At 70.1% G+C, this 57,671-nt stretch carries 46 protein-coding genes, 1 tRNA gene and 1 riboswitch (1 of these 48 running past the window's edge); of the genes, 26 read left to right on the top strand and 21 right to left on the bottom strand.

The genetic code is table 11. From position 1 onward, the window contains the following. The coding region (argS, locus tag YWY_RS0110515) for an arginine--tRNA ligase domain-containing protein (RefSeq protein WP_028847560.1) at positions 1-453 on the bottom strand (453 nt) is incomplete at its 3' end. A gap of 473 nt (positions 454-926) precedes the next feature. Between argS and YWY_RS0110520 the strand changes: the two genes are divergently transcribed. Further along, positions 927-1,418: a hemerythrin domain-containing protein gene (locus YWY_RS0110520; protein WP_028847561.1), complete on the top strand. Its 492-nt coding sequence runs from the start codon at positions 927-929 to the stop codon at positions 1,416-1,418. Positions 1,419-1,524: 106 nt separating this feature from the next. On the opposite strand, the gene YWY_RS0110525 is transcribed toward YWY_RS0110520, so the two are convergent. Continuing rightward, a complete protein-coding gene (locus YWY_RS0110525; protein WP_051310147.1) occupies positions 1,525-1,866 on the bottom strand; it encodes an antibiotic biosynthesis monooxygenase family protein in 342 nt (113 codons plus the stop codon). Positions 1,867-1,925: 59 nt separating this feature from the next. On the opposite strand from YWY_RS0110525, the gene YWY_RS0110530 reads away from it, so the two are divergent. Then, positions 1,926-2,378 carry a MarR family winged helix-turn-helix transcriptional regulator gene (locus YWY_RS0110530; protein ID WP_028847563.1) on the top strand — a complete coding sequence of 151 codons (453 nt, stop codon included), beginning with the start codon at positions 1,926-1,928 and terminating at the stop codon, positions 2,376-2,378. 6 nt (positions 2,379-2,384) lie between these two features. Here YWY_RS0110530 and YWY_RS0110535 read toward each other — a convergent pair whose 3' ends face one another. Continuing rightward, entirely contained in the window at positions 2,385-3,611 is a 1,227-nt protein-coding gene (locus tag YWY_RS0110535) for an aminotransferase class V-fold PLP-dependent enzyme (protein WP_245566636.1), read from the bottom strand. Continuing rightward, entirely contained in the window at positions 3,608-4,399 is a 792-nt protein-coding gene (locus tag YWY_RS0110540) for a tryptophan 2,3-dioxygenase (protein WP_028847565.1), read from the bottom strand. The genes YWY_RS0110535 and YWY_RS0110540 overlap by 4 nt, the downstream gene beginning before the upstream one ends. 449 nt (positions 4,400-4,848) lie before the next feature. Here YWY_RS0110540 and YWY_RS0110545 point away from each other — a divergent pair, with 449 nt between their 5' ends. Further along, positions 4,849-6,660, top strand: coding sequence for a glycoside hydrolase family 3 protein (locus tag YWY_RS0110545; protein ID WP_028847566.1), 1,812 nt, complete (start codon positions 4,849-4,851; stop codon positions 6,658-6,660). 148 nt (positions 6,661-6,808) lie between these two features. Continuing rightward, a complete protein-coding gene (locus YWY_RS0110550) occupies positions 6,809-7,810 on the top strand; it encodes a hypothetical protein (RefSeq protein ID WP_156899196.1) in 1,002 nt (333 codons plus the stop codon). A gap of 832 nt (positions 7,811-8,642) precedes the next feature. Here YWY_RS0110550 and YWY_RS0110555 read toward each other — a convergent pair. Further along, complete coding sequence (locus YWY_RS0110555) at positions 8,643-10,112, bottom strand: beta-N-acetylhexosaminidase (protein ID WP_245566637.1); 1,470 nt, start codon at positions 10,110-10,112, stop codon at positions 8,643-8,645. Between the two features lie 303 nt (positions 10,113-10,415). Between YWY_RS0110555 and YWY_RS0110560 the strand changes: the two genes are divergently transcribed. Then, positions 10,416-12,140 carry a serine/threonine-protein kinase gene (locus YWY_RS0110560; protein WP_028847569.1) on the top strand — a complete coding sequence of 575 codons (1,725 nt, stop codon included), beginning with the start codon at positions 10,416-10,418 and terminating at the stop codon, positions 12,138-12,140. Between the two features lie 632 nt (positions 12,141-12,772). On the opposite strand, the gene YWY_RS0110565 is transcribed toward YWY_RS0110560, so the two are convergent. From YWY_RS0110565 to YWY_RS0110575, 3 genes are read right to left on the bottom strand one after another with little or no spacing between them, the layout of a single operon-like run. Beyond that, complete coding sequence (locus YWY_RS0110565) at positions 12,773-13,441, bottom strand: potassium channel family protein (RefSeq protein ID WP_028847570.1); 669 nt, start codon at positions 13,439-13,441, stop codon at positions 12,773-12,775. Further along, on the bottom strand, positions 13,434-14,843 hold the full coding sequence (locus YWY_RS0110570; protein ID WP_245566638.1) for a TrkH family potassium uptake protein: 1,410 nt from the start codon (positions 14,841-14,843) through the stop codon (positions 13,434-13,436). Before YWY_RS0110570 ends, YWY_RS0110565 begins: the two co-directional genes overlap by 8 nt. 9 nt (positions 14,844-14,852) lie before the next feature. Continuing rightward, positions 14,853-16,421, bottom strand: a complete 1,569-nt coding sequence (locus YWY_RS0110575; RefSeq protein WP_028847572.1) for a dolichyl-phosphate-mannose--protein mannosyltransferase — start codon at positions 16,419-16,421, stop codon at positions 14,853-14,855. Between the two features lie 117 nt (positions 16,422-16,538). On the opposite strand from YWY_RS0110575, the gene rsmI reads away from it, so the two are divergent. Further along, positions 16,539-17,381 carry a 16S rRNA (cytidine(1402)-2'-O)-methyltransferase gene (rsmI, locus tag YWY_RS0110580; protein WP_038045000.1) on the top strand — a complete coding sequence of 281 codons (843 nt, stop codon included), beginning with the start codon at positions 16,539-16,541 and terminating at the stop codon, positions 17,379-17,381. Here the strand turns inward: rsmI and YWY_RS0110585 are convergent. Further along, entirely contained in the window at positions 17,378-18,643 is a 1,266-nt protein-coding gene (locus tag YWY_RS0110585; protein WP_051310148.1) for an MFS transporter, read from the bottom strand. The two genes, rsmI and YWY_RS0110585, sit on opposite strands and share 4 nt — an antisense overlap. 22 nt (positions 18,644-18,665) lie before the next feature. Further along, on the bottom strand, positions 18,666-19,982 hold the full coding sequence (locus YWY_RS21440; protein WP_051310245.1) for an aminodeoxychorismate synthase component I: 1,317 nt from the start codon (positions 19,980-19,982) through the stop codon (positions 18,666-18,668). Positions 19,983-20,125: 143 nt separating this feature from the next. On the opposite strand from YWY_RS21440, the gene metG reads away from it, so the two are divergent. The 8 genes from metG (at position 20,126) to YWY_RS0110630 (ending at position 30,771) form a co-directional block, all read left to right on the top strand. Then, a complete protein-coding gene (metG, locus tag YWY_RS0110595; RefSeq protein WP_028847575.1) occupies positions 20,126-21,916 on the top strand; it encodes a methionine--tRNA ligase in 1,791 nt (596 codons plus the stop codon). Beyond that, positions 21,913-22,743 carry a TatD family hydrolase gene (locus tag YWY_RS0110600; RefSeq protein ID WP_028847576.1) on the top strand — a complete coding sequence of 277 codons (831 nt, stop codon included), beginning with the start codon at positions 21,913-21,915 and terminating at the stop codon, positions 22,741-22,743. The genes metG and YWY_RS0110600 overlap by 4 nt, the downstream gene beginning before the upstream one ends. 226 nt (positions 22,744-22,969) lie before the next feature. Further along, entirely contained in the window at positions 22,970-24,496 is a 1,527-nt protein-coding gene (locus tag YWY_RS0110605; protein WP_342665107.1) for a resuscitation-promoting factor, read from the top strand. 96 nt (positions 24,497-24,592) lie between these two features. Then, a complete protein-coding gene (gene rsmA, locus YWY_RS0110610; RefSeq protein ID WP_028847578.1) occupies positions 24,593-25,438 on the top strand; it encodes a 16S rRNA (adenine(1518)-N(6)/adenine(1519)-N(6))-dimethyltransferase RsmA in 846 nt (281 codons plus the stop codon). Positions 25,439-25,957: 519 nt separating this feature from the next. Then, a riboswitch (SAM riboswitch) is annotated at positions 25,958-26,050 on the top strand. A 185-nt stretch (positions 26,051-26,235) separates the two neighbouring features. Beyond that, positions 26,236-27,285 carry an ATP-binding cassette domain-containing protein gene (locus YWY_RS21445; RefSeq protein ID WP_084609269.1) on the top strand — a complete coding sequence of 350 codons (1,050 nt, stop codon included), beginning with the start codon at positions 26,236-26,238 and terminating at the stop codon, positions 27,283-27,285. A gap of 217 nt (positions 27,286-27,502) precedes the next feature. Then, positions 27,503-28,459 carry a 4-(cytidine 5'-diphospho)-2-C-methyl-D-erythritol kinase gene (locus tag YWY_RS0110620; RefSeq protein ID WP_211227543.1) on the top strand — a complete coding sequence of 319 codons (957 nt, stop codon included), beginning with the start codon at positions 27,503-27,505 and terminating at the stop codon, positions 28,457-28,459. Positions 28,460-28,487: 28 nt separating this feature from the next. Continuing rightward, on the top strand, positions 28,488-30,248 hold the full coding sequence (locus tag YWY_RS0110625) for an ABC-F family ATP-binding cassette domain-containing protein (protein WP_028847580.1): 1,761 nt from the start codon (positions 28,488-28,490) through the stop codon (positions 30,246-30,248). Between the two features lie 58 nt (positions 30,249-30,306). Continuing rightward, the gene (locus YWY_RS0110630; RefSeq protein ID WP_245566639.1) at positions 30,307-30,771 is read left to right on the top strand and encodes a protein-tyrosine phosphatase family protein; all 465 of its coding nucleotides are present in this window, start codon (positions 30,307-30,309) and stop codon (positions 30,769-30,771) included. A gap of 563 nt (positions 30,772-31,334) precedes the next feature. On the opposite strand, the gene YWY_RS0110640 is transcribed toward YWY_RS0110630, so the two are convergent. Together YWY_RS0110640 and YWY_RS0110645 are read right to left on the bottom strand one after the other, a co-directional pair. Then, the gene (locus YWY_RS0110640) at positions 31,335-31,733 is read right to left on the bottom strand and encodes a VOC family protein (RefSeq protein ID WP_281168984.1); all 399 of its coding nucleotides are present in this window, start codon (positions 31,731-31,733) and stop codon (positions 31,335-31,337) included. Next, complete coding sequence (locus YWY_RS0110645) at positions 31,730-32,011, bottom strand: ArsR/SmtB family transcription factor (protein ID WP_028847583.1); 282 nt, start codon at positions 32,009-32,011, stop codon at positions 31,730-31,732. Before YWY_RS0110645 ends, YWY_RS0110640 begins: the two co-directional genes overlap by 4 nt. Before the next feature lie 451 nt (positions 32,012-32,462). Here YWY_RS0110645 and YWY_RS0110650 point away from each other — a divergent pair, with 451 nt between their 5' ends. After that, the gene (locus YWY_RS0110650; protein ID WP_028847584.1) at positions 32,463-34,160 is read left to right on the top strand and encodes a fatty acyl-AMP ligase; all 1,698 of its coding nucleotides are present in this window, start codon (positions 32,463-32,465) and stop codon (positions 34,158-34,160) included. 537 nt (positions 34,161-34,697) lie between these two features. Here the strand turns inward: YWY_RS0110650 and pth are convergent. From pth to YWY_RS0110680, 6 genes are all read right to left on the bottom strand, one after another. Then, positions 34,698-35,291 (bottom strand): aminoacyl-tRNA hydrolase, encoded by a 594-nt coding sequence (gene pth / locus YWY_RS0110655; protein ID WP_028847585.1) that lies wholly within the window; start codon positions 35,289-35,291, stop codon positions 34,698-34,700. A gap of 18 nt (positions 35,292-35,309) precedes the next feature. After that, positions 35,310-35,939 (bottom strand): 50S ribosomal protein L25/general stress protein Ctc, encoded by a 630-nt coding sequence (locus YWY_RS0110660; RefSeq protein ID WP_028847586.1) that lies wholly within the window; start codon positions 35,937-35,939, stop codon positions 35,310-35,312. Positions 35,940-36,783: 844 nt separating this feature from the next. Next, entirely contained in the window at positions 36,784-37,761 is a 978-nt protein-coding gene (locus YWY_RS0110665) for a ribose-phosphate diphosphokinase (protein ID WP_028847587.1), read from the bottom strand. Next, positions 37,758-39,236 (bottom strand): bifunctional UDP-N-acetylglucosamine diphosphorylase/glucosamine-1-phosphate N-acetyltransferase GlmU, encoded by a 1,479-nt coding sequence (gene glmU, locus YWY_RS0110670; RefSeq protein WP_028847588.1) that lies wholly within the window; start codon positions 39,234-39,236, stop codon positions 37,758-37,760. Before glmU ends, YWY_RS0110665 begins: the two co-directional genes overlap by 4 nt. Positions 39,237-39,455: 219 nt before the next feature. After that, the gene (locus tag YWY_RS21450) at positions 39,456-41,078 is read right to left on the bottom strand and encodes a GGDEF domain-containing protein (protein ID WP_245566640.1); all 1,623 of its coding nucleotides are present in this window, start codon (positions 41,076-41,078) and stop codon (positions 39,456-39,458) included. A 62-nt stretch (positions 41,079-41,140) separates the two neighbouring features. Next, positions 41,141-41,212: transfer RNA gene (locus YWY_RS0110680), tRNA-Gln, on the bottom strand. Positions 41,213-41,402: 190 nt separating this feature from the next. On the opposite strand from YWY_RS0110680, the gene YWY_RS0110685 reads away from it, so the two are divergent. After that, the gene (locus YWY_RS0110685) at positions 41,403-42,371 is read left to right on the top strand and encodes an acyl-CoA desaturase (protein ID WP_028847589.1); all 969 of its coding nucleotides are present in this window, start codon (positions 41,403-41,405) and stop codon (positions 42,369-42,371) included. A 109-nt stretch (positions 42,372-42,480) separates the two neighbouring features. Further along, positions 42,481-43,077, top strand: a complete 597-nt coding sequence (locus YWY_RS0110690; protein ID WP_028847590.1) for a TetR/AcrR family transcriptional regulator — start codon at positions 42,481-42,483, stop codon at positions 43,075-43,077. On the opposite strand, the gene YWY_RS0110695 is transcribed toward YWY_RS0110690, so the two are convergent. Next, complete coding sequence (locus YWY_RS0110695) at positions 43,074-43,682, bottom strand: TetR/AcrR family transcriptional regulator (RefSeq protein WP_028847591.1); 609 nt, start codon at positions 43,680-43,682, stop codon at positions 43,074-43,076. The genes YWY_RS0110690 and YWY_RS0110695 overlap by 4 nt on opposite strands. Before the next feature lie 136 nt (positions 43,683-43,818). Here YWY_RS0110695 and YWY_RS21455 point away from each other — a divergent pair, with 136 nt between their 5' ends. Continuing rightward, positions 43,819-45,000, top strand: coding sequence for an MFS transporter (locus YWY_RS21455; RefSeq protein WP_051310149.1), 1,182 nt, complete (start codon positions 43,819-43,821; stop codon positions 44,998-45,000). A gap of 48 nt (positions 45,001-45,048) precedes the next feature. Here YWY_RS21455 and YWY_RS0110705 read toward each other — a convergent pair whose 3' ends face one another. Both YWY_RS0110705 and YWY_RS0110710 read right to left on the bottom strand, forming a co-directional pair. Further along, on the bottom strand, positions 45,049-46,245 hold the full coding sequence (locus tag YWY_RS0110705; RefSeq protein ID WP_028847592.1) for a PQQ-dependent sugar dehydrogenase: 1,197 nt from the start codon (positions 46,243-46,245) through the stop codon (positions 45,049-45,051). A gap of 76 nt (positions 46,246-46,321) precedes the next feature. After that, entirely contained in the window at positions 46,322-47,620 is a 1,299-nt protein-coding gene (locus tag YWY_RS0110710; protein WP_028847593.1) for a PQQ-dependent sugar dehydrogenase, read from the bottom strand. A 75-nt stretch (positions 47,621-47,695) separates the two neighbouring features. Between YWY_RS0110710 and mfd the strand changes: the two genes are divergently transcribed. The 8 genes from mfd to YWY_RS0110750 form a co-directional block, all read left to right on the top strand. After that, positions 47,696-51,244 (top strand): transcription-repair coupling factor, encoded by a 3,549-nt coding sequence (gene mfd / locus YWY_RS0110715; RefSeq protein ID WP_156899197.1) that lies wholly within the window; start codon positions 47,696-47,698, stop codon positions 51,242-51,244. A gap of 207 nt (positions 51,245-51,451) precedes the next feature. Then, positions 51,452-52,294: a hypothetical protein gene (locus YWY_RS0110720; RefSeq protein ID WP_028847595.1), complete on the top strand. Its 843-nt coding sequence runs from the start codon at positions 51,452-51,454 to the stop codon at positions 52,292-52,294. Then, positions 52,291-53,283, top strand: a complete 993-nt coding sequence (locus tag YWY_RS0110725; RefSeq protein WP_245566641.1) for a nucleoside triphosphate pyrophosphohydrolase — start codon at positions 52,291-52,293, stop codon at positions 53,281-53,283. Before YWY_RS0110720 ends, YWY_RS0110725 begins: the two co-directional genes overlap by 4 nt. Positions 53,284-53,378: 95 nt before the next feature. Beyond that, positions 53,379-54,056 (top strand): lysozyme family protein, encoded by a 678-nt coding sequence (locus YWY_RS0110730; RefSeq protein WP_051310150.1) that lies wholly within the window; start codon positions 53,379-53,381, stop codon positions 54,054-54,056. Positions 54,057-54,236: 180 nt separating this feature from the next. Beyond that, positions 54,237-55,550 carry a phosphopyruvate hydratase gene (gene eno, locus YWY_RS0110735; protein WP_028847598.1) on the top strand — a complete coding sequence of 438 codons (1,314 nt, stop codon included), beginning with the start codon at positions 54,237-54,239 and terminating at the stop codon, positions 55,548-55,550. Between the two features lie 132 nt (positions 55,551-55,682). After that, positions 55,683-56,108 (top strand): FtsB family cell division protein, encoded by a 426-nt coding sequence (locus YWY_RS21460; RefSeq protein ID WP_245566642.1) that lies wholly within the window; start codon positions 55,683-55,685, stop codon positions 56,106-56,108. 58 nt (positions 56,109-56,166) lie between these two features. Further along, positions 56,167-56,664: a DUF501 domain-containing protein gene (locus YWY_RS0110745; protein WP_028847600.1), complete on the top strand. Its 498-nt coding sequence runs from the start codon at positions 56,167-56,169 to the stop codon at positions 56,662-56,664. A 118-nt stretch (positions 56,665-56,782) separates the two neighbouring features. After that, positions 56,783-57,671, top strand: the 5' portion of a protein-coding gene (locus YWY_RS0110750; RefSeq protein ID WP_028847601.1) for a Ppx/GppA phosphatase family protein. Its footprint extends 68 nt past the window's final position; only the first 889 of its 957 coding nucleotides appear in the window; it begins with the start codon at positions 56,783-56,785; its stop codon lies off the right edge, out of view.

The raw sequence follows: 57,671 nt of genomic DNA on the forward strand, positions 1-57,671 counted from the left end.
GAGCACCCGCGCCAGACTGTCGCCGATGATCGTGGTGCGCAGGTGACCGACGTGCATCTCCTTGGCGATGTTCGGTGCGGAGTAGTCGATCACGACGCGCTGCCCCGCGGCCGGGGTGCCGACGCCGAGCCGGGGGTCGGCCAGGCGGGCGGCCACCTGCTCCCAGATGAGCCGATCCGGCACGGTGATGTTCAGAAAGCCCGGACCGGACACGTCGACGCGTTCGATACCCGCGTCGTCCGCGACCGCCGACGTGAGCGCCTGGGCCAGCTCGACCGGCTTGGTGCGGGCGCGCTTGGCCAGCGCGAGCGCCGCGTTCGACTGGAAGTCGGCGTGCTCGGATCGGCGCACCAACGGATCGGCCCCGGACAACTCCGGGTAGGCGTGGGCGATGGCTTCCGACACGCTGTCGGCGACCCGGCCGAGCAGCGGCGACACGTCGTGGTTGGCCACTGGAACACTCCTCCTTCGCGGTGTTCAGTGTCCCAGCCATCGGTCCCGTTCGACGCACGGGCTGCGCCGTCGCGACCCACGGGTCACACGGGCGCCTGCAGCGCGCGCACGACCGCCGAAGGGCTCGGACGACCGAGCCGCCCGGCGAGCCGAACGCTGGTCTCCACCAGCTTCTTCAGATCGATGCCCGTCCGGATTTCAGATCGATGCCCGTCCGGATGCCCAGCCCGTCCAGCTGCCAGGCGGCTTTCGCGGAACGCCGACCGCCGAAGTTCCCGTCCCGGGAAGGCATGGCGCAGCCACCCGGCTGACCTGCCGTGAGCCCGTTCCCGGCGACGGTTGGTTTTCGCCAGGCCGACCGGGTAGGGTCGGCGCCTGCGCCACATGCCGGTGGCATGGAGGCGCCGAACGAAAGGTTGCCGGCCCATTGCCCGAAGTCGCGCCTGGGGCGGTCAGCCGGGTGAGCGTGCGCCATGGATGAGCGCACCAGGTTGATCGCATGGCGACTCGAGCTGGCCGAGGTACACGGCCGGTTACGCGAGGCCGTGAAGGTCGTCCGGCGAGCACTCGACGGGGCCGCGGAGGCGCCCGGCGTCCACGCTGACGTCGCCCGTGACCTGCAGGTGTACTGCAGAGCGTTCTGCGCGGCTCTGGACGGCCACCACCGCGGCGAGACCGAGACGTTGTTTCCGCGCTTGCAGCGGCAACGGCCGGAGCTCGCCGACGCCATCGCCGCTTTGCTGCGGGACCACACGGCCATCGACGGCTTGCTGGCCGATCTGCGGAAGGCCTTGGACGAACGCGGCTCCGCACCTGCCGAGGTCGCCATGCACCTCGACGGCATCGAGGCGGTCATGGAGTCCCACTTCCGCTACGAGGAGAAGGTGCTGGCGGCCGCGCTCGACGAGCTGGCGGATCCGGGGCTCGACGTCCGGACTGCGCTCGGGCCGCTGGCGGAACCCTGACGGTGGGCGGCTCGCGTCGGCGGTGTCCACGGGCCGGGTGGGCTGCGCCGAGGAATCGGCAAGGTACGAGGCCCCACCCGGCCCGGCCGCGCGCGCCGCACGAGCGCTAGGCGTGGTGCACTGACCGGACTCGCACCAGCGTCGGGTCGTAGCTCTCGGCGATGGCGGCGGCATGGCCGATGTGTTCCCGGACATCCGGCCTGCGCAGCGCTTCGAGGTAAGCCTGCTCGCTGCTCCACTGCGCGTAGTTGATCACGCGGTTGCCGTCGAGGCTGGTGTGCAGGTTCGCCGAGATGAAGCCCGGCACGCCGGTGAAGACGTCTGCGGTGGCCTTGTCCAATGCGGCGAGCAGTTCTTCCTGCCGCTCTGGCGCCACGGTGAAGACGTTCACCAGGGTGACCTGCTCGCTGTCCTCCGTCACCGCGATCGTGCTCTGCGCGCCTGCCATGGTGCGACTCCCTTCTATGTCAGCATGTTGACATGCTCAGGTTATGTCAGAATGTTGACATGAGTCAAGTCGAGTTGGTCGGTCCGTTGGATCAAGCGGTGGGATACGCGTTGAAGCGGGCGGCCACCGCGCTGCGCTCGGCCATGGAGGCCGCGCTTCGGCCGCTCGATCTGACCGTGCCGCAGTACGCGTGCCTGGAGGTGCTTGCGCAGCGCCCGGGGTTGTCGAACGCCGAACTCGCGCGGGCCGTCTTCGTCACCCGGCAATCGATGAACCTGGTGCTGCGCGGGCTGGAAAAGCGTGGCCTGGTCACCAGGGCGGACAGTGCTCCGCACGGCCGCGCCCTGCCCACCGAGCTCACCGAGGCGGGACGGGAACGGCAGCGGGCGGCCAGCGCGGCCGTGCGGGCGGTGGAGAAGAAGATGCTGGCTTCGCTGCCCGAGAGCGAGCAGAGCCGTCTCCTCCGCGACTTGATCACCTGCGCAGAAGCGCTCGGTGACGTCAGAGGCTGACCGGCGTCACGACCAGCGGTTGCCCGCGATCACTTCGCCGAGGGCGGCCATGGCGTCGTGCAGTTGCGCGTCCGACAAGTACGGTGCCGGACCGAACCGCAAGTACGAGCCACGCGAATCGGTCAGCACCCCGCGCACGGCCAGCTCCCGCCGGATCCTGCTGGCGTGCGGGCTGCGCAATGCCAGGAATCCGCCGATCTGCTCGACGCCGACCGACCGGTCGCGGGTGATCACGGTGTCCGGCAGATCGAGTGCGTCGAACGCGTCGGCCAGCAGGCCCACCTGGTGCTGAGCCACCGTGCGCAAGAACGGATGCCGCAGACCGTGGTCCTCGCGGAACTGGAACACCCTGGCCGCGCGGTAGTGACTGGTCGGGTCGTAGGTCGAGCCGGCGAACCGGGCGCCGCCGGCGGGGTAGGCGGTGCGGTCCGGGCTCGGCTCGGCCGCCAGGTCGGCGAACTCCGCGAACCAGCCGGTGACCATCGGACGCAGCAGCTGCGCATGCGCGGGCAGCCGCAGGAAGCAATTGCCCTCGCCCAGCTGCAGGTACTTGTATCCGCCGCCGACCACCCACGCGTCGGTCAGTCCGAGCTCGGGCAATGACACCGGCACGACACCGAGCGCGTGGTAGACGTCCACGACAAGCTCGGCGCCGTGGCGCAGGCAGGCCGATGCGGTGGTGGCCAGGCCTGGCACGATCCGGCCCGTTTCGAACAACACCAGCGACACCAGCACCGCCGCAGTGTGGTCGTCCACCGCTTCCGCCAGCCGGTCGGCGAGCGATTCCACCGGGGTGGCGGGCACACGGACGACGTCGAACCCGGCCTCGGCCAGCCGTCCGAACTGCCGGCGAGCCGTGTGGAACTCGCCGTCCGTGGTGACCAAGCGGGGCCGATTCCGCAGATCCAGGGCCGACAGCAGGCGGATCAGCAGCTCGTGCGTGTTGGCGCCGAGGGCGATGTCTCCGCCGACGTCGTCGAGCAATGCGGCGAAGTGGGCCGCGACCGCCTCGGCCTTGGCGTGTGCGCGGTCCCACTTGGTGTCGACGTACTCGGCCGCGTCGGCGAACGCCTCTGCCTGCCCCTCCGCGGCGACATCCGGCCATGCCTGGTGCGAGTGACCGGTGAGCAGCAGCCGATCGGCCACCCGGAAGGCCGAGTAGTGCGGGGCCAGCGCATTCGGCGTGCGGCGGATGTCGGACAGGTGCAGACTCGTGGAAGCGTGCAGCGTCACAGCCGGTTCCTCACGGCCCACAGGTCCGGGAAGTGCGCCTTGTGCACGGTGGTGCGCAGGTAGGCCGCGCCCGCGGAGCCGCCCGTGCCCTTCTTCTCGCCGATGGTGCGCTCGACCATCTTCACGTGCCGGTAGCGCCACTCCTGGACGCCTTCGTCCAAGTCCACCAAGTGCTCGCACACGTTGGCAGGCACCTCGTCGTCGCGATAGACCTGCAGCAGCAGATCCTGCACTTCGGGCGACGGCTGGTACGGCTTCGTGATGTCGCGCTCCAGGATTTCGCGCGGTACCTGGTAGCCGTGCTTGACCAGGTAGTGCAGGAACGAGTCGTACAGCGAGCGCCTGGACATCCTGGCCGCGATCTTCTCCCTGGCCGCGGTGCCCTCCGGGTAGTGCAGGAACACGCTGTCGTCCCGCCTGCCGAGCACCGCCTCCAGCTCACGGAACTGGCCGGACTGGAATCCGCTGGACGCCTCCAGCCGGTCGCGGAAGCTGGTGAACTGACTCGGCGTCATCGTCTCCAGCACGTCGATCTGCGCCACGGTGACCTTGAGGATGGTCAGGATCCGGCGCAGCGTCCGGATGGCGTGCGACGAGTCCCCGGCCTCCAGCCTGACCTGCAGGTGGTCCAGCTCGTGCAGCAGCTGCTTGAACCACAGCTCGTAGACCTGGTGGATGACGATGAACAACATCTCGTCGTGCTCGTCGGAGCGTGGTCGCTGCGCGTTGAGCACCTCGTCCAGTGCCAGGTAGGACGAGTAGGTCAGAGCTGCGTGCTGTTTCGTCATGGGCGTGTCACCTCGTCGACGGACCGCTGCGGCGATCGGCCGGAAGCGGCGATGCTGTGGGTGGTACCGGCTTACCGGGGAGAGCAACCCTGCGTGATGTGGCAGGTCGCCCCAACAGCGCTCAGCAGTACTCCGAGAGGGACACCGAGTGCCGTCACGAGTGCCTGCCGATTGCCCTCGGTGACGGTAACGCCGATAGCGGCCTGTTGCGCCGCCCGCTTGAGTGTAACTTCCGTCACGCGTTCGTCGCCTGGTCGCCGACCTGGCCCTTCGCGCGCCGTTGCGGTGGCGCGGCCGTGACGCGAGATTCGGACTTCGCATCGCGGAAATGCCGCAGATTTTCCACTCGTGACCCGTTCAAGGCGTCAAGTCTTGACCTGATCGTGTGCCCTACGTAACTTTCGGTGGCGATCCATGCACGGGGTATCCACCGGCTCGGGAGGGGATTCATGACGCATCACGGACGTCGGAGACGCCTTGGCTTGGCCGTGTCCGCGGCGTTGGTGGCCGGGCTCGCGGTCGCCGCGCCGACCGGTGCCACGGCGGCACCCGCTGGTCCGCCGAAACCGACGCCCGCGCAGCGGGCCGAGGCCACGCTGGCCGGGATGACGTTGGAGGAGAAGGTCGGCCAGCTGTTCGTCACCGAGGTCTACGGCGGCGACGCGAACACCCCCGACCAGCGGAACGTCGACGCCTACGGCGTGGCGACCCCGGCCGAAGTGGTGCAGAAGTACCACCTGGGCGGTGTCATCTACTTCGCGTGGAGCAACCCGACCAACGACCTGAAGCAGATCGCCGAGCTGTCCAACGGGCTGCAGCGGGCCGCGGTCGGCTCAGGGGCCGAGGTGCCCCTGCTGATCGGCACCGATCAGGAGGGCGGGCTGGTCAGCCGCATGGGCCCGCCGTTCACCGCGATGCCGGGCAACATGGCGCTCGGCGCGGGCCGGAAGGCGTCGGCCACGCGCGCCGCCGCCAAGGTCATCGGCAAAGAGCTCAAGGCGCTCGGGGTGAACCAGAACTACGCCCCGGTCGCCGACGTCAACGTCAACCCGCTGAACCCGGTGATCGGTGTGCGGTCGTTCTCGTCCGACCCGCAGCTGACCGCCGAGCTGACCAAGGCCGCGGTGCAGGGCTACGAGCACGACGCGAAGATCTCGGCCACTCCGAAGCACTTCCCCGGTCACGGCGACACCGAGGTCGACAGTCACACCGGCATCCCGGTGATCGACCACACCCGCGAGGAATGGGAGCAGCTGGACCGTCCGCCGTTCGAGGCCGCGGTCAAGGCAGGCGTGGACACGATGATGACTGCGCACATCGTCGTGCCGGCGCTGGATCCGAGCGAGGACCCGGCGACGCTGAGCAAGCCGATCCTGACCGGCATCCTGCGCGAGGAACTGGGCTACGACGGCGTGGTGATCACCGACTCGCTGCGCATGGACGGCGTGCGGGAGAAGTACGGCGACGAGGAGATCCCGCTGCGCGCCCTGGAAGCGGGCGTCGACCAGCTGCTGATGCCCTTCGACATGGACTTGGCCTACAACTCCGTGCTGGACGCGGTGGCCTCCGGCCGGATCTCCGAGGAGCGCATCGACCAGAGCGTGCGTCGCATCCTCGAGCTGAAGTACGCCAAGGGCCTGGTCGACGATCCGTTCGTCGACCCGGGGAAGGTCGGCAAGTACGTCGGCAATCCGGCGCACCAGGCGACGGCCAAGCGGGTCACCGACCGGACGATCACGGTGATCACCAACGAGACCAAGACGCTCCCGTTGGCCAAGAGGTCCAGGAACGTGCTGGTGACCGGGTTCGGTGCGGAGTCGACGGCCAACCTGGCGAAGGAGTTCACCAAGCGGCGCGCGAAGGCCACGGCGCTGGAGACGGGGTCGCAGCCGACCGATGCGCAGATCGCCGAGGCGGTGGCGGCCGCGGAAGCCAACGACCTGGTCGTGGTGCTGACCATGAACGCCTCCGACCGAAAGGCGACCGACCCGGGGGGCAAGCAGGAGCAGCTGGTCAAGGCGCTGCTGGCGACCGGCAAGCCGGTCATCGTGGTGGCGGTGCGCAACCCGTACGACATCGCCTACTTCCCCGAGGCGCCGACGTATGTCGCCACCTACTCCTACAGCCCCGTGGTGATGCCGTCGCTGGCCCGCGTGCTGTTCGGCGAGGTGTCGCCAAAGGGGAAGTTGCCGGTGTCGATCCCCAGCGCGGAGGACCCGGAGGTCACGCTGTATCCGTTCGGGCACGGCCTGAAGTACTAGCGTCCGGACCGAGGGGGCCGATCCCGGCCGTGAGCTGCGGCTGTCGCCGGCCGCGGCCCGGATCGGGCGCTGCTCCGGGCAGGTGGTTGCGAGCCGCCGGATCATGTCACCGTTCTCCGGCGGGCGTGAGCTGGCTAGTCTGCCGATCATGTCATGGAGGGGACGCGTACTCGCGCTCGGAGCGGCCGGGCTGCTCCTTGCCGCGGGCTGCTCGAACACAGTGCAGGGCGATGCCGCCGCGGGCAGCCAGGAGACCAGCGCCGGGAAGCCGGTCGCCGGGCAGAGCGAGGGCTTGATCGCCGCTCTGGGTGCCGTGCGGTCGACGCGGGAGAGCCGAGTCGCCTTCACTTACGGCGACATCGCAGCCATCCGCGACCTCGTCGAGCAGGATCGGAGCCGGTTCGAGCCGCTGAGCGGCTGGGGATGGGATGCGCTGTGGATCGAGCGGGAGAACGTCAAGAAGGGCATCGACCTCGACATCGACGCGATGCAGGAAGCGTTCGTCGCGGGCCTGCCGCCCGACTGGGTCGGAGTGATCCGCGGTGACTACGACGTGACCGCGGTGGAGGCCAAGATCTCGGCGCGGGGAGCGACGCCGAAGAAGGACGGCGAGGCCACCACGTGGGTTGTCGACGCGTCCCAGGGGATCGATTACGACGGCCCGTTCTCCGACGTGGTCCACACCAACGAGTTCAACGTCACCCGGACTGCCCCGGGTTCGTTCGCCTACTCCTCAGGTGCCGCGGCCATGGAGTGGGTGGCGGCTACGCAGGGCGAGACGCTGGCCGACGATCCGGTCACGATGGCCGCCGCCAACTGCCTGGGTGACGTCGTCGCGGCGGAGTTGTATCGGCCGGGGGACGGTCCGGACGTGGTCTACGCCGTCGGGGTACAGGTTGCCGCGCCGGACGACGTCACCGAGGTCGTGTGCATGGCTCCGGCTGACGGCAACGCGGAGCAACTGCGGAAGACATTCGAGCAGAGGCTGCCGGACGCGGTCGGGCCGGAGTTCGATGCGCTCCGCGGGGCCGAGGCCGTCGTGGATGGGGCAGTGGTGCGCGTGCAGGCTCCGGCACGGAAGGACCGGCCGGTGAGCGATGTTCGCAACTTCACCACGGTCCGCTCCCTGCCCGACCTGATGAGCGAGTAGGGATCGGAAGGCCGCGGCGCGGGCGCTTCGCGTGGACCGCAGCGACGCAGGCACGACGGCGCGGTGCGGACGGGCTGCCCGGCTGTGTTGGATGCAGCGACCGGACGCCGCCGAGAGCAGGAACGCGCCGCGACTGAACGTGTCAAACAGCCCGGAAACCCGCCTGGCCCACTTTGACGCCGTGTCGCGGTGAGGCCAGGGAGACGGGCCGTATTGCCCTGGCACGCGCTGGGACCAGGCCGTGCTCGGAGTGCGGCCGGGCGCGTGGGCGGCCCGACTGGTACCGGAGTGTGCGTGGATGGCGCAGGGTGCGGCATGCGATCGGTGGTGGGAACGACCGCTGGTGGGGTCGGGAGTCGCGGTGCGGCCGGGCAGCGCGCGGGTGCGGTGCGACCGGGCGTGGGATGAGCATGTCGGCTGGGAGTGCCCTGTGAGGACAGGGCGCGCGGGTGCGGTGCGACCGGGTGTGGGCGGCTGTGTGCCAGTCGGGAGTGCGTGGTGTGGCGGCGCAGGGTGCCCATGCGATCGGTGGTGGGGAGGACCGTTGGTGGGGTCGAGAGTCGCGGTGCGGCCGGACGGCACGGGGTGTGCGCTGCGGGCGGGCGCGGGATGACCGTGCCGTCGTATCTGGGGGTACCCGTGAGGTCAGGGGGCGCGGGAGGCACGGCGCGACTGGGCGGGCGGGTCGGGAATGTGTGGCGGGTGCGCGGGATGCGCCGGGACATCGGGCGCGGGGTGACCTTTCCGGGATGCGCCGGGGCATCGGGCCCGGGATGACCGTGCCAGGAAGCGTCGTCAGGCCCGGCGCCCCGGCATGGCCGCCATGCCGGCTTTACCAGGGCACGTCCGGCGAGCGGTGGAAGGCGATGCCCAGCGCCTCCAGCCGCGGGCCGTGCTTGGCCAGCCGCTTGCGGAAGTCCTGCCAGTTGCGGTCCTTCTGCGGCGTCCAGCCGACCTCGGCGATGGCCGCCAGCCGGGGGAAGGCCTGCCGCTCGATGTCGGCCTCGGTCTCCACCAGCTCGGTCCACAGCGGCGCCTCCACCCCGAGGATCGCCTGCTCGCCCACGCCCGCCAGGTAGCGGGCCGGATCCCAGTCGTAGGCGGTCTGCACGCTGACCGGGCCGGCCCACTTGTTGCCCCGGGCATCCGACTCGAAGTACTTCATGTCGATGTAGGTCTTGTCCGCGGGCGACATCACCACCCGGTTGCCGGAGCGGGCGGCGGCTGCCGTGGCGGCGTGGGCACGCTCGAGCCGCCAGTACTGCACCACGGCCTCCTTCGGCAGGTCCGCCTCGGCGTACTCGTGCCAGCCGATGGGCCGCTTGCCCGCCTCCAGCACCATCGGAAGGACCTCGCCGATGAACCGGCGGTAGGCCTGCGGCTTGGTCGACTGCGCCTCGTCCCCGCCGATGTGCAGGTACGGACCCGGAGTCAGCTCGGCGACCTCCTCGATGACGTCCCGCACGAACTCGTAGGTTTTCGGCTTCTCCACGCACAGCGTGGAAAACCCGACCTGCGTGCCGGTGTACGGCGAGCGCGCCTTGCCGTCGCAGCTCAGCTCCGGGTAGGCCGCCAACGCCGCCTGGGTGTGACCGGGCATGTCGAACTCGGGCACGATGGTCACCCCGCGCCGCTGGGCGTAGCGGACGATCGACGTGTAGTCGCGCTGGCTGAACCAGCCGCCTCGCCCGCCGCCGACCTGGGTGCGGCCGCCCACCCTGGTCAGGTTCGGCCACTTGCGGATCTCCAGCCGCCAGCCTTGGTCGTCGGACAGGTGCAGGTGCAGATGATTGATCTTGTAGCGGGCGATCCGGTCGATGTGCCGTTTCACCGTCTCGGCGTCGAAGAAGTGGCGGGCGACGTCGAGCATCGTCCCGCGATAGCGGAAGCGCGGGTAGTCGGTGATCACTCCGCCTGCGATCACCAGATCGCCACGCGGACGCTTCCCGGCGACGACTTCAGGCGGGAGCAGCTGCAGCAACGTCTGCACACCGTTGAGCAGGCCCGCCCGGTCCGCTCCGGTCAGCGTCACGCGAGTGCGAGTCACCTCGAGCCGGTACCCCTGCGGCGGAAGATCACCCGAATCGGCGAGTTCGAGCGCGATCACCTGCCCGCGCGGGGTGTCCGGCAGCTCGTACCGGGTGGATCGGCGCAGCGTCTCGCGCAACAGCCCGGCGGCGTCGGAGGCCGCCCGAGCAGCCCGCGGCTCCTCCGGCGCGACGATCGCGGTGGTTTCGTCCAGTGGGAAGTTCTGCTGCGGTGCCTGTTCCACCCGCACCGGCGCGGGGATGACGTCAGTCAACTGGGGATTCCCTTTCGGCAACGTCACGGGAGCAGGAGCCCGCGACGACGTCATCGCAGGCGGCGCGGGTGATGGCGGCGTCGGCTGGGCGGGCGGTTCGCTCGTCGGGGTACACGCGGTGAGCAAAACCGCTCCGACCAGCGAGCAACCTAGCGCTCGGGCCCGGCGTCTACGCACAGAATGCTTGCCGCGAGGATGCACCCGTCCAGCACAACACGACAGCAATTCGCCCCGTGTGCCGGGGTGGCGATCGCGGTACCCGACATACTGGAGTTCCGCGCTCGGACGACGGAGGGAGGGCCGATGTTCACCGACCTGGCCGGCTCCTTGCTGTCGTTCGCCAAACAGCTGTTCGGCCCCGGCATCTGCCCGGGCGAGTGGGTGTGGGCCACGATGACCGCCGGGGCGCTCATCGCACTGCTGCCGGTGCTGGCCTCGGTGATCGTCGCGCTGGTCCGCAAAGTGACCGGCAACGTCTACAACACCGCGACCATCGCCACGTTCGCCACCGTCGGCGGTGTCTTCGTGCTGGTCCTGCCGTGGATGCTGATGATGGGCGCCTCGGAGGTGTACCACGCGGCGTTCACCGGTGGCGGTCCCGGGCGCACCGGGTTGACGTTCGCCGACCTGGAGTCGCTGCGCACCACGGAGTGCGAGCTGGTCGGCAACCAGCGCAAGCACCTCGGCGGCGGCCAGAACGTCTTCGAGGTGGTCTTCTACCCGAAGAGCTCGCTGTCGTACTGGCTCTACCTGATCGCGCTGGTGGGCCTGCCCCTGCTGGTCGGGTTCTTCGTCATGCTGCAGGCGCGGATGGCGATGCGGCGCGGGCCGCACTGGCCCGCCCGCCTGCTGTGGGGGCCGTTCGTGGCCCTGGCGCTGCTGAGCATGCCGGTCAGCGCCAACACCGCCATGTACCTGTGGATCGGTTTCCTGCCGATCTCGGTGCTCGGCCTGGTGCCGCTGGCGATGATCGGGCCGCCCAGCTGGCAGGCCATCCGCCGGGCTGACCAGAAGGCCGCCTTGGCCGCGGCACCGCCCTCCCCACCGCCCTACCGGCCGGAGCCCGCACCTCCGCCACCGCCGCCACCACCCCCGCCGAAGCAGTACGCGCCCACCGCGCTCGCGCCCCAGCCGGAGCCGGGCAGCCCGGGTGGTCCGGTCCCGGCGATGGCCGCGGCCGCCGCGCCGTTGCCGAGGAAGCACGGCAGGTACCGCAGGGTGCGCAAGCTCGGCCACGGCGGCATGGGCACCGTCTGGGAGGCGATCGACACCCAGCTGGACCGCCGGGTGGCGCTGAAGATCGCGCACGCCCCGGACCCGGACACCGAGCAGCGCATGCAGCGCGAGGCCAAGGCACTGGCCCAGATCAACCACCCCAATTGCGTCAAGGTCTACGACCTGGTGGAGGAAGAGGACGGCCTGGCGCTGGTGATGGAGTACCTGGAGGGCGAGGCGCTGGCGTTCGCGGTCGACCGCAACGGCCCGATCGACGACGTCGCCGCCGCCCGGCTCTGGTCGACCATGGCCTCGGCGCTGCTGGCCGCGCACGAGCGGGGCGTGTTGCACCGGGACGTGAAGCCGTCCAACGTGATCATCGACCCCGCGGGTACGCCGCACCTGATCGACTTCGGCATCGCGCGCAGCAAGGACGACGCGAAGATGACGGCCACCGGGATGATGATCGGCACCCCGGACTACACCGCGCCGGAAACGGCGAACGGTGCGCCGGCCACGCCCGCGTCGGACGCCTGGCAGCTGGCCGCGACAGTCAGCTACGCGCTGACCGGCCACCCACCGCGCGGGGTGAAGGAGAACCCGATGGCCGCGCTGATCGCGGCATCCCGGGCTGAGCCGCCGAGCCACCTGCCCGAGCGCAGCGTGCACATCCGGTTGCTCCGCGCCTCGCTCGACGCCCAGCCGCGCAACCGCCCGACGCTGCAGACCGTGGTGCGCGAGGTGAATGGCTGGCTGGCCAAGGTCGGGGAGTCCCGCGAGGGCCCGGTGACGCGGATGATGCCGCGGGCCTGAGCCACGCTGGTCGCGCTGCTGCCAGGGGGCGGATGCTGCTGGCGCTCGGAATTCACGCGGGGTCGTGCTGCCGGTCGTGCCGGGCGAGGCAGGTGCTGCCGGGGCCTGCTGAACCACACGATGCCGTGCTGGTGGCGGATCTCGCGGTGCGTGGGCTGTTGCTGGTTGGTCGGCTGGTGCGTTGGTTGGCCTGGTCTTGTCGGGTGGGTTGCGGGGGCTGGTCGGCCGGGTTTGTGGGTGGTCTGGGCAAGCGTGCTGTTTTGCTGGTCGAGGCGGTGCTGTGCTGGTGGCGGATCTCGCGGTGTGTGGGCTGTTGCTGGTTGGTCGGCTGGTGCGTTGGTTGGCCCGGCCGTGTCAGGCAGGTCGTGAGGCTGCTGGTCGACCGAGCTACGAGCGCCGCGCGCGGGCTGGCCGATGCCGCTGAGCCAGGCCCCGTGACAGTCCGGAAGCGCCCGTGCCCGCAGGACGACCGGCCGTCGCCGCATGCGGGCTGTGCTCGCCTGGCACGGCACAGTCGAGTCCGACCGCTGCCCGCAGGCTCGGTGCGTCATGACGGTACTACCTGGTCCGGTACGGCTACCAGGTGCCGCGCGAGATCCTGGAGCGCGACGTCGCCCTACGGCGCCTGCCGCTCAGGTCAGCTCGGCGAAGCGTTCGGTGTCTTTCGCCTTGCCCGCCACGATCAGCAGGTCGCCCGGCCGCACCATGGTCTCCGCCGTGGCGTAGGTGAACCCTTCCCCGCGCCGCTTGATGCTCACCACCGTGATGCCGTACTTGCTGCGCAGCTGCGACTCACCGAGCGTGCGGCCGACCGCTTCCCGCGGCGCCAGGGTCTTGACCATGGCGTAGTCGTCCTCGAACTCGATGTAGTCCAGCATCCGGCCCATCACCAGGTGGGCCACCCGCTCGCCCATGTCGTGCTCGGGCAGTACCACGTGGTGCGCCCCGACCCGCTCCAGGATCTTGGCGTGCTGGCGGGACAGCGCTTTCGCCCAGATCTTCTTGACTCCGAAGTCCGACAGGATCGACGTGGTCAGGATGCTCGCCTCGAGGTCGGCTCCGATCGCCACCACCGCGCGCGGGTACTCGTGCACGTTCAGCTGGCGCAGCGCCTCCTCGTCGGTGCTGTCCACCACGGCGACGTGCGTCAGGTCGTCGGCCCACGCGTTCACCAGCTTCTCGTTGCGGTCCAGGCCGAGCACCTCGGTGTTGCCGCTCACCAGCTCCAGCGCCAGCGAGCTGCCGAACCGGCCGAGGCCGATGACGACCGCGCGATTGTCCGAGTGTTCCTTCTTAGCCAACGATCGGTCGCTCCTCCGGTAGTTCGTAGCGGCGCCTGCGTTCGCGCAGCGCCAGTGCGGTGGCCGTGGTGATCGGTCCGATCCTGCCGATGAACATCAGCCCGGCGAAGATCAGCGCGCCGGCGACCGGCAGGTGCTGGGTCAGCCCGGTGGACAGTCCCACGGTCCCGAACGCGGAAATCACCTCGAACAACACCTGCTCCAGCCGGTGGTCGGTCAATGCCAGGACGACCATCGTCGTCGTCATCACCAGTCCGACACCGAGCAGCGCCACTGTCAAGGCCTGCCGCTGCACCATCGGCGACAGCCGCCGCCCCATCACGTGCACAGTCGGTTCGCCCCGGATCTCGGCCCAGATGACGAACGCCAGCAGCGCGAACGTGGTGACCTTGATGCCGCCCGCGGTGCTGGCGCTGCCGCCGCCGATGAACATCAGCACGTCGTACAGCAGCAGCGACTCGGAGGTCATGTCGCTGACATGGACGGTGGTCAGCCCGATGGAGCGGGGGACGACGGACCCGAACAACGCCGTCACGATCTTCTCGCCGACCCCCATCGGGCCGAGCGTGAGCGGGTTGTTCCACTCGGCGATCAGCAGGAACACGAACCCGACCACCAGCAGGATGGCCGAGGTGAGCAGGGTGATCTTGGTGTGCAGCGACCAGCGTCGCGGGTGACGAGCCCGCCTGCCCAGCTCGAACAGCACCGGGAAGCCGATCCCGGCGATGATTCCCACCACGGCGATCGGAATACCCATCCAGGCGTCGCCCGCGTACCTGGTGAGGCTGTCGGAGTGCAGGGAGAACCCGCCGCCGGTGAACGTCGAGACGCTGTGGAAGACACCGGAGTACAGCGCCCTGCCGAACGGCACGTGGTAGCCGATCATTAGCCGCGCGGTCAGGATCACCGCCAGTGCGGCCTCGATGACCGCGCAGATGATCACCACCCGCCGCACGATCAGCCGCACGTCGCCGAAGCCGATGCCGCGCATCTCCGCCTGCATGGTCATCTGCATCCGCAGGCTGAACCTGCGGGCCACCAGCAGCCCGAGCACCGAGGCGATGGTCACGATGCCGATGCCACCGATCTGCATCAGCACCAGCAGCACCACGTGACCGAACTCCGACCAGTAGAACTCGGTGTCCACCACGGTCAGCCCGGTCACGCAGACCGCCGAGGTCGAGGTGAACAACGCGGTGACGAAGTCGGTGGACTCACCGCTGGCGGTGGCCACGGGCAGCATCAGCACCAGCGTGCCGAACAGGATGAAACCAGCGAAAAGACTCAGTACCGCGCGGGTGGGGTGACCACCGCCCGGCATCAACGTGCCCAACGCTCGGCGCGCGGCCGCGGCCCGCGTCAGCGGACGTGGAGGAGGATCCTCCGGCGCGTCCTCGATCACGTCAGCAGCTTACTTCCATGACGGCAACCACAGCTCGGCTTCCCAGTGCGCGTGGGTGATCGATTCGCCGTTGAGGATCGGCCACAGCCAGACGAAGTTCGCCACCACCAACCCCACGTACAGCGACACCGCCAGCAGCCCGGTGCCCCGGCGTTCCAGCCCGGCGCTGGCGCTGCCCAGCACCTGGCCGAGCACCAGCGTCAGCGCCAGCACCAGGAACGGGGCCATCGGGGTGGCGTAGAAGAAGTACATCTGCCGGTCCACGTCCCGGAACCAGGGCAGGTAACCGGCGAAGTAGCCGGTGAGCACCATCGCGTAGCGCCAGTCCAGCCGGAAGACCGCGCGCCACAGACCCCACAGCAGCACCGGCACGGCCAGCCACCACATGGCCGGGGTGCCGATCAGCATGGTCGCTCGGACGCACTCGTCGCGGCCGCAGCCCGCGGCCTCCGGGCCGTTGCTCCAGTAGTAGAGCATCGGCCGCAACCCCATCGGCCAGGTCCACGGCTTGGATTCCCACGGGTGCGGGTCACCCTCCGGGGTGTGCAACCCGGCGTGGAAGTCCAGCACGTTGACGTGATACGCCAGGAAGGACCGCACCGTGTCGGGCAGCAGCCCGGCCAGCACGCCGCCCTGCCCGGTGATCTCGACGTAGTGGCGGTCGGTGGCGGTCTCGCTGGCGAACCACGCCCACCAAGTGGCGACGTAGACCGCCACGGCCAACACGCCGACGGTCGCCACGGCGGGGAACAGGTCGCGGCGCAGCACTCCGCGGAGCGGGCGCTCGACCCCGGCGGTGCGTCGCGCGCTCCAGTCCATCGCCAGGATGAGCAACCCGAAGGCCACCACGAAGTACAGGCCGGACCACTTCACCCCGCAGGCCAGGCCGAGCAGCACGCCGGCGCCGACTCGCCACCACCGGTAGCCGAGCCGCGGTCCGTACGAGTCGTCGCCGATCCAGCCCTTGCGGACCGCTTCGGCGAGCCGTTCGCGCACCTGTTCGCGGTCCATCACCACGCAGCCGAACGCGGCCACCACGAACACGGTGAGGAAAATGTCCAGCATCCCCATGCGCGACTGGACGTGCAGCACGCCGTCGCAGATGAGCAACACCCCGGCGATCGCGCCGAGCAGCGTGGACCTGGTCAGCCGGCGCGCGATGCGGACGACCAGCAGCACCAGCACGATGCCGGAGATCGCGGCGGTGAACCGCCATCCCCAGCCGTTGTAGCCGAACAGCCACTCGCCGATGGCGATCAGCTGTTTGCCCACCGGCGGGTGCACGACGAGTTCGTAGCCGTAGTTGTCCTCGTAACCGCCGTTGCGCAGCATCTGCCACGCCTGTGGCACGTAGTGCTTCTCGTCGAACACCGGGGTGCCGTGGTCGGTGGGCCAGCCAAGGTTCCACAGGCGCACCACGGCCGCGAGCGCGGTGACGACCGCGGTGACGATCCACGAGCGGGCACGGTCCGCCGGCAGCGGACGCCCGCGCAGCGCCAGCTCGACGTCGGAGGGAGGACGGCCACCACCGAAGCCGGGGTAGCTGGCTCGGAGGTCGTCCGGCAGAACCGCGGTCACGGGGCACCATGGTAGGTCCAGGAACGTGAGGGCCGTGTGCCGTTGGATCGGCGCCACAGCGGCTGGCGGCGGCCCGACACCCCGGTTCGGCGGGCGCGGCCGATTTAGGATCGCCGGGTGACTGGAGTCTTGCTGCTCGCCGCGACCCCGCTCGGGGACAGCCGGGACGCCTCGGACCGTCTTAAGGAAGCGCTGGCCACCGCCGACGTGATCGCCGCCGAGGACACCCGCCGCACCCGTGCGCTGGCCGCTGCGCTCGGCATCCGGCCGTCCGGGCGCATGGTCAGCTTCTACGACGCGGTCGAGCAGGCGAAGGTCCCCGCACTGGTGGATGCCGTCCGCGCCGGCGAGACGGTCCTGCTGGTCACCGACGCGGGCATGCCGAGCGTCTCCGATCCCGGGTTTTCCCTGGTCGACGCCTGTGTGCAGGCGGGACTGCCGATGACGTGCCTGCCCGGGCCGTCCGCGGTGACCACGGCGCTGGCGCTGTCCGGTCTGCCCGCCGACCGGTTCTGCTTCGAAGGCTTCGTGCCGCGCAAGGAAGGAGCCCGCCGGGCCTTCCTCACGGCGCTGGCCGACGAGCCCCGCACGGCGGTGTTCTTCGAAGCCCCGCACCGGCTTGCCCGCACGCTGGCCGAAGCCGTGGCGGTGCTGGGCGGCGGCCGGCGCGCTGCGGTGTGCCGGGAGCTCACCAAGCGATACGAGGAGGTCCGGCGCGGCACGCTCGCCGAACTGGCCGAATGGGCCGCGGAAGGCGTCAAGGGCGAGATCACCGTGGTGCTGGCGCCGGCCGAAAAGACGCTCGTCACGGTCGAGGAGCTGGTGTCCCGCGTCGAGGCCGAGGCCGCGGGCGGACAGCGGCTGAAGGACGTGGTCGCCTCGGTGGCCCAGCGTGCCGGTGTCTCCGCACGTGACCTCTACAACGCGGTGCTCGCCGCACGGAAGCGGGCGGGCGGCTAGCGCGCCTCCTGGGCCTCCAGTTCGCAGGCCTGCTCGGGAGTCGGGTGGTGCGGCTCTTCGGGATCACGTGGCAGCGTCTCGGGCGCGGGCAACCACACCACGGCGGCCAGCAACGTCAGGGCGCCGGTCAGCCCGAACGCCCACCCGTAGGTACTGCCTTCGGCGATCAGCCCGGCCACGTACGGCCCGATGATGGCGCCGACGTCGGCGGCCATCTGGAACGTGGCCAGCACCGGCCCGCCGCGGCCCTTGGAGCCCACGATGTCGGCGACCGCGGCCTGGTTCGGCGGGGTGAGCACGCCGGTTCCGATCCCGGCCACCGCGCTGGCCAGCAGCATCTCCACCACCGAGGTGGTCAGCCCGAGCCACACGGTGCCCGCGCTCGCGACCACCAGGCCGGCCAGGATCAGCGGCTTGCGCCCGATCCGGTCGGCCAGCCGCCCGGTGGGCAGCAGCGCGAGCACGTTCACCGCCGCGTAGACGCCGAAGGCGATCCCGGACAGCTCTTCCCTTTCGTGCAGCACCTGGACGATGAACAGCGGCAGCAGCGCCACCCGGACGCCGAAGACGAACCAGCCGAACGCGAAGTTGGTCAGCAGGGACGCCCGGTAGGCGTGGTTGCGCAGGGCCTGGCCGATGGTGACCGCCGGGGCGGTCTCCGCGTCGACCCTGCCGATCAGCGTCGACTTCCGCAGCAACAGCCAGACCAGGAACGTGGCCACCACCAACAGCGCCGCGTAGATCAGGAACGGCGCACGCAGCGAGATCGTCATCAGCCCGCTGCCGCCCAGCGGCCCGACCACGTTCCCGGTGAGGAAACCGGCCCCGAACAGGCCCGATGCCCGGCCGCGCAGCGGCGGCGGGGTCAGGTGGATCAGCAGCGCGACCGCGGAGACGGTGAACATGGTCGACCCGATGCCGCCCAGCCCGCGGAAGACGACCAGCTGGGTGTAGGTCTGGGCGAATCCGGCGGCGCCGGTAGAGACCGCCACGATGATCAGGCCCCACAGGTAGACCTTGCGCTCGCCCAGCTTGGTGATGAGCGGGCCGGTGGCCGGGGCGAACACCAGGCGCGCGCCCGCGAAGGCGCTGACCACCAGCGAAGCGGCCGAGATGCCGACGTCGAAGCTCTTGGCGAAGACCGGGATGGCCGGCGCAACCAATCCGAACCCGGCGGCGATCAGCACGTTCGCGGAGACCAGCACCCACACTTCGCGTGGCAGCGCCCGGTAGCCGAGCTGCGGTTGCGTTGTCGTCGACACTGACCCTCCTTGGTTAGCAACGCTAACCGAAGCCAACATCGGGTCCGCAACCGAAATTCCCGGCATCCCGGGCCAGAACGGACTCCAGCGGCGCGGCCTTGTGCAGACACTCCTGCCACTCCAGCTCCGGGTCCGACGACGCGGTGATACCGCCGCCGACGCCGAGCTCGACCACCCCCGAGCACAGCTCGAAGGTGCGGATGGCGACGTTGAGCTCGAGCCCGGCCACCGGGGAGACCATGCCGACGGCGCCGCAGTAGACCCCGCGCGGGGCGATCTCGAGGTCGGCGATCACCTCGAGCGCGCGGAGCTTCGGTGCCCCGGTGACCGATCCGGGCGGGAACGCCGCACGCAGCAGATCGGCGTCGGTGCAGCCCTCGCGCACCGTGGCACGCACGGTCGACTCGAGGTGCCAGACCCCGGGAGCCGGGCGGACCCGCAGCAGCTCCGGCACGGTGACCGAGCCGACCACGGCGACCCGCCCCAGGTCGTTGCGCACCAGGTCGGTGATCATCACGTTCTCCGCGACGTCCTTGACCGACCGGCGCAGCTTCCCGGCGTTGGCGTCGTCGGCGGGGCCGCGCCTGGGCAAGGTGCCCTTGATCGGGGTCGAGTGCACGGTGCGGCCGCGCCGGGACAGGAACAGTTCCGGGGACAGCGAGACGACCGCACCCCAGTCCCCGGACAGCAGGGCGGCCCGCCGTGGCCGCAGCGCGGTCACCCCGGCGGCGAAGAGTTCCGCGGGCCGTCCGTCGAACGTGCCGGTGAACCGGGTGCAAATGTTCGCCTGATACAGCTCGCCCGCGCTGATCGCTTCCAGGCACGCGCGCACCGCCTTGGCGTGCGTGGCTTCATCCGGGCGCCGCAGCACGGCTGGGGTCCAGCCGGTCGGCGCCGGGGCCGGCCCGGTGAGCAGGGCGGTGAATTCCGCGGCGAGTTCGGCCGTGTCGTCTCGGCCGAGGGATTCCAGCCACCAGCAGCCGTCGGCGTCCAGCCGCAGGACGTGGTCGGCCCACCCCCAGGCCGCCGCCGGGAGCCTTCCCCGAGCTCCCGGCGGGGCCGCGAGATCATAGCCAAGATAGCCGAGCCAGCCCCCGCCGACCGCGCCTTTTTCCCTCGCCGGAGCGACGTGCGGGACGCGGGCCGGGACCTCGTACGCATCGTGCGAACCGGCTGGTGCAAGCCGCACCGAGGGAGCCAGCACCGCCCGCGAACCGAACCAGACGCCGGTCAGCGCCGCCGGAGGGGGCAGGCCGCGGCGCCGGGCCCTGGCGTCGAGCAACGCCACGACCTGGTCCACGGAAGCGGAGACATCGAGCCGAACGCAATCCAGCCGCACCGCCTCATACTGCAGCGCGGCACGGTCGGCGGAGAAGACCGGAATTGCCTCGGGCGGGCCCGCCTGCACCCGGCGCGGCCCCCGGCGCGATGGACGCTGACCAGTGCGAACTCGTTTCTCGCCGACCCGTAGGCTAGACAAACATGAGCACCCCGATCCTGACCGCGGTGGCCTGGCCCTATGCCAACGGCCCCCGCCACATTGGCCATGTCTCCGGTATCGGCGTTCCTTCCGACGTGTTCGCGCGATACCAGCGAATGGCGGGCAATCGGGTGCTGATGGTCTCCGGCTCCGACGAGCACGGCACGCCCATCCTGGTGCAGGCGGAAAAGGAAGGGCTCACCCCGCAGCAGACCGTCGACAAGTACCACCGGATCATCGTCGACGACCTGCAAGGCCTCGGCGTGACCTACGACCTCTACACCAGGACCACGACGGGCAATCACGCCAAGGTGGTGCAGGAGCTGTTCCTGGCGATGCACCGCAACGGCTACGTCATCCCGCAGCGCACGCGCGGGGCGATCAGCCCGTCCACCGGCCGCACGCTGCCCGACCGCTACGTCGAGGGCACCTGCCCGATCTGCGGTTACGACGGCGCGCGCGGCGACCAGTGCGACAACTGCGGCAACCAGCTGGACGCGGCGGAACTGATCAACCCGAGAAGCCGGATCAACGGTGAGAAGCCCGAGTTCATCGAGACCGAGCACCTGTTCCTGGACCTGCCCGCGTTCACCGAGACGCTGGGCAAGTGGCTGGCAGGCAAGACCGACTGGCGGCCCAACGTCGTCAACTTCACTCGCAACCTGATCGACGACATGCGGCCCCGGCCGATCACCCGCGACCTGGACTGGGGGGTGCGGATCCCGCTGGACGGGTGGCGCGACCAGCCCCTCAAGCGCTTCTACGTGTGGTTCGACGCGGTGATCGGGTACTTCTCCGCTTCGGTGGAGTGGGCACGCCGCAGCGGCGACCCGGAGGCCTGGCGGGCCTGGTGGAACGACCCGGCCGCGCAGTGCGTGTACTTCATGGGCAAGGACAACATCACCTTCCACGCCCAGATCTGGCCCGCGCTGCTGCTCGGCCACAACGGCGCAGGCGACAAGGGCGGCACGCCCGGCCCGTTCGGCGAGCTGAACCTGCCCACCGAGATCGCGTCGTCGGAGTACCTGACGATGAGCGGGTCGAAGTTCTCCACCTCCCGCGGCACGGTCATCTACCTGCACGAATTCCTCGCCGAGTTCGGGCCGGACACGCTGCGGTACTTCATCTCCGCGGCCGGGCCGGAGACCCAGGACGTGGACTTCACCTGGGAGGAGTTCGTCCGCCGGGTGAACTTCGAGCTGGCCAACGAGTGGGGCAACCTGGTCAACCGGGCGCTGTCCATGGCGTACAAGAACAACGGCGCCATCCCGCGCCCCGGCACGCCGACCGAGGCCGACGAGCAGCTCAAGGCTCAGGCCCGCGCGGCGTTCGACACCGTGGGCGATGCGCTGGCCCGCTCGCGCTTCCGGGCGGGCATCTCCGAGGCGATGCGGGTGGTCTCGGCGGCCAACAAGTATCTGTCCGAGCAGCAGCCGTGGAAGCTCGGGGACGACCCGGAGCGACGGGACACCGTGCTGCACACCGCACTGCAGGTGGTTCAGGACGCCAACACCCTGCTCACGCCGTTCCTGCCGCACGCGGCGCAGAAGGTGCACGAGGCGCTGGGCGGCACCGGCGTGTGGGCGGCCCAGCCCGAGGTCCGCGAGGTGGAGGACCTGGACGTGCCCGGCAAGATCAACCCGATCATCACCGGTGACTACGGCGCCGAGCAGGCGCGCTGGGAGTCCCGGCCGATCGAGGTGGGCCGCCCGCTGAGCAAGCCCAAGCCGCTGTTCGCCAAGCTCGACCCGAAGCTGGCGGAGACCGGGCCGGACTTCGCGCCGATCAAGTGAGCCGGACCGAACGCCCACCGCTGCCGGAGCGGCTGCCCGTTCCGGCCGTGGACGCACACACCCACCTGGACGCCTGCGGGGCGAGGACGGCCGACGACGTGACCGACATGCTCGGCCGCGCCGAGGCGGCCGGGGTGACTCGCGCGGTGACCGTCGCGGACGACCTGGCCTCGGCGCGGTGGGCGGTCGAGGCGGCCACCTGGGACGACCGGCTGTATGCGGCCGTCGCCATCCACCCGACCCGCACCAGCACGTTCGGGGAGAAGGAGCAGGCCGAGATCGAACGCCTCGCCAAGCATCCGAGGGTGGTCGCCGTCGGCGAGACCGGCCTGGACTACTACTGGGACTTCTCGCCGCCGCGCGCCCAGCAGGAGGCGTTCCGCTGGCACATCGACCTGGCCAAGCGGATCGGCAAGCCGCTGATGATCCACGACCGCGAGGCACACGACGACGTGCTGCGGATCCTTGCCGAGGAAGGCCCACCCGAAACGGTGATCTTCCACTGCTTCTCCGGTGACGAAGATGTCGCGCGCCGGTGTCTGGACGCCGGCTACGTGCTCTCGTTCGCCGGACCGGTGACCTTCCGCAACGCGGGAGCGCTCCGGGACGCGGCGAAGCTGGCTCCGCTCGGCCAATTCGTGGTGGAGACGGACGCGCCGTTCCTGACGCCGCATCCTTTCCGAGGTAGGCCCAACGAACCGTACTGCGTCGCCTACACCCTGCGCGGCCTCGCCGAGCTGCGCGGGGACGATCTGGCCGAGCTGGCCGCCGCGACCACGGACGCGGCCGAGCGGGTGTTCCGACTCCGTTCGGTCACGGCCAGATGAACAATGTGTGATGTCGGTTCGGGCAGACTGCTCCAGTCGAGTGGGTGTGAAAAGCGCCTATTACTCCGAGGGGTGTTTGCACTCGGAGGTTGCGTCCGTTATTGTCCCGTGACCGTACGACTCTCGGAGGACACGCCGACGTGACCTCCACCGGCGCGGGTCGCTTTTCCCCCGGAGTGGCTCGCACCGGCTGAGCAAGACCCTTACCCCGAAAGGGCAGTACCCCGTGACCGACGATGAGTGGCGCCCCGGCCCGCGTACGTCGAACATCGCAGTAGCGTCGCGCACAGCGCTCGCCGAGCGGCCGTCGCCCGGCCAGTCCGGGCAGCCGTACGGCCACGGTTACTACGGCAGCCAGCCCGGCAAGCCCGGCTTCGCCGGCTTCGACGAGGCGGCTTGCCTGGCCGAGCTGGAGCGTGAGCTGGACAGCTCGCTGTTCTCCCCGGAACCGTCGATCACCGAGCAGGACGTGTACGCCACGCTCGGCCCGCAGGCCGGCGAGATGCTGCGCACCCTGGACATCGACGTCGACGAGCTGATCCGGCTGATCAACGCCGAGACCACCCTGCTGCCGCCGATCGAGGAGGTCGACGCCGCTTCCGATGCGGAGCAGGCGGCCGAGCAGCCGGAGCAGCAAAAGGTCACCCCCGCCCAGAAGTGGAAGCATCGCTTCCTCAAGGGCGCGGTGATGGCGGTGCTGATGTCGCTGGCCGGCGGTGGCGTGGCGCTGGCGATGAACAAGAGCGTCACGATCAACATCGACGGCAAAGAGCGCGTCGTCAGCACGTTCGGCACCACGGTCGGCGACGTGCTGGAGGACGCGGGCATCAAGGTCGGCCCGCATGACGCGCTGTCGCTGGCCCCGCACGCCGAGATCGGCGACAACGGGGTCATCAAGCTGGAACGGGGCCGTCTGCTGACGGTCATCCAGGACGGTGAGCAGCAGCAGACCTGGGTGCGCGCCACCAAGGTGCGCGACGCCCTGGTGCAGCTGGGCAAGAGCAACCTGGTCGCGCAGGGTGCGTGGATCTCCGCGCCGCAGGACGGCGACGTGCCGTTGAAGGGCATGATCCTGGAGATCAAGACCCTGAAGAAGATCAAGCTCGTCGACGGTGGCGAGAAGCCGCAGACCGTGCAGACGCACGCGGTCACCGTCGAGGAGTTCCTCAAGGCCAAGGGCATCAAGCTCGGCCCGAAGGACAAGGTCGAGGACGGCCTGAGCCGCAAGCTCAAAGACGGCTCGTCGGTCTACATCACCCGCACCGGCACGTTCACCATCCAGGTCAAGGAGCCGATCGAGCCGCCGGTCAAGGAGATCAAGGACAACACGCTCGAGGCGGGCAAGACCAAGGTCGTCGAGGAGGGCAGGGCAGGCCTCGCCCTGGTCACCTACAAGGTGACCAAGAAGAACAACGTGGAGATCGCCCGCAAGGAGATCGACAAGAAGATCCTGCGCGAAGCCAAGGAGCGGGTGGTCAGGGTCGGCACCAAGATCGACGACGCGAGCGTCTGGGATCGGCTGGCCCAGTGCGAATCCGGCGGCAACTGGACGATCAACACCGGCAACGGCTACTACGGCGGCCTGCAGTTCAACAAGGGCACCTGGGACGCCTACGGCGGCGGTGCCTACGCGGAGTACCCGCACCAGGCCACCCGGGAGCAGCAGATCGCGGTGGCGACCAAGCTGCGCGACGCCAACGGTGGTTACGGCGCCTGGCCGCACTGCTCGGCGAAGCTGGGCCTGCCGCGCTGACCGTCCGGCCGCATGCCGGGCGTCCTGCCGTGCTCTCCGGCGTACGGTGCCGATGCCCCAGCAGGCCTGCTGCCTCCGGCCGATTAGGCTGCGCGGGTGACCGTTGCGCTCCTCGGACCGGCAGACATCCGCAGGCTGGCCGACGAGATCGGGCTGCGGCCGACCAAGAAGCTCGGCCAGAACTTCGTGCACGACGCCAACACGGTGCGGCGCATCGTGCAGCTGTCCGGCGTCGGCTCCGGCGACGTGGTGCTGGAGGTCGGGCCGGGGCTCGGTTCACTGACGCTTGGGCTGCTCGCAGTCGGAGCGCGAGTGCATGCCGTGGAGGTCGACCCGGCACTGGCGCAGCGCCTGCCCACGACGGTCGCCGAGCGCGCCGGTGGCGCAGCGGACCGCCTGCATGTGCTGACCGCGGACGCGTTGCGTCTTGCCGCGAGCGATCTCCCTGAGGCGCCGAACGCGTTGGTGGCGAATCTGCCCTACAACGTGGCGGTGCCGGTCGTGCTGCACCTGCTCGGCGAACTTCCTTCGCTGCGGACGGCGCTGGTGATGGTGCAGACCGAGGTGGCGGATCGCATGGCGGCAGGACCAGGCAGTCGCAGCTACGGCGTCCCCAGCGTGAAGCTGGCCTGGTACGGCACGGCGAAGAAGGTGGCTGCGGTGCCGCGAGCGGTGTTCTGGCCAGTGCCCAACGTGGACTCGGCGCTGGTGGCCTTCCAGCGCGGCGAGCCGCCCGCGCAGGTGCCTGCCGACGAGGTGTTCGCCGTGGTGGATGCGGCTTTCGCGCAGCGGCGCAAGACACTTCGTGCCGCGCTGGCCGGATGGGCGGGGTCGGCACAGCAGGCGGAGAAGCTGCTGCGGGCCGCGGACATCGATCCGGCTGCTCGAGGGGAGCAGCTGGCCGTGGCGGATTTTGCTCGCCTGGTTGCGGTGCGTGGGTAGCCGGGACAGGCACCGATCCTGCGCGGGGCCGGTAGGTCGGGACGCGGGGTCGGGCTGCGCCAGGAGCAAGCACCGACCCTGCGCGGGGCCGGTCCCTGCCGGTCAGCGGCCGCGGGCATGCCTGCCGGTCAGCGACAGCGGGTATCGACGGTGGCCGGTCACACGGGCAGCGGGTGCGGACCGCAGGGGCAGGGTTGCCGCCGGCGGGTGCGGAACGGGCGCGCACGAGCTGGCCGATCGCTCGGTCGCCGGGCACCCGCGGCTCATACTTTCGGTTGAATTACCGGCGCGGCCGCCGAAACGGAGCTCGCTTTTTGCGCTGACCAGGCGAAATCGTCCTGTTACCGGGTGCAATCGGATCACCTCGTCGAACTTCACTCACCTGGCCGTTGTGCCGCGGAAATCGGGCGACGCTGCGTCAAGATCGGCGTCCGCTGACGCGGCGATCCGTGTGATGTGGAACAAGAACGGATCGGCCGGTGTTGCCAATGACGAACGCCATCGGCTGTAATGCAAGGGCATCCATCCCGAGCGGCCGAGAGACCTGGCTCGATGACGTCGCAGCAACCACCCACCTCGGTGGGCAGGTGCTAACGCCAGGACCGATGGAGGAGTTTGGCATGTTTCGGTCTCTGTTGCTGACCAAGCGTCGCGTCGTCGATCAGTGCAAGCGCACGGTCTGTGCTTGTTGCCGCTGACGACCCTGCCACCCGTTCGTCCTCGATTCCCTTTTCGCAATCCGTTTCGCATGCGCGGAAGCGGTGTGCGTTGGGTTGCGCGGCTTTCAGGAGACCGACTTGATCATCATCGACACGATCACCAAGACCATCCCTTCCCGCGAACATCCGCCGTCCGCCCTGCGTGACGTGACATTCGAGATCCCGTCCGGCGCGATTTTCGGGTTGCTCGGCCCGGCAGGCGCGGGCAAGACCACGTTGCTGCGGCTGCTGGCGCTGCGCGAGGCGCCGGAGGCAGGCCGGATTCTGGTCGACGACCTGGACACCGGTGCGCTGACCGGCCGCAAGCTGCGTGACCTGCGGACCCAGTTCACCTTGGTCGACGACTACACGTTGCGCGCGGAGCGCACCGTGGCGGGCAATGTGGCGCTGCCGCTGGAGCAGCTGGGCCTGGACGGTGCCGCCCGCCGGATTCGCGTCGCCGAGCTGCTGGACCTGGTGGGGCTGAGTCGCGCGGCGATCAGCGCGCCGAGCGAGCTCAACGAGGGGCAGCGGCGCCGGGTGGTGCTGGCCCGCGCACTGGCCGCGCAGCCGTCGGTGCTGCTGATCGACGAGCCGACGGCAGGCCTCGACGTCGAGCAGGCCGCGGGTGTGCTTGCCGCCATCGACCGGGCGCGTGCCGAACTGGGCATCACCGTGGTCCTGGCGACGAGGCAGGCGGCCGTGGTGCGCAAGCTGTGCGACGGTGTCGCGCTGCTCGCCGACGGGCGCCTGCTTGAGGCGGGCACGGTGCTGTCGCTGCTGACCGACCAGTCCAGCTACACGGCCCACGCCTTGCTGCCGAAGGTGACGTCGGCCCCGCAGGTGGCGCGGGAGTTCGACGCCGTGGCGGACGTGCTGCTGGTCGGGCACGCCACGGTGAACACGCTGCTGCCCGCGGCCGCAGACCGCAACGACGTGCAGATCGCCACCATCAGCGGTGGCATGACGCGCGTGGTCGAGACCCCGGTGGCCCGCTACCGCATCGGCGTGCAAGGCGACCGGGCGGACCAGGCGCTGGCGTGGATTCGCGACCACGGCGGCCTGGTCGCCGTGCACACGACCGCTCCGGCCCCGGCGGCCCCGGCACGTCACGAGGTGGTCGAGCAGCTGCTGCAGACCGCCGCGTGAGTTCTTCGCCGGGCAGGCCTGTGTCTGCTGCGCGGCGATGCGGATCGGTGGCCAGCACGGCACGGGTCAGCACGGCACTGTCGCCCGTGGCGCGTGGGCAGGACACCGTGGTCACCGCACAACCCGGGATGCTCACGACTGTCGCCCGTGGCGCGTGGGCAGGACACACGCTGGGGCGGCCGGATGGTGCAGGCGTAGGCTGAGGTTCGTGCTTGCCGTGGTACCTCCCCCGGTCACCGTGCGAGTGCCGGCGAAGATCAACCTGCACCTGTCGGTCGGCGACAAGCGACCCGACGGGTATCACGAGCTGACGTCGGTCTTCCAGGCGCTGTCGCTGACCGACGAGGTCACCGTCGCGGCGGGGGAGGAGCCGGGCATCGACGTCACCGGCGAAGGCGCGGACGACGTGCCACGGGGCGCGAACAACCTCGCCTGGCGAGCGGTGCGCGAGCTGGCTGCGCACGTCGGCCGGTCCGAAGACGAGACCAAGGTGCGGGTGCTCATCAACAAGGGCATCCCGGTGGCGGGCGGCATGGCAGGCGGCAGCGCCGATGCCGCCGCGGCGCTGGTGGGCTTGGCCGCGCTGTGGCGGCTGGAGATCAGCCGCGAGGAGCTGATGAAGATCGGCGCGCGCATCGGCAGCGACGTGCCGTTCGCGCTGTCCGGCGGTACCGCGCTGGGCACGGGCCGGGGCGAACAGCTGGTACCGGTCCTGGGCAGGCACACGTACCACTGGGTGCTGGCGTTCGGCAACCGCGGCCTGTCCACGCCGCGCGTCTACGACGAACTCGACCGGCTCAGATCCGAAGGGGACCCGCCACGGATCGGCTCCCACCAGCCGTTGCTGGAGGCGCTGGCGTCCGGTGACCCCCGGCAGGTGGGGTTGCTGCTGGGCAACGACTTGCAAGCGGCCGCGGTGTCGTTGCGGCCGTCGCTGCGGCGCACGTTGCGAGCCGGCGTGGACGCGGGGGCACTGGCCGGTATCGTGTCCGGGTCCGGCCCGACGTGCGCATTCCTGTGCAGCGACGCCGATGCCGCGGTGGAAGTGGCGGCGGAGCTGGCCGGGGCCGGGGTCTGCCGCACGGTGCGCGTGGCACAGGGCCCGGTGCCGGGTGCGCGCGTGGTCAGCGCCGGCGAGCCGAGCAAACCGACCCCGCCCGAGGTGCATGCGTGAAGCAGGTGACCGAGCCCGAGGTTCGCGCGTGAGCAACCTGATCAACCTGGAGTCAGTCAGCAAGGCGTTCGGCGAGCGTGTGCTGCTGGACGGCGTCTCGCTCGGCGTCCACGCCGGGGAGCGCATCGGCGTGGTCGGCCTGAACGGCAGCGGGAAGACGACGCTGCTGGAGGTGATGGCCGGGCTCGAACCGCCGGATGCCGGCCGGGTCAGCCGGGCGCGCGACCTGCGCATGGCGGTGGTGACCCAGCGCAGCGAACTGGATCCGGACGCCACGGTCCGGGACGTCGTGCTGAAGGACTTCGCCGCCGATCACGAGTGGGCGGCCGATCCGCGGGTGCGCAGCATCGTCGACGGGCTGGGCATCGCTGCCTTTGGCTGGGACACGCCGGCCGGCACGCTGTCCGGTGGGCAGCGGCGGCGGGTCGCGCTGGCAGCCGCGCTGGTGGGCGAGCTGGACCTGGTCGTCCTCGACGAACCGACCAACCACCTGGACGTCGAGGGCATTCAGTGGCTGGCCGATCACCTGGTGGCTCGCCGCGTCGCCCTGGTGGTGGTCACGCACGACCGGTGGTTCTTGGACACCGTGTGCGAGCGCACCTGGGAAGTCGTCGACGGGCGGGTCGAACAGTACGAGGGTGGCTATTCGGACTGGATCTTCGCGCGGGCCGAACGCGCGCGGCTGGCCGCTGCCGCGGAGGAGAAGCGGCTGAACCTGGTTCGGAAGGAACTCGCCTGGTTGCGCCGGGGACCGCCGGCGCGCACGTCGAAGCCGCGGTTCCGGATCGAGGCCGCCGAGGCGCTGATCGCGGACGTCCCGCCGCCGCGCGACACGGTGGAGCTGCAGGCGTTCGCCAAGCGCCGGCTCGGCAAGACGGTGCTGGAGCTGGAGGGCGTGTCGCTGACGCTGGGCTCCCGGCGGCTGCTGGACGACGTCACCTGGCGGATCGGGCCGGGCGACCGGATCGGCCTGGTCGGGGTGAACGGGTCGGGCAAGACGTCGGTGCTCAGGGTGCTTGCCGGGGACCTGCTGCCGGAATCGGGCCGCGTGGTGCGCGGCAAGACCGTGCGACTGGCCTGGCTGCGGCAGGAACTGGACGACCTGCCGGGCCAGTTGCGGGTGATCGAAGCGCTGGAGGAGGTCGCCCGCCGCATCGTGCTGGGCAAGCGCGAGCTGACCGCGTCCCAGCTCGCCGAGCGGCTCGGGTTCCCGCCGGCGCGGCAGTGGACGCCCGTCGAGGAGTTGTCCGGCGGCGAGCGCCGTCGGTTGCAGTTGTGCCGGTTGTTGATGGCCGAGCCGAACGTGTTGCTGCTCGACGAGCCGACCAACGATCTGGACATCGACACCCTGCAGCAGCTCGAGGATCTGCTCGACGACTGGGCGGGCAGCCTCATCGTGGTGTCCCACGACCGCTATCTCATCGAGCGGGTGTGCGACACGGTGGTCGCGCTGTACGGGGACGGCGCGGTGACCAACGTGCCGGGCGGGATCGAGCAGTACCTGGCGCGGCGGCGTGACGCGCTGGCGGAGCGGAAACCGCCCCAGCGGGAGGCCGCCAAGACGCCATCGCGAGCGGCCGAGGAGCGGGCGGCGCGCAAGGAGCTGGCGCGCCTGGAGCGCAAGCTCGACACCCTGCAGGAGAAGGAGAAGAGCCTGCACGCCGCGCTGGCGGAAGCGGCTACGGATCCGGATCGCCTGCTCGAGCTCGACGCGGAACTGAAGAGCGTGCTGGCGGAGAAGGAGTCGGTGGAGCAGCGCTGGCTGGAGCTGGCCGAAGGTCTTGAATAGTCCGGACGGGTCGTGCGGGCGAGTTCGGCTCGTTGCTGATCGCTGCTGCACGCCGGTGGTGGACGAGGAGGGGGAGCTGGGTCACTGGGACGACGAGCCGGGAGTGATCCGGCTTCCGGACGGACGCAAGGTGCGCGGGACGGGCGTCAAGCGGCCGCGTGGCGACGTTCCGGCGCCGGAATTCGCGGTCTACCTGCTGGGGCGCGATCCGGGCATCACCGCCTGGCCGAACCGGTGGGTTCAGTGGGGCGACTTCCGGCTTCCCCGCGACCGCGCCGATGCCGTCGACGCGCTCCGTGAAGCACATGCGCGTGCTCCGGAGGAACGTGTCGAGATCGCCTGTGGCGCCGGGGTCGGCCGTACCGGGGCGGCATTGGCGATCCTGGCCACGTTGAGTGGTGTTCCCGCCGCGGAGGCTGTCGCGTGGGTGCGGGCGCGCTACCACCCTCGTGCGGTGGAGACGCGTTGGCAGCGTGCCTGGGTTGCCGCTGATCCGGTTGGCGCCGGGGGACGCCGCGACTAGTCCGCGACGTGGTTTTGAGAATGCGCGACAGCGCCGGCAGCCGTGTGCCGACGGACGGAATTGACCGTGGTGCAGGGTGGGCCGACCGCTGTGGGTCAGCGCTCAGCGATGTGCATGCCGCCGGAACCCAAGGTTCCGGTTACCAGAGGCCGGGTGGGGCCGGTGCGGGTTTCGATTGAACTTGGTGCAGGTGATGGGGTGGTGAAGATCAGCGGGCGCTCGCGTGGTCGGGGCGAGTGCTCGGTGTGGCCGCTGCGCCCGCTGTCGGTGGTGCACTCGGCGATCCGGCTGGTGCTCTGGGTGGTGTTGGGCGCGGCTGGGTTTCATGGACTCCCCCGGTGATGAGGGGATGAGTTTGTGTCCGGTGCGGCCTCGGGTGGCTGGCGATCGAGTTGGCCCGTGTTTCGGTTGGTGCCGGGGCTCGGCTGGCAGGCGCTTGGGTTCGTGCCCGGATGGCGCCGGAGTGCATGCCCAAGCCTCGGGGCCGGCTGACCGGCGGTCGAGAGCGCGCCCAAAGGCAGGTTTGGCCGCCGACGATCCCGGCTGGCGCCGGAAGCTCCTGGTCAGCCGGCAGCGGGGCTGGTGAGCTGGATCAGGTTGCCGCAGGTGTCGTCCAGCACCGCGGTGACCACCGGGCCCATCTCGGTCGGCTCCTGGATGAACCGGACCCCTTTGGCCAGCAGTTCCGCGTGCGCGGCCCGCACGTCGTCCACCGCGAACGACGCCGCCGGGATCCCGTCGGTGACCAGCGCCTCCTTGTACGCTTTCGCCGCCGGGTGCTGGTCCGGTTCCAGCAGCAGTTCGGTGCCGTCCGGCTCGTCCGGGCTGACCACGGTCAGCCACCGGTACTCGCCCATCGGAACGTCGTGCTTCTGCACGAAACCGAGCTGCTTGGTGTAGAACTCGAGGGCCTTGGCCTGGTCGTCGACGAGCACGCTCGTCAGGTTGATGCGGATGCTCATGGGTCCTCCCGGTCGGCCAGCCAGCGGTCGACGATCTCGCGAAGTGGTTCGGTGTGCAAGTGATGCACACGGGTGCGTCCGGAACGGTGCGAGCTGACCAGGCCCGCCTCCTTCAGCACCGCGATGTGCTGAGAGATCGCCTGCCTGCTCGACGTCACGTTGTGCCGCGTGGCCAGGCGGGCACACAGCTCGAACAGGCTTTGTCCGTCCCGCTCGGCCAGCTCGTCCAGGATCAATCGCCTGGTCGGGTCGGCCAGCGCCTTGTAGACGTCTCCCATCTCCGCCGATGATATGCAAGTAGTTACTTGCATGTAAACCCCGTCCGCCCGATCGAGCGGTGGTGGACGTCGAGCATGCTGCCGCCCGGATGCCTCGACCGAGCACAGTTCGGCCGACGACGGCGCCTCCGGCCTGGAGGTCGACGTCGCGGAAAGCCCGGACAAGAGGACATGGAGAAGCAGGTGGCTGCACCGTCACCGTCTCGGCAGGCCCGGCTGGCCAACGCGGCAGAACCCCGGCGGGTGCTCAGGCGGTGGGCAGCGGACGCGGCGGCCGCGCGGCTCACTGCCCGTGTTCGGGAAGCGACGGAGCACGCGGTCGGCGCGCGACCAAAAATCACCGAACTGGCCGTCGTGTGGCGGAAAAGCCGAGGTGAGCGGCGGTTGCCGCGGGGTGTCGATGACCATACTGGCGGGCCAGGCCAACCGACTCGCCAGTAAGGTTTCCGGTATGAGCAGGTTCGTCGACACGATGATCGCCAGCGCGACGTCGGCTGGTGGATCGCGCCGCGGAATCGTCACCGGTGAGCCGCACGAGCCGAAGCACCAGACATGGGCCGAGATTCACCAGCAGGCCCGGCGCTTCGCTGCGGGACTGGTGGCCGCGGGTCTCAAGCCAGGGCAGTCGGTCGGGGTGCTGGCTGCCGCGCCGGTGGTCATCGCGCCGACCGTGCAGGCCGTGTGGCTGGCCGGCGGCAGCGTGACGATGCTGCACCAGCCGACCCCGCGGACCGACCTGGCCGAGTGGGCGTCGGACACCGTGCGGGTGCTGCGCATGATCGGGTCCCACCTGGTGCTGCTGGGTGACCCGTTCGATCAGCTGGCGCCGGTGCTGGAGCAGAACGGCATCCGTTACGTGCTGATCAGCGAGCTGCTGGAACACGGCGAGCCGCTGGCCGAACCGGTGCCGATGAGCGAGGATGATCTCGCGCTGCTGCAGCTGACCAGCGGCTCGACCGCCGATCCGAAAGCGGTCAAGATCACCCACGGCAACCTGATCGCGAACATGACGGCGATGGTCGAACGGGCCGAGCTCGACCCGGAGACCGACGTGTTGGTGTCCTGGCTGCCGACCTTCCACGACATGGGCATGGTCGGCTTCCTCACGCTGCCGATGACGTTCGGGGTGCGGCTGGTCAAGGTCACCCCGGCGGAGTTCCTCGCCGGTCCGCTGCTGTGGATCGACTTGATCTCCCGGTACAAGGCGACGGTCACCGCAGCACCGAACTTCGCCTACGCGGTGGTCGGCAAGCGCCTGGCCCGGGAGACCGAGGACGGCAAGTACGACCTGTCCAGCTTGCGGATCGCGCTCAACGGCGCCGAGCCGATCGACCCCACGGCGGTTCGCACGTTCACCGACGCCGGTGCCCGGTTCGGCCTCGACCCGCGATGCGTGTTCGCCGCCGACGGGATGGCCGAAGCCACCCTCGCGGTGTCGTTCGCGCCGTTGTTCACCGGCCTGCAGGTGGACGTGGTGGAAGCCGACGCGCTGGAGAACGACAACCGCGCCGTGCCGGTGCCCGAGGGCGATCCGCGGCGGGGCACCGACGAGGTGCGGCAGTTCGCGCTGCTGGGCACGCCACTGCCCGGGCTCGAGGCGCGGATCGTGGACGAGTCCGGCAAGCCGTTGCCGGAGCGGCACGTCGGTGAAATTCAGCTGCGCGGCGAGTCGATCACCCCGGGGTATCTGACCGTCGACGGGCCGCTGGACCTGCGTGACGCCGACGGCTGGTTCCCGACCGGCGACCTCGGCTACTTGGCAGGCGGGCAGATCGTCATCTGCGGCCGGAAGAAGGACGTCATCATCATGGGCGGCCGCAACATCTACCCGACGGACATCGAGCGTGCCGCGCAGTCGGTGGACGGCGTGCGCGCAGGCAACGCCATCGCGGTGCGGATCGACGCCGGAACGCGGCGGGAACGCTACGCCGTCGTGCTGGAGTCGCGGCTGGCAGGCACCGACCAGGAGAAGGAGATCGCGCGGGCGGTGACCAGCCGGGTGACGGACGCGGTGGGCGTCCGGCCGTACGCGGTCGTGGTCCTGCCGCCGGGCAGCCTGCCCAAGACCCCGTCGGGCAAGGTCAAGCGGGCGGCCACGGCCAGCGAGTTCGCCAAGGAGATCAACGAAGCGTCGGCATTGGCCGGCTAGGCGAAAGAAAGGTGCCTTCCCGCGCCAAGGGTGGGCGAGCTGTGGCGGTGGTTGGCTGAGTCCGCTGCCAACGACGTCGGCTGGCTTGGGAAATGCCGATGTTGGTCTTGCCGGTCCGATGTCGGTCTTGCCGGTGAGGTGGGTGCGGTCGTGTCCGGCTGGGTGGTGCCTTCGGTACCTGCCGGCTGGGTCAGGTGCCGATATCGGCGTCGACGGGCGGGACGGATGCAGCCGATTTCGACGGCTTGGCGGGGTAGCAGTCGGCTTTCGGCTGTGTGGGTGGTGGCCTTGGCGTGGTGTGGCCGGGTGAACGCGGTGGTATCGCCTGATCTGCCGGGGGTCGGCGGCAATGACCAGCCGGGTGCGCGCAGATGTTGGTGATGCCGGGTGGGGTGGCGCGGTCATCGGCCCTGATCTCCGGCGTCAACCGGAGCGATACGTCGGACGGGATCGAGACCCGGGGTGCGCCTGGGCTTGAAGTGCGGGAGCGAAAAGCTTGTTGGCGTGCCGTGTCCGAGCAGGCGTGCCACGCCTGATTCAGTGGAAGGCGTTCTGAGCCGCGGCCAGGCCCTTGGCGACCAGGGTTTCCACCGCGTCGGCGCAGCGGTCGATGTGGAACGCCAGTTCCTTGCGCTCCACCGCGGAGAAGTCCTTGAGCACGTAGTCGGCAGGATCCATCCGGCCCGGTGGCCTGCCGATCCCGAACCGGACCCGGTAATAGTCCCGGGTGCCCAGCGACGACGACAGTGAGCGCAGGCCGTTGTGCCCGTTCTCGCCGCCACCGAACTTCAGCTTCACCTGGCCGAATTCCAGGTCCAGCTCGTCGTGCACCACGACGATGCCGTGCGGCTCGACACCGAAATAGCGCGCGGCGGCCTTCACCGGGCCACCGGAGAGGTTCATGTAGCTGCGCGGCTTCACCAGCGCGGCACTGACCCCCGCCAGGCGGCACTGCAGCAGCTCGACGCCTGACTTGTGCGCTTTGAACGATCCGCCGACCCGGTCGGCGAGTTCGTCGAGCACCAGGAAGCCGATGTTGTGCCTGGTGGCCGCGTAGCGCGGGCCGGGGTTGCCGAGGCCGGCGAGCAGAATCCGCTCGCCGGCGCCCGGCACATCGGTCTGAGTGGCCACTGTCGGTGTTCCGAAGGGTTACTCGGATGCTTCTTCCTTGGCCTCGCCGGCCTCCTCGGCGGGCTGCTCCGCGGCGGTCTCGCCCTCCATGGCCTCGGCCGTCGGGGCCTCGTTGACCACCACGACGACGGACTCCGCGTCGGTGACCAGCTGGGCACCCTTGGGCAACGTGACGTCGGCGGCGGTGATCGTGGTGCCGACCGGCGCGTCTTCCAGGTCGACCGTGAGCTCTTCCGGGATGTTCAGCGCGTCGACCTCGATGCTGAGCACGTCCAGCTCCTGCAGCACCAGGCCGCCCGGCGCCGGGTCGCCGGTGAGCACCACCGGCACGTTCACCTCGACCCGCTCGCCGCGCTGCAGGACCTGCAGGTCGACGTGCTCGATGTAGTTCTTCAACGGGTGCACCTGGATGCTCTTGGTCAGCGCCAGCTGCGGCTTGTCGCCTTCGATGTCCAGGGTCAGCACCGCGTTGCGGCCGTGCTCGCGGATCACCCGGGCGAACTCGATGGCGGGCAGCGACAGGTGCTTCGGCTCGGTGCCGTGGCCGTACAGCACCGCAGGAATCTTGCCTGCGCGGCGCGCACGCCGGGCGGCACCCTTGCCGAACTCGGTACGTTGCTGGACGACCAGCTTGATCTCTTCGGACACGGAATGCTCCTCGACACTCGGACGGTGTGTGCTCTCGGGCCCGGGGAGGAGCGCGCGTGCGCGCGGCAAGTGAAACCTCTACCGCCACGTCGATCACGCGGGGTCGAAACCCGCCTCGCCGGGGCAACCAGCTCAGTCTACGCAACGGGCACGGAACCGATCGGCCCGGGGTGCGAGCTCGCGGCGGCTGGTTCCGGGCCGTCGGTGATCAAGCCGCTCCCGCGCTCCGGTTCGGGGGCTGCGGTGCCTTTTGGCGGCAACGGGCCGTGGGGCGTGCAAGCCCGCCCACGGCGGCGGCAACGGGGCTCAGCCGCGACAAGCAGCTGGTCGTGCAAGCCTTCGACGGCCGCCGCTGAACATCCCCAGTTCCGGTGCCCACCGGTGCATCGTGCGTAGGGCATTTGGAGTGTTCGCGTGGTGGAGGCCGGTGCCCGCAGATGCCATTCAGGGTGTCGCTGCGTGTGGTCGCCGGTGCGCTGCTGCGTATGGCAGCCAGTGTGCGGTGCATGTGGCAGCCGGAGTGCCTCGCGGCTGGGCAGGTGCCGGTGAGCGCCCGTGCCCCCGCCGCCGAAGCCACCGTGCGCCGGAACGCGTGGGTGAGCCGAGTAGCCCGCGCCTGGGCAGGACAACCCGGGCGCCCGCACACCGCCGCTCGTCGGGTCGGTAGCGCCCGCGCGCCCGCAGGCGAACCACTCCCTCCGTGACTGCTGCCGGTGCCAACCCGGCTGGGGGCTACGGCTGTGCAATCCCTCTGCGGCTCTGACAGGTGCAAGCCCGCACGGCGGTTGCCGATGCAGCCCTCGCCTTCGGCGGCCGCCCGGGCAATCCCGCTTCCGCCGACGAATCAGGCGTTGCCGTCGAACAGACTCGTCACCGACCCGTCTTCGAACACTTCCTGGATGGCCGTGGCCAGCAGCGGCGCGATGGACAGCACCGTCATGCCGGGGAAGCGCTTTTCCTCCGGGATCGGCAAGGTGTTGGTGAAGATCACCTCGGTGGCCCCGCACTTGGCCAGCCGCTCGGAGGCGGGCGGAGACAGCACCCCGTGGGTGGCCGCCACGATGACCTCCTTGGCGCCTTCCTCCTTCAGCGCCTGCACCGCACCCACGATCGTGCCGCCGGTGTCGATCATGTCGTCGATGAGCACGCAGGTGCGGCCCTTGACCTTGCCCACCACGCGCTTGGCGATCGCCTCGTTGGGCCGGTCCGGGTCGCGGGTCTTGTGGATGAACGCGATCGGCCGGTCACCCAGCTGCTGCGCCCACTTCTCGGCCAGCCGCACCCGCCCGGTGTCCGGGGAGACCACCGTGACGTCCGGCTCGTAGTGCTCGCGCAGGTGCTTGATCAGCACGTTCTGCGCGAACATGTGGTCCACCGGGCCGTCGAAGAAACCCTGGATCTGCGCCGTGTGCAGGTCCACGGTCAGGATGCGGTCCGCGCCTGCGGTCTTGAGCAGGTCGGCGATCAACCGGGCGGAGATCGGCTCCCTGCCCTTGTGTTTCTTGTCCTGCCGCGCGTACGGGTAGAACGGCATGACCACGGTGATGCGCTTGGCGCTGCCGCGCTTGAGCGCGTCCACCATGATCAGTTGTTCCATGATCCACTCGTTGATCGGCGGCGGGAAGCTCTGGATGACGAAGGCGTCGACGCCGCGCACCGACTCCTCGTACCGCACGTAGATCTCACCGTTGGCGAACGTCCTGGCCACCTGCGGAGTGATCGCCACGTTGAGGTGCTTGGCCACCTCCTCCGCCAGTTCCGGGTGGGACCCGCCGGCGAAGAGCATCATGTTCTTCTTCGGGGTGCCGGACTTGGAGGTCATGATGCCTCTCCGTTCTCGGAGTCGTTGTCGGCGGACTTCTGCTCGGCGAGGGCGCGTTCGGCGGCCTCAGCGGCGGGCGTGCCCGGCCTCTTCCGGAACACCCAGCCTTCGATGTTGCGCTGCGGTGCGCCCGAGATGGCCAAGGCACCCGGTGGGACGTCCCGCCGGATGACCGTGCCCGCGCCGCTGTAAGCGCCGTCGCCGATCGTCACCGGCGCCACGAACTGGTTGTCCGCGCCGGTACGAACATGGGAACCGATGGTGGTGCGGTGCTTGTTCACGCCGTCGTAGTTGACGAACACCGTCCCGCAGCCGATGTTGCTGTACTCGCCGATGGTGGCGTCACCGACGTACGTCAGGTGCGGCACCTTCGTGCCGGTGCCGATCTCCGCGTTCTTGGTCTCCACGAACGCCCCGAGCTTGCCCTTGGTGCCCAGCTTGGTGCCGGGCCGCAAGTACGTGAACGGACCGACGTTGGCGCCCGCGCCGATCACCGAATCGCTGCCGTGCGTGCGGACCACGGTCGCTCCGGCACCCACCTCGACCCGGATCAGCGTGGTGTCCGGGCCGATGATCGCTCCCGCCCCGACCGTGGTGCCCGCCTTGAGCTGCACATTCGGCTCGATGACCACGTCCTGACCCAGCTCGACGTCCACGTCCAGCCACGTCGTCGCCGGATCCACGATGGTGACCCCGGCACGCTGCCAGCGCTGCACGATGCGGCGGTTGAGTTCCGCGCCGAGCGCTGCCAGCTGGACCCGGTCGTTGACTCCTTCGGTCAGCCACGGGTCCTCCACCACCATCGCGGAGACCCGGCGGCCGTCCGCGCGGGCGATGCCGACCACGTCGGTCAAGTACAGCTCGCCTTGCGCGTTGTCGGTCGACAGGCGCTGCAGGCCGTCGGCAAGCACCGCCGCGTCGAAGGCGTAGACCCCGGAGTTGATCTCCTTGATGGCCAGCTGCTCAGCGGTGGCGTCCTTGTGTTCGACGATGGCCTGCACCGCCCCGCTCTCGTCCCGCAGCACCCGGCCGTAACCGGTCGGGTCGTCCAGCTCGGCGGTCAGGATGGTGACCGCGGCGCCGGTCGACTCGTGCTGCGACAGCAGCGCGGCCAGCGTCTCGGTGTCCAGCAGCGGGACGTCACCATAGGTGACCAGCACGGTGCCGGTCAGCCCGGACGGCAGGGAATCCAGCGCGCACTGCACCGCGTGGCCGGTGCCGTTCTGCTCTTCCTGCACCGCGGTGCCGATGGTCATGCCGAGCGCGTCGGACACCGACTCGAGGTGTTCGCTCACCGCTTCCCGGCCATGGCCGACGACGACCACGAGGTTGTCCGGCTTCAGTCCGGCGGCGGCGCGGACGGCGTGCTCCACCAGCGGCCGTCCGGCGATCGGGTGAAGCACCTTGGGAATGCTGGAACGCATCCGTGTGCCCTCGCCCGCGGCGAGGATCAACGTGGTGAGGCTGGAGGTCACGGTTCTCCCAGTGCGATACGTGGTGGGCTCGTCGCGACAGCCGATCCTACGGGGCTTCGGCGCACCGACCGGACCCAGGCGGATCGCTATACGTCTTCACCTGGTCATTCTCTCTGCTTTCCGGTGCGACGCCACCGAACAGCGTGTTCGCCGTCACGGTTGCGGCACTCGCTGCGCTCCAGCGCACCGAATGGCGTCAACCGCGTCGACCGCGCCATGTCAGCTGACCGCTTCGGCGCCGTCTTGCATGGCGGAGACGACCTGATTGCCGCCGTTGCGCTTCGCCTCGTACATCGCGGCATCGGCCCGGGACAGCACTTCGTCGACGTTCTCGGTCGGCGCCATCGAGACCAGCCCGACGGACAGCGTGACGCCGTGGGACAGGTGGCCGGGCAGGTCCGCCACGGCCGACCGGCAGCGGTTCATCGCGTTGGCCGCCGCCGATGCGGGCGCGCCGGGCAGGAGCACGACGAACTCGTCACCGCCGTACCGGGCGACGAAGTCCCCACCACGCAGCGCGTCCCGCAAAGTGCTGGCGATGACCCGCAGGACGTCATCACCTTCCTGATGCGACTTGTTGTCGTTGACGCCCTTGAACCCGTCCAGGTCGATCAGGGCCACCGCCAGCGGCTGTGCGGACGCATCACCGGACAGCTGGCGGAGCCGCTCGTCGAGGGCACGGCGGTTGGGCAAGCCGGTCAGCGGATCCTGCAAGGCCGCCTTGGCGATGGCGCCGTGCTGCGCGGAGAGCCGCTCGTGCTTGCGCCGGGTTTCCAGGGCGGCAGCCTGGGACTCCCGCAGCGCCCACAACTCGGCCTCGAGGGACTGCACGTAGCTGACGACCGTCTGGGCCACCCGGCCTGCCGTTTCGATACGCGCCAGCTCCCGGTCGATGTTGAGCTGGGTGGAGGTCGGTGCGTTCATGGCCCGGGCTTCCTCGCGCGCCGCGACCAGCACTTTCATGGCTTCGTCGCGCGAGCCGTCGACTTCCAGGCAGCGCGCCAGCGCGATGGCCACCAGCACGGTTTCCTGGCCGGACGACGGCTGAGCGAGCAGCCTGCGCAACCTGGTCACGTGCTCCTGACCTGGCTTTTCGAACGCCACGGCGGCGGCGACCAGGCCCACCTGCTCGATCGCCGGCTCGTCCCGCTTGCGGAACAGCGAATCGGTGAACGGCTTCTCGACCTCGCGCGCCACCGAGGCGGCCATGCGGAACTTCTGCCTGGCGAGGTCCTTCTTCCGCACCCGCTCCAGCCGCAGCGCCCAGGCCAGCAGCATCTCGATGAAGTTGAGCAGGTGGATGGTGATCTCGTGCGGGCCCGCGCTCTGCAGCAGCGCGCTGTGCGAACGTGCGGAGACCTCCTCGGCGGTCTCGTACAGGCTCAGTTCGGACAGCACCTGCCAGCAGTCGATCAGCGCACGGACCAGCGCCCGCTCCGTGTCGCGGTCGCCGGCGTGGGCGTCGTCGGCCGGGGGATCGTCCAGCACCGCCAGCGCACGGGCGATTTCCGTGACCGCGGCGTCCTGCTTGCCTGCCAGGATGAGCCGGCGGGCTTGCAGGGCGTGCGCCCCGGCGCGATGGATCGGCATGCCGTTGCGCCTGGTGTGCGCGAGCAGCTCGTCCAGCAACGGCTCGGACGTCGCGCACCGGCCGCGGGTGGCCAGCCGTGCCAGGGCAGCGCTGCGCAGCAGGTCGGCGATCATCAACGGGTCCCCCCGCCGCTTGGCCTCCTGCAGCAGGACGTCCAGCTCGTCGATGATGCGCAGCTGCTCGGCGCGCTCGCTGGTCTGCACGGATGCGCGCAGTTCCCGCGCCCGGCCGACCAGCCAGGCGTTGGACATCGTCGACACGGACGGGCGCGGTCTCGGGCGCGCCGCCTCGGGCGCGCTCACGCGCAGGGAAGCTCCGCCGCCAGGACTCGAACCTGAACCGTCAGAACCAAAATCTGAAGTGCTGCCCATTACACCACGGCGGATCGGTAGGGGTTTTCCGTCTACCCCTCCTGGTGACATTGTGCACGGCCGCTCAAGGCCGGTGGGACGAGGGCCAGCACATCCGCGTGTTCGTCTGTTGAGGGGCTTGTCATGTCGATCTGGTTTGCCCGCCGGTGCCGTGGGGTACCGTAACCTACGGAACCGTAGGTAGCAGGAATCAGGAGCGGGCTCATGACGGTTACTGCCGGCAAGACCAACGCCGAGCCCTCGACGACCGACAAGCTCAAGCAAGGTCCGAAGCCGATCATCTCGGGTCGGCGTCCGGTCAAGGTGCAAGTGGCCGTCTACATCGGCGTGATCGCGCCGATGCTGGCGCTCGTCGCCGCTGTGCCCCTCGCCTGGGGATGGGGCCTGACCTGGGTGGACGTCGGATTGTTCGTGGCGTTCTACTTCATCGGAGCGGCCGGTGTCACGGTCGGGTACCACCGCCATCTGACCCACGGGTCGTTCAAGGCCAAGCCGTGGTTGCGGGCGGCACTGGCGATCGCGGGCAGCACGGCGATGCAGGGCCCGCCGCTGATCTGGGTGGCCGACCACCGTCGCCACCACGCCTACTCCGACCGCGAGGGGGATCCGCACTCGCCGTGGGCGTTCGGGGAGACGCCGCTGGCCATCGCCAAGGGTTTCTGGCACGCCCACATGGGCTGGCTGTTCGACCGCAACGTCACCAACATCGACCGTTTCGCGCCCGACCTGCTCAAGGACAAGACCCTGGTGCGGGTGGACAAGCTGTTCTGGCTGTGGACGCTGCTGAGCCTGGCGCTGCCCGCGCTGCTCGGCGGCTTGATCACCTGGTCGCTCTGGGGCGCGCTCACCGCGTTCTTCTGGGCCGGTCTGGTGCGCATCTGCGTACTGCACCACGTCACCTGGTCGATCAACTCGGTGTGCCACATGATCGGTGAGCGCCCGTTCAAGGCCAGGGACCGGTCGGCGAACTTCTGGCCGCTGGCCATCCTGTCGCTCGGCGAGTCGTGGCACAACCTGCACCACGCCGACCCGACGTCCGCCCGGCACGGCGTGAAACGGGGCCAGATCGACATCTCGGCGCGGATCATCTGGCTGTTCGAAAAGCTCGGCTGGGCGTACGACGTTCGCTGGCCGACCAAGCAGCGGCTGGCCCGGCTGGCCGTGAAGGGCTGATCACGGTGGACGGCCGCTCGGCGGATAGCCTGGCGGCATGGCACGGCGGTCGAAGCGGACGAGCGGGGCCCAGCGGCAATCATCGGCGGCTTCGGTGCCTCGCGTGCGCATGACCGGCACCGAACGCCGGCAGCAGCTGCTCAACGTCGCCAAGGCGTTGTTCGCGGAGAAGGGCTTCGACGGCACGTCGGTGGAGGAGATCGCCCAGCGTGCCGACGTGTCGAAGCCGGTGGTGTACGAGCACTTCGGCGGCAAGGAAGGGATCTACGCCGTGGTGGTCGACCGGGAGACGCAGACACTGCTCGACCTGATGGTCAGCAGCCTGGACGCCGACCATCCCCGGACGATGCTGGAGCAGGCCGCGGTGGCGTTGCTGACGTATGTCGAGGAGTCCGAGGGCGGATTCCGCATCCTGGTGCGGGATTCGCCCGTGGTCACCTCGACCGGTACGTTCTCCACGCTGCTCAACGACATCGCCAGCCAGGTCGAGCACATCCTCGGGCAGCAGTTCTCCGCCCGTGGGTACGACCGCAAGCTGGCGCCGCTGTACGCGCAGGCGCTGGTGGGGATGGTGGCGCTGACCGGGCAGTGGTGGCTGGATGCGCGCAAGCCCAAGCGGGACGAGGTCGCCGCGCACCTGGTCAACCTGGCGTGGAACGGCCTGTCGAGGCTCGACCCGAAGCCCAGGCTTCAGCTCGACGACTAGTCCCGCTGGTCCACGCTTGCCGTCCCGGGTTGGCCGGTGGACAACGTCCGGCGTGCGAACTCGACCACTTGTGCGCGCATGAGTTGGTGGCGGGTCTCGGCGCTTTCGCCCTCCAGGAGGAAGCGTGCGAGCTGGGGCATGGTGTGCGCCCAGCAGGCGAGCCCGATGAGCACCATCAGCGTGGCCGCTGTGTGGTGGTCCGCGGGCCTGCCGAGTGCCTCGGCCAGTGCCTCGACCTTCTTGCGGTAGCTCGGCTGGCGCGAACTGCTGTCGAACGGTCGGTCGCCGTAGTGCAGCGCCTCCCACAGCATGAGCCGGAGCAGGGTCGGGTGCCGACGATGGAAGTCGTACAGCCGGCCGACGTACTCGGCGAGATCGCCCTCGGGCAGGCCGATCCCGTCGGCGTGCTCGGCCATCGCTTGCGTGACCACAGCCTGGAACAAGGCTTCCTTGCTGCCGAAGTTCGCGTAGATGCGCTCCTTGTTCACTCCGGCGGCTGCCGCGATCCGGTCGACTCTCGCCCCGGCGATGCCGTGCGCGGCGAACTCCTCGCGCGCTGCGGCCAGGAGACGCTCCCTGGTGGTGCGGGACCTCGTTGTGGCCATGCCTGCCAGCATAGCCGGCCAACCAACCAGACGGTTGACATCCAACTAGTTGGTTGGCATCGTGGGGGACGTGCGTTCACCTCACGACGTGTTCTCACCGCAACGGGAGACGCAGCGCTGGGTTCCCCTCGGGCGCATGCTGCCGATCTTCGTGGGGACCTCTGTCGTCGGCGTCGGCCAGACCTACACCGTCATCCCGCTGATGCCGGCCATCGCGCGCGACTGGGGAATCGCGCTGTCGGCCACGACATGGTTGGCGACCGGCTTCAGCCTCAGCTTCGCGATCGGTTTCCTCTTCGCGGGCCCGGCAGCGGACCGGTACGGGCCGCGCAAGGTGATCCTCGTCGGCCTGCTGGGGGCCGCGTTCTCGACGCTGCTCGTCACCTTTGCCCAGAGTCTGCCCGCCGCCGTCGCGTTCCGCTGTCTGCAGGGCGTGACGGTGGCCGCGATCGGCCCTACCGCGACGGCCTACCTCGCGGAGCACGCCGATCCGCGTCGCCGACCGGTAGCGCTCGGCGCGATGAGCAGCAGCGGACTGGCTGCGGCCGTGGTGATGCAGGTCGCGGCCCAGGCTCTTGCTCCGGCGGGCTGGCGTGCGATCTTCGTCGCTTCGTCGGCGGCCATGCTGTTGCTGTTCGCTGCCGTGCTCATCCGCCTGCGCGCTGACACCGCGGAACGCGCGAACACCATGACGACGGCGTTGCTCAGCGTGCCGAGGCTGTTGGCCCGTCCCCGGCTGCTCGCGCTGTATGCCGCGACAAGCACACTGTTGGGAAGTTTGGTCATCGTCTACACGGCGATCGAGATCGCCGGTCCGCCCGCCGTGGCGGACAACCCGACGGCACTCCTCGTTCTCCGCGCCAGCTCGCTGCCCGCTGTGGTCGTCGCGCCCTTCCTGACCGGTATGGCCACCCGGCTCAGCCCCCGCACCAAGGCGGTGCTCGCTCTGCTGGTGGCAACGCTCGGCGCGGCCGCGGCGGGCCTGGTCGGCGGGAACGTGATCCTCCTCGGCCTGGCGCTGCTGCTGCTCGTCGGCGGAATCGCCGTCGCAGCGCCCACCATCCTCGAGTTGATCCACGCAGCCGCGCCCGACGCGATCGGCACAGCGATCGCCCTCTACAGCGCGGCGCTGTTCGTCGGCACGAGCCTCGGACCGCAGATCGCCGGCCTCGCGACGGCCGGGGGCTTCGCCGCAGCGGCACTGACCGGAGCGGCCCTGCTCGTCGTCGGCGTCCTGACCATCTGTGCAGCCGCAGGTCGCAGGCGAGCGGTGCGCGACGCCCCACCGCCGAGCCGTGCGAAGACGCCGAAACGCTGAACGGGGCAAGAGCCGGCTGCGGGCCACCCGTACCGGGCCGTCCGCCGGCTAGCCCGCTGTCACCCGCAGGATTTCGTCGTCCTCGCCGTCGTCGGTGCTCACGTACAGGGCGCCGTCCGGCCCGAGCCGGGCGGCCCGCAGCCTGCCGTGCGTGCCGTCCAGTTCCTCGGGTACCGACACCGATTCCACTTTCTCCCCGGCGTCGTCGAGCCGCAGCAGGAACATCTTCTGCGCCTTCAGTGCCGTCACCGCAAGCAGCCCCTCGAGCTCGCCCCACTGCTCGCCGTCGAGGAATTCCGCCCCGCACAGGGCCTCGGTGTGGTCGCCGGTGGTCCACAGTGGGCGGACGGCGTCCGGGAAGCGTTCGGTGTCGGTCATCGACACGCTTTCGTCGTAGCTGTCGACGGTGCCGCCCTGCGACGGATCCCAGCCGTAGTTGCCGCCGAGCTTCATGCGGTTGACCTCGTCGTCGACGTCCGGCCCGTGCTCGGCGGTGAACACCTGGTCGGTGCCCGGCCGTAGCGCCACACCCTGCACGTTGCGGTGCCCGTACGTGGCGATCCGGCGGGTGTTGGGGTCGGAGCTGTCGGCGAACGGGTTGTCCTTCAACCCCTCACCGGTCTTCGCGTCGACGCGCAGCACCTTCCCGCCGAGGCCCTTCTTGTCCTGCGGATTCGTGCCCACGGCCGCATCGCCCGTGCCGATCAGCAGCTCCCCGTCGGGCCCGTACTCCAGCCGGCACCCGGAATGCCGCCCGCTGTCGTTGAGCGGGATCCCGGTGACCAGCGTTCGCGCCTTCGACGCCGACCTGCCGTCCTCGGCCAGCTTCCACGTCACCACGCGCACGTCGACCGGCTCGCCGCCCTCCTGGTAGGCGTGACACACGGTGAACTCGCGCGTCTTCTCGAACTCCGGGTCGACGACCAGGCCCATCAAGCCGCCTTCGCCGACCGCGTAGACATCGGACAGGTCGGCCTCGACCTGGGTCCGCTGCGCTCCCGGCTTGCCGCCGGACAACAGGGTCAGCCGGCCGGGCCGCTCGGTGACCAGCAGCTCGCCGCCGGGCAGGAATCCGATGTCCCATGGGTGCTCGAACCCCGCGGCGACCCGCTGCACCCGCAGGCCCACGGGCTGCGCGTCTTCCGGCGGCGGTGGGCTCTGCGCCTGCTGCACCGGCGCGCCGGTGCACGCTGCGGGCAGCACGGCGAGCGCAGAAAACACCAGCGCGGGCACGATCCTGGTCATACCGACCATCATGCCCGCGCTGGTGTCCGGTTCGTGTGACCTCGCCGGGAAGCAGCCCGAGGTCAGCAGGCTGGGACTACTTGCCGCCGTCGACCTTGTCCGGCTCGACCCGGAGCACGTAGTCGTTCTCGCCGCCCGCGGTCGTCAGGTACAACGCGCCGTCCGGGCCGATGCGAGCCGCACGCAGCCGCTTGTAGGTCCAGTCCAGTTCCTTCGGCACGTCGACAGCGGTGATCTTGCTGTCCTTGCCTTCACCTTCGACGGTCATCAGGAACAGCTTGGAACCCTTCAGCGAAGTGACCGCGAGCTTGCCTTCGAGCTCGCCCCACTGCTCGCCGTCGAGGAAGACCGCTGCACACAGTGCTTCGGTCGGCTCGCCGGTGGACCACTTGGCGTCCACTGCGTCCGGGAAGCGTTCCTTGTCGGTCATGTCGACTTCGAGCTCCAGCGAGCCGTACTGGCTGTCGTCGGTTTTCTCGCCGCCCTGCGACGGGTCCCAGCCGTAGTTCTTGCCCGGCTGGATCAGGTTGATCTCGTCGTCCCGGGTGGTGCCGTGCTCGGCGGTCCAGATCTCCTTGGTGCCCGGCCGCACCGCGACACCCTGCACGTTGCGGTGGCCGTAGCTGATGACGCGCTCGGCGTTGTCGGTCTTGGCCGAACCGTCCGCCACGAACGGGTTGTCCGGCAGCGCCTTGCCGGTGTTCCAGTCGACCCGCAGTACCTTGCCGCCGAGGCTGTCCTTGTCCTGTGCGGCGTCGAGGTCGTACCCGTCACCGGTGCCGATCAGCAGCTCGCCGTCCGGGCCCACGGTCGGCCGGCAGCCGACGTGCTGACCGGTCGGGCCGAGCGGCAACCCGGTGATCAGGTCCTTGACCTTCGTCGCAGACTTCTCGTCCTCGCTCAGCCGCCAGGTGATCAGCCGGATGTCCTGCGGCTTGCCGTCGGGCGTCTGCGTGGTCTGGCACAGTGTGAACTTCCGGGACTTCTCGAAGTCGGGGTGCAGCACCATGCCCAGCAGGCCGCCCTCGGCCTTCACGTACGGTTCCGGCAGATCGATCTCGACGTCGGTGACCGTGGTCTGGCTGGGGTCGGTGACGTCGGAGATCTTCTGCCCCTTCTTCTTGGGCGCGACGACCGACAACGTGCCCGGCCGCTGCGGGACGAGCAGGTTGCCGCTGGGCAGGAACCCGATGTCCCAGCCGACCTTCAGTCCCTCGGCCACCTCGGTGACCTTGATCTTCCCCTGCGAGTGCGTGCGCTGGTCGCCGGGGATCGCCCCAGGCGGAGGCTCCTGACTCGACGCGCCGTCCGAGCAGCTGGCGAGCAGCACGGACAGGCCGGCGAGTACGGCTGCAGTCACGCGGAGGCGTCTCATGGGGCGAGTGTGTCAAAAGGGTCGAAAGCCGCCCGCACCCGGGTGTGTCGGGGGTGGTACGTACCCTGTTGAATCGTGCTCTCCGGCTTGTTGTCCGCCGCCCTGTCCACGCCCGGCCTGCGCGCAGTCGTCGACCGTGCGGGGGCCGCTGAGCTCGCTTTGCAGGGTCCGGCGGCCGCGCGGCAGCTGGTGGTGGCCGCGCTGGCCGCGGAGCAGGCGGCAGGGGGAGCGGAGCGGCCGGTGCTCGCGGTGGTGCCGACCGGCCGCGAGGTGGACGCCTTGTCCGCGGCGCTGGCCGACCTGCTCGGGCCGGACCGGGTCGCCGCCTTCCCGTCCTGGGAGACCTTGCCGCACGAGCGGCTGTCGCCGCGTGCCGACACCATCGGCACGCGTCTGCAGGTGCTCCGGCGGCTGAAGTACCCGGGGCCGGAGGGGCCCCTGCGGGTGGTCGTCGCCGGTGTGCGCAGCCTGATCCAGCCGATGGCTCCCGGGCTGGCCGACCTGGAGCCGATCGAGTTCGCGCCCGGCGAGGAGCACGAGTTCGACGCCATGATCAACCGGCTGCTCGAGCTCGCCTACACCCGCGTGGACCTGGTGGAAAAGCGCGGCGAGTTCGCCGTGCGAGGCGGCATCCTGGACGTCTTCCCGCCCACCGCGCCGCACCCGTACCGGGTGGAGTTCTGGGGCGACGAGGTCTCCGAGATCCGCATGTTCGCCGTCGCCGACCAGCGCTCGCTGCCCGAGCCGGTGGATCGGGTGGTGGCGGCGCCGTGCCGGGAGCTACTGCTGACCACCGAGGTCAAGGCGCGGGCGGCCGCGCTGCGCGTCGAGCACGAAGCCGACGCGGCGCTCAGCGAAATGCTGGAGAAGCTGTCGCAGGGCATCCCGGTCGAGGGCATGGAAGCGCTCATCCCGGTGCTGCTCGACGGCGAGCTGGAGTTGCTCACCGACGCGTTCCCGGCGGGCACGCACGTGGTGCTGGCCGACCCGGAGCGGATCGTGGCCCGCGCGCACGACCTGGTGCGCACCGGCCAGGAGTTCCTGGAGGCATCCTGGTCCGGCGCCGCGGCCGGTGGCCAGGCCCCGATCGACCTCGGCGCGTCGGCGTATCGCGACCTGGCCGAGATCGAGCAGCACGCCAAGGCGACAGGCCGATGCTGGTGGACGCTCAGCCAGCTGACCACCGACGTCGGCGACGTGATCGACACCGGTGTGCAACCGGCCCCGGGATATCGCGGTGACTTTCCGAAGGCGGCGAAGGACCTGCGGGCCCACACCGCCTCCGACGGGGCAGCGGTGGTGGTCGTCGCGGGCGCGGGCACAGCGGCGCGTGCGGTGGAGCAGCTGTCCGCCGAGGACGTGCCCGCCGCGCTGGCCGAGAGCATCGGTGAGCCGCCGCCTGCCGGGGTCGTCACGGTCACCCGCGGCACGCTCACCGAAGGCTTCTCGCTGCCGTCGGCAGCGCTGGCCGTGCTCACCGAGTCGGACATCACCGGCCGCGGCGCAGTGGAAACGGAAGCCGCCGTCAAGATGCCGTCGCGGCGCCGCAACGCGGTCGATCCGCTGGCGCTCAAGCCCGGCGACTACGTGGTGCACGAACAGCACGGCATCGGCCGCTACGTCGAGATGGTGCAGCGCACGGTCGCCGGCGCCACGCGTGAGTACCTGGTGCTGGAGTACGCCAGCTCCAAGCGCGGCCACCCGGGTGACCGCCTCTACGTCCCGACCGATCAGCTGGACGCGATCTCCCGGTACGTCGGCGGTGAGCAGCCGACGCTGAACAAGCTGGGTGGCTCGGACTGGAAGAACACCAAGGCCAGGGCGCGCAAGGCGGTGCGGGAGATCGCCGCCGAGCTGATCCAGCTCTACGCCGCACGGCAGGCGTCGCCGGGGCACGCGTTCGGCCCGGACACGCCGTGGCAGCGGGAGCTGGAGGACGCCTTCCCGTACACCGAGACGCCGGATCAGCTGGCGGCGATCGAGGAAGTCAAGGCCGACATGGAGCGCGGCGTGCCGATGGATCGGGTGATCTGCGGCGACGTCGGCTACGGCAAGACGGAGATCGCCGTGCGGGCGGCGTTCAAGGCGGTGCAGGACGGCAAGCAGGTCGCGGTGCTGGTGCCGACCACGCTGCTGGCGCAGCAGCACCTGGCCACGTTCACCGAGCGCATGAGCGCGTTCCCGGTGACGATCAAGGCGTTGTCGCGGTTCACCGACGACACCGAGGCGGAGGCGATCCTGGCCGGCCTTGCCGACGGCGAAGTGGACATCGTGATCGGCACCCACCGGCTGTTGCAGACCGGCGTCCGTTACAAGGACCTCGGCCTGGTCATCGTGGACGAGGAGCAGCGCTTCGGCGTCGAGCACAAGGAACACATCAAGGCGCTGCGCACCCACGTCGACGTGCTGACCATGTCGGCGACCCCGATCCCGCGCACCCTGGAGATGTCGCTGGCCGGCATCCGGGAGATGTCGACGATCCTGACCCCGCCGGAGGAGCGGCACCCGATCCTGACCTACGTCGGCGAGTACGACGACAAGCAGGTCGCCGCGGCCATCCGGCGCGAGCTGCTGCGCGACGGCCAGGTCTTCTACGTGCACAACCGGGTTCGCAGCATCGACAAGGCGGCCAAGCGGCTCGGCGAGCTGGTGCCGGAAGCGCGCATCGCGGTGGCGCACGGCCAGATGAACGAGGACCGCCTGGAGAAGATCATCGAGGGCTTCTGGCGGCACGAGTTCGACGTGCTGGTCTGTACCACGATCGTGGAGACCGGCCTGGACATCGCGGGCGCCAACACGTTGATCGTGGAGCGGGCGGACCTGCTCGGCCTGGCCCAGCTGCACCAGCTGCGCGGCCGGGTCGGGCGTCGTCGTGAGCGCGGCTACGCGTACTTCCTCTACCCGCCGGAGGTGCCGCTGACCGAAACCGCGCACGAGCGGCTGGCCACCATCGCGCAGAACACCGAGCTGGGCGCGGGCATGGCGGTGGCGATGAAGGACCTGGAGATCCGCGGAGCGGGCAACCTGCTCGGCGCCGAGCAGTCCGGGCACATCGCCGGTGTCGGCTTCGACCTCTACGTGCGGCTGGTCGGCGAGGCCGTGGACGCGTTCCGCCGCTCGGCGGGCGCGGAGCCCGCCGACGAAGAGCCGGTCGAGGTCAGGGTGGACCTGCCGGTCGACGCGCACATCCCGCACGACTACGTCACCGGCGAGCGGCTGCGTCTGGAGGCGTACCGGAAGATCGCCGCCGCCAGCCAGCAGGACAAGGCCGACGCGATCACCGAGGTCCGCGAGGAGCTGATCGACCGCTACGGGCAGCCGCCCGCCCCGGTGGAGCGGCTGCTGGCGATCGCCGGGCTGAAGCAGGTGTGCCGGGCGGCGGGCGTCACCGAGGTCTCGCTGCAGGGCAACAACATCCGGTTCGCGCCGATGAAGCTGGCGGATTCCCAGCAGGTGCGGCTCAAGCGGCTGCACCCGAAGGCCATCTACAAGGCGGCCACGTCCACCGTGTCGGTGCCGCGGCCCACCGAAGGCCCCGCAGGTGGCCGGATCGGCGCCCCGCCGCTGCGCGACGACGCGCTGCTGGAGTGGTGCGTGAAGTTCGTCCAGTCGATCACCGGCTGACCGGTTCTCGCCGGTCGCACGCTGCGCATCCGGCTGCCGCGGCCACTTGAGGTGGCGGGTGCCGTCCCACCGAGGCCGGGCGTTATGAGAAGGTATCGCGCTGTGAGGCACTTCATCCGCCGTAGCTGGCTCGCGCTGCTCGCTGTGACAAGTGTGTTGACCCTTGGCGCCTGTGACACCGGGCCCAGGCAGGCAGGGGCCGCCGCCGTGGTCGGGAACACCCAGATCTCGGTGGACTCGCTGCAGCGCGAGTTCAACTGGTTGCTCAAGAACGTCCCGGAAGCCGAGCAGCTCAGGGCGGAGAAAGCGCTCGGCAGAATCACCAGCAACTCGCTGGCCGCGCGTATCCGCCATGAGCTGATCACCGACACCGCGGCCCGGCTCGGCCTGCGGGCCGACCCGGGGGAGGTCGACACGTTGCTCGGCCGCCTCGGCGGGGAGACCGAAGCGGCCAAGCGGCTGCTGACCACACCGGGCCTGGCCAGGGAGCGCATCGAGGACATGCTCCTGCTGCGGGCGATCGGTGATCACTACGTGGACCGGCTGTCCGTGCGCGTCACCGGCACGTTGATCAGCCAGGAGGAGCCTGGCTCGTCGGCGCGGCAGCGTGCGGTCGAGCTGGGCAAGCGCATGGCGGCCACCCCGGGGGCGGCTGCCGAGCTGGCCGAGCGCGGTGACCAACGGCTGCCGGACGAGCTGACGCTGTCCGAGCTGATCGGCACCGACCGGGAAGTCCTGGCGCAGACCCCGCTGTTCTCGGTCGAACCGGGCACCGTGGTGGTGATGCGGCCGAGCCCGCAGAACGGCTCGCTGTGGCTGGTCGCCTTGGTCGAGGACAGGACGGAGACGCAGGGCGACAGCGACCGTTCCTACCCGGACGAGGTGCTGGCCCAGATCGGTCTGCAGATGCTCCGGCCGGCCGCGGAACGGCTCGGGGTGACGGTCAGCCCGCGCTACGGCGTGTGGGACGAGGCAGGCATGGTCATCCTGAACGACGAGGAGCACGCGCAGAACCACCTGTTCCAGGCGAACGGAGTCGAACGGCAGTGACCGCAGCGGTGCCGGGCTCGCCCCTGGGCCCGGTCGTCGTGATCGTCACGGCGGCGGGCGTCCCCGCCGAGGCATTGAGTGCCGTGCGGGCGGCGGACGTGGTCTACTGCGCGCCCGGCGTGGGGCTGACCGTGCCCGGCGCCGAGCCGGCACCGGAGCGGTCCGAACTGCTGGGCGTCGCCGAACGCAAGTCCGTCGTGCTGCTCGCCGCCGATCGTGCCGATCAGGCCGCGCAAGCGCTCGTGGCCGCGGGCGCCAGGGTCGTCGAGCAGCCCACGCCGCCGTTGCAGCGCGCGGTGGAGGTGATGGACACGCTGAGGTCGCCCGGCGGTTGCCCGTGGGACGGCGAGCAGACGCACGAGTCGTTGCGGCGTTACCTGCTGGAAGAGGCCTACGAACTGCTCGAAGCGATCGAGTCTGGCGATCGGCGGGCGCTGCGCGAAGAACTCGGTGACGTGCTGTTGCAGGTGCTGTTCCATGCCCGGATCGCCGCCGAGCACGCAGACGACCCCTTCGATATCGACGTCGTGGCCACCGAACTGGTCGACAAGCTGATCCGCCGTCACCCGCAGTTGTTCGCGGGGGCGGAAGCTGCGCCTACGGCGCAGGCACAAGAAGAGAACTGGCACCGCCTCAAGCAGCAGCAAATGGGCCGCACGTCGACGCTCGACGGGGTGGCCCTCGGGCAGCCTGCGGCGGCCTTGGCGGGCAAGATCGTCGAACGGGTGCTGCGCGCGGACCTGCCCGAGGACCTGCTGTCGGTGGACGGTCCCGGAGCGGAGCTGTTCGCGCACGCGGCGCGGGCCATGCGGGCCGAGCGTGAGCCGGAAGGGGAGCTGCGCGCCGCGGCCAAGCGGTTCGCCGCCCTGGTCCGCAGGGCCGAGCAGGCGGCGCGCGCCGACGGTGCCGATCCGCTGACGATGGGCGCGGACGGCTGGCGGCGATACTGGCCGAGATCGGAGGAGGAAGCCGACACAGCGTCGGCGTGACCGGACGTTCGACACAGACGGGATAACCTGATCGAGTGAGCGAACCGCCACGGCCTGTTGGCTTGCCACTGCGGCTCCGGCCGCCTGTCGCACGCTTGGCGGTCACGGGGCTGGTGATCGCCGTGGGCCTGACGCTGTTGCTGACCATCGGCGTCAACCGGCCGGCCGCCGAAAGCGACGAAGCCGCGCCCGCACATGCCGGATCGCTGCCCGCGCCCAACGCAGCCGCGCCGCCGCGCGGCGTCCCCGCGCCGGTGGACCGCCCGCACGCCTCCGACGAAGCGGAACTGGCCGCGTGGGCGAAGGAGGTCGGCGGCCTGACCGGGATCCCGGTACGGGCGGTCCGGGCGTACGGCCTGGCGGAGATGTGGATGCGCACGGACGCCCCCAAGTGCCGTCTTGCCTGGTCGACCCTGGCCGGCATCGGGGAGGTGGCCAGCAAACATGCGGGCGGCAAGGTCGAGCCGAACGGTGAGCTGAGCGAGCCCGTGGTGGCCGGCGACGGCCGGGTCGGCCCGCTGCACATCACGCCCGCGAAGTGGAAGGCGCACCGTTTCCGGGCGGCGCGGGACCGCGAACGTCCCGATCCGCAGCACATCGACGACGCGGCGGTGACGGCGGCCCGAGTCCTGTGCGCGCAGGGCAATGACCTGACCGGGGCGCGTGCCTGGTGGAAGGCGGTGGCCGCATTCGGCGGCTCGACGAAGTTCGCGCAGCGGGTGTACCTGGCGACGGAGCGGTATGCCAAGGCAAGCGCTGCCGCCGGCCGATGAGGGCGAACGGTGCGGTCGGCGTCTAGGACCGCGCATCCGGCCCGGACGGGCAGAGACGACGTGAGCTACCGCATGCCTCCAACGGGTGACACCGCGCGGCGGCTACGCTGCGAGACGTCAGTCGTGAGAGCGCGTATCGGCAGGTACGAGCTCACCGTGAGCAGGTAGCGAGGAGTGAGCGTGGCGGTAATCGATCAGGTAGGTGCGCGGGAGATTCTCGACTCGCGTGGCAACCCTACGGTCGAGGTCGAGGTGGCGCTGGACGACGGGACGCTGGCCAGGGCCGCGGTTCCCTCCGGCGCCTCGACAGGGGAGCACGAAGCGGTCGAGCTCCGCGACGGCGATCCGCAGCGCTACAACGGCAAAGGGGTCGAGAAGGCCGTTGCCGCGGTGCTGGACGAGATCGCGCCCGAGCTGGTCGGTATCGACGCGGTCGACCAGCGGATCGTGGACCAGAAGCTGGTCGACCTGGACGGCACGCCGGACAAGTCACGGCTGGGTGCCAACGCCATCCTTGGCGTGTCGCTGGCGGTGGCCAAGGCGGCCGCGGATTCGGCGGGCCTGGAGCTGTACCAGTACCTGGGCGGCCCGAACGCGCACGTGCTGCCGGTGCCGATGATGAACATCCTCAACGGCGGCGCACACGCCGACACCGACGTGGACGTGCAGGAGTTCATGATCGCCCCGATCGGCGCCGAGTCGTTCCGTGAGGCGCTGCGCTGGGGCGTGGAGGTCTACCACGCGCTCAAGTCGGTGCTGAAGGCCAAGGGGCTGAGCACCGGACTCGGCGACGAGGGCGGTTTCGCGCCGAACTTGCCGAACAACCGGGCGGCGCTCGACCTGATCGTCGAGTCGATCAAGAAGGCCGGCTTCACCCCGGGCAGCGACGTGGCGCTGGCGCTGGACGTCGCCGCGACCGAGTTCTTCGCCGACGGCTCGTACAAGTTCGAGGGCAACCAGCGCACCGCGGCCCAGATGGGCGACTACTACGAGGAGCTGCTCGACTCCTACCCGCTGGTGTCGATCGAGGACCCGCTGGCCGAGGACGACTGGGACGGCTGGGTGGAGCTCACCGCCCGCGTCGGCTCCCGGGTGCAGCTGGTCGGCGACGACTTGTTCGTCACCAACCTGGACCGGCTGGAGGACGGCATCGCCCGCCGGGCCGCCAACGCGTTGCTGGTGAAGGTCAACCAGATCGGCACGCTGTCGGAGACGCTGGACGCCATCGCGCTGGCCACCTCCTACGGCTACAAGTCGATGATCAGCCACCGGTCCGGCGAGACCGAGGACACCACGATCGCGGACCTGGCGGTGGCCAGCGGTGCCGGGCAGATCAAGACCGGGGCGCCGGCTCGTGGCGAGCGCACCGCGAAGTACAACCAGCTGCTGCGCATCGAGGAGAACCTGGCCGACGCCGCGCGGTATGCCGGTGACCTGGCCTTCCCCCGCTTCACCGCGAGCGGGTCGAACGGCTCCGACGGTGCGAACGGATAAGGCAGGACGATGACCCGGGCGAAACCTGACCAACGGCGGGCCCCACGGGGCACGTCGCGTCGCCCGGAGCTCACGCGCGGCCGGCCTCGGCCCGGCCCGAGCGCCGCGACCCGGACCCGCGCCAGGACGACCGTGCGGGCCCGGGTCGCCGAAGGCGTGCGCAGCAAGCGGCTGGCCGGGGCGGCGCGTGCGCTCGGGTTGACGTCGACCCGTCGTGCGGCGATCGCCGCCCTCGTGGTGTGCGCGCTGGCGTTCACCCTGGCGGTGCCGCTGCGCACGTATCTGGCGCAGCGGGCCGAGGTCGCCGAACAGGAAGAACTCAAACAGCAGCTGGTCGGCAAGGTGGCCGAGCTGGAGCGCAGGAAGCGGGAGCTGTCCGATCCCGCACACATCGAGGCCGAGGCGCGCAGGCGGTTGCGGTACGTGATGCCCGGTGAGACGCCTTACATCGTGCAGCTGCCCGGGGACGCCTGGACGGACGGCACCAGCGAGCCGGGCAAGCGGGACAAGGTCGACGAGGCGTGGTTCGAGAAGCTGTGGGCCGGGGTGGCGAAGTGAACCAGGCGCGCCCGGTGCCGGCGAAGTGACCCCAGCCGACCAAGTAGTCTCGACGGCCATGCGCAGGGAATTCGAGCCGGTGACCGACGCGGACCGGGAGGTGGTCCGCCAGCAGCTGGGCCGGCCGCCGCGGGCGATGCGGGCCATCGCGGCGCGCTGCCCGAGCGGGCATCCCGCGGTCGTGCAGACCAACCCTCGGCTGGAGGACGGCACACCGTTCCCGACGCTGTACTACCTGACCTGCCCGCGGCTGTGCTCGCTGGTCGGCAGGCTCGAGGCCAGCGGGATCATGCGGGAGATGACCGCGCGGCTGGCGACCGACGACGAGCTGGCCGCGGCGTACCGGCGGGCGCACGAGCAGTACCTGGCGGAGCGGGACGCGATCGAACCGCTCGGCCACCAGGTCACCGCGGGAGGCATGCCCACGCGGGTCAAGTGCCTGCACGTTCACCTGGCCCACCGGCTGGCGGTGGGGCCCGGCGTGAACCCGTTCGGCGACGAAACGTTCGACCTGATCAGCAAGGACTGGCCGGCAGGAGACTGCGCCGCCGAATGACCGGCCGCACACCGGGCCGGTAGGTTCGCGAACGCGTCGTGGCGTCCGGGCGCGACGTCCACCGGGAAAGCTCGTTCCCTGCCGCCGTGGCGCCGCGGGCGACCGTTAGGCTGAGCCCATGACCAGGGTTGCCGCGATCGACTGTGGGACGAACTCCATCCGCTTGCTGGTCGCGGAGCTCATGCCCAATTTCGACGGCACCTGGTACGTGCGCGACCTGCACCGGGAGATGCGCATCGTGCGGCTCGGCCAGGGCGTGGATGCCACCGGCCGGCTCGCGCCCGAGGCCATCGAGCGCACCCGGCAGGCGCTTGCTGCCTACACCGTCGCCGCGCGGCGTAAGGGCGTCGAGCGCATCCGCATGGTGGCTACCTCCGCCACCCGTGATGCCGGCAACCGCGAGGACTTCTTCGCCATGACCGAGGAAACCCTCGGCGTCCGGGCCGAGGTGATCAGCGGGGACATGGAAGCGCGGTTGTCGTTCACCGGCGCGGTCGCCGATCAGGACCCGGACGACGGGCCGTTCCTGGTGGTCGACGTGGGCGGTGGTTCGACCGAGCTGGTTCTCGGCGAGTGGGACGGGCGCGAGGCGAAGGTCCTCGCGGCCAAATCGGTCGACGTCGGGTGTGTGCGGATCACCGAGCGGGTGCTGAAGTCCGACCCGCCGACAGCCGAGGAGATCGCCGCAGGTCGCGAGTTCGCCCGCAAGGTCCTGACGGAAGCGTTCGACGCCATGGACGTGTCGCGAGCCCGGCGCTGGATCGGTGTCGCGGGGACGGTCACCACGCTCTCCGGTGTGGCTCAGGGGCTGCCCAGCTACGACCGCGACAGGATCCATCAGTCCACGCTGACGCCCGGGGAGCTGGAGCGCGTCACCAACGAGCTGCTTGCGCAAAGCCACGAAGAGCGCGCGGCCAATCCGGTGATCCACGCCGGGCGGGTGGACGTCATCGGTGGGGGTGCCCTGGTGGTGCACACGATCGGGCAAATGCTCGCCGAGCGCGGCG

This window comes from Thermocrispum agreste DSM 44070, from assembly GCF_000427905.1.
GTDB lineage: Bacteria > Actinomycetota > Actinomycetes > Mycobacteriales > Pseudonocardiaceae > Thermocrispum > Thermocrispum agreste.

Bases quoted from the DNA above. Each gene is read 5' to 3' on its own strand.
- YWY_RS0110525 (WP_051310147.1), bottom strand. From the start codon at position 1,866: ATGGCAGGCGCGCAGAGCACGATCGCGGTGACGGAGGACAGCGAGCAG.
- YWY_RS0110640 (WP_281168984.1), bottom strand. From the start codon at position 31,733: ATGAGCATCCGCATCAACCTGACGAGCGTGCTCGTCGACGACCAGGCC.
- YWY_RS0110545 (WP_028847566.1), top strand. From the start codon at position 4,849: ATGACGCATCACGGACGTCGGAGACGCCTTGGCTTGGCCGTGTCCGCG.
- YWY_RS0110550 (WP_156899196.1), top strand. From the start codon at position 6,809: ATGTCATGGAGGGGACGCGTACTCGCGCTCGGAGCGGCCGGGCTGCTC.
- metG (WP_028847575.1), top strand. From the start codon at position 20,126: ATGAGCACCCCGATCCTGACCGCGGTGGCCTGGCCCTATGCCAACGGC.
- YWY_RS0110695 (WP_028847591.1), bottom strand. From the start codon at position 43,682: ATGGCCACAACGAGGTCCCGCACCACCAGGGAGCGTCTCCTGGCCGCA.
- YWY_RS0110650 (WP_028847584.1), top strand. From the start codon at position 32,463: ATGAGCAGGTTCGTCGACACGATGATCGCCAGCGCGACGTCGGCTGGT.
- YWY_RS0110745 (WP_028847600.1), top strand. From the start codon at position 56,167: ATGCGCAGGGAATTCGAGCCGGTGACCGACGCGGACCGGGAGGTGGTC.
- YWY_RS0110690 (WP_028847590.1), top strand. From the start codon at position 42,481: ATGACCGGCACCGAACGCCGGCAGCAGCTGCTCAACGTCGCCAAGGCG.
- YWY_RS0110685 (WP_028847589.1), top strand. From the start codon at position 41,403: ATGACGGTTACTGCCGGCAAGACCAACGCCGAGCCCTCGACGACCGAC.
- YWY_RS0110710 (WP_028847593.1), bottom strand. From the start codon at position 47,620: ATGAGACGCCTCCGCGTGACTGCAGCCGTACTCGCCGGCCTGTCCGTG.
- YWY_RS0110560 (WP_028847569.1), top strand. From the start codon at position 10,416: ATGTTCACCGACCTGGCCGGCTCCTTGCTGTCGTTCGCCAAACAGCTG.
- YWY_RS0110520 (WP_028847561.1), top strand. From the start codon at position 927: ATGGATGAGCGCACCAGGTTGATCGCATGGCGACTCGAGCTGGCCGAG.
- YWY_RS21450 (WP_245566640.1), bottom strand. From the start codon at position 41,078: ATGTCCAACGCCTGGCTGGTCGGCCGGGCGCGGGAACTGCGCGCATCC.
- YWY_RS0110705 (WP_028847592.1), bottom strand. From the start codon at position 46,245: ATGACCAGGATCGTGCCCGCGCTGGTGTTTTCTGCGCTCGCCGTGCTG.
- YWY_RS21455 (WP_051310149.1), top strand. From the start codon at position 43,819: ATGCTGCCGATCTTCGTGGGGACCTCTGTCGTCGGCGTCGGCCAGACC.
- YWY_RS0110530 (WP_028847563.1), top strand. From the start codon at position 1,926: ATGAGTCAAGTCGAGTTGGTCGGTCCGTTGGATCAAGCGGTGGGATAC.
- YWY_RS0110645 (WP_028847583.1), bottom strand. From the start codon at position 32,011: ATGGGAGACGTCTACAAGGCGCTGGCCGACCCGACCAGGCGATTGATC.
- YWY_RS0110665 (WP_028847587.1), bottom strand. From the start codon at position 37,761: ATGACCTCCAAGTCCGGCACCCCGAAGAAGAACATGATGCTCTTCGCC.
- YWY_RS0110540 (WP_028847565.1), bottom strand. From the start codon at position 4,399: ATGACGAAACAGCACGCAGCTCTGACCTACTCGTCCTACCTGGCACTG.